Source organism: Desulfotruncus alcoholivorax DSM 16058 (genome assembly GCF_000430885.1).
GTDB lineage: Bacteria > Bacillota > Desulfotomaculia > Desulfotomaculales > Desulfallaceae > Desulfotruncus > Desulfotruncus alcoholivorax.
In genome coordinates, this window is record NZ_AUMW01000006.1 from 57,672 (window position 1) to 115,342 (window position 57,671).

The window sequence follows — 57,671 nt, forward strand, 5'->3', positions numbered from 1 at the left end:
TACTCTCCGTTCGCTTTCATTAATACCGTCCATCCATTTTTTGCAGATTCTAACGCCGGATGAAGCGTCGTTAGCAAAGTTATCTGCGCCAATAAACCTGCAGACTTCTTTTGTCAGGTGGTTACCGCCGACAATTATCTTAACTTTGTCCCTGACCCCGGTTTCCTTAAAAACATCAACTATCTCTTTCATTGTATCGACGGTATTGGTTAATACTCCGCTAAGTCCTAAAATATCCGGTTGATATTCCTCACATTTTTTTAAAAACACTTCTTTAGGCACGTCCACCCCAAGGTCAACAACCTCAAAACAATTGGCCTCCAACATACCTCTAAAAATATCCTTACCAATGTCATGAATGTCCCCTGTTACAGTGCCTAAAACAACTTTGCCTATTTTGTTATTATGCTTAACCCGGAAATGGGCGGTCATTTTATCTAATTCCAGCACTTGTTTAAATATTAGCCCGGCCATTATCAAGTCTGCAATGTAATAGTCTTTACTCTCATATAGTTTCCCTACCCGGTTCATGCCTTCATTTACCAAGTCCAGCAGGCGCAGCGGTGCCATACCTTCTTTTAACAGCTCGTCGGATAATTTAAGCACTTCTTCCTCGTTTAACTGTTCCACATGTTTAATTAGCAACTGTTCCTTTTTATTCAATTCCTTCACCTCCGCACCCCTGACATAAAAGTTGGACCTATTCTATAAAACCTGGTGGGACAGCTCTTTTTGAACCAATCCAAAATGACTGATATTCACCGACTCGCCCTTTGGGATAACACAAAAGTCTTGATCATAAGGGCCGGTCAACAGCTTTTTCAGGAACCAAATGTCACCTTTGGCTACAACCAGCTTCAAACCGGTGTTTCGTGCCAACCCTTCCGCTTTGCTTAAACAGTCCGCCGGATTATAGGCCCCGGTATCGATCAGCATAAAGTAGTTATAGTGCTTAAGCATCACATCAAACAGTCTTTTGGTTCTTTGCTCGCCATAGCGTTTTAGCGCGCGGTCGTATTCCACAAATATACTTTTTGAACCTTCCATCCAACCTTTGGTCAGGAAATAGGTCTGTTTCAAACGCTCAAATTTTTCACCGGGCTGGCTGAGCACCATGGATATACAATCTTCCGTCCTTGGAGCAATCAAGTTAGCCCCCGTTGCCCTTAAACCCACCAAACCGTTCCCGCAGCAGCCATAAGCCAGTAAGATGTTATCTATATTCCTCTGGCTGTCTATTTCCTCTTGAAGTTTGGTCCTTAATTGGCTGGGGTCATTATGATAATCAGATTCGACCCATATTACCGGGAACCTGCATCCGGTCTCTTGCATGGCCAATTCTAATTCATCGCTCAGTGTTTGGCAGGCAATAACCACTTCATTCATTTAATCATCCCCGTTTTTAACGCAAAGGTATTAGATTTTACTTGCATTTAAGATTGACGGCGATAACTGCGGCATTACGTTTTGGGAAACTGATATAGAGGTATATACAACCATATACTTACATTTATCTTAGAGTTTGCATATCTATTTGTCAACTTATCGCTCCTGCTTGAACCGCATGGCAGGTTAACCAGGGGGAGAGGGAACATAAATGTTCCCCCCCTCTTTTAATACCCCTTTTTATTACAGGATTTCGGCAAAGTCAGCAACAGCTTCAGCCCGGGATTTTGCGCCAAGTTCAGGGAGCAATAAAGCCACTATGCCAACCATAAATAAGCACAAGCTGCCTAGAATGAAGAACAAGTCATAGTTCCGGCCGGCCAACGGGGCAATAATAAAGGATGGAATACAGACCGCGCCGATAACCTGAAGGGTGCCGGTGATGCCCCCTGCACTTCCGGCATAAACGGGACCGATCTCCGGAAGCAGCATGGGAAATGCCAGCAGCAGCGGCGCAGACATTCCCAACATAATGCCGAAACAGGCCAGCAGCACCAGCAGACCAACCCCTTGCGGCGCAGTCCAAGCCAAGTACCCGGCGATTGCTCCCAACACCGCTACAGTTGCTAAAAATGGTTTCATCTTACCGATGCGACTGGAGAGAATGGGTCCCAATATGCTGCCGAAAATAGTGCCGAACGTGATCAGAGACGTCATAAAGCCGGCCTCCTCCGGGCTGAACCCGCGCAAATCATGCAGCGCATTGGGTAAAAAACCGGAAAAAGACATGGAGGAACCCATATAAAGCATCAACGCCGCACCCACCAGCCAAATATTTTTGCTTCTGGCTGCGACACCAATATACTTGCTCACAGGCATAACCGGCACATCGGGCGCTCCCTCAGGTTTGGGTTTAATAAATAATAGCCAAAGAACCCAAACTGCCAACATAACTAAACCAGCCGTAATAAAAGCGCTTTTTGTTGTAGGAAACATTGCCGTGGTGGCTAAAGCAACACTCATGCCTACTCCGTTGGCGGAAAAATAGATGCCCGTAGCTGTACCCATATGCTCTTTGGGAAACCATGCTCCCAGCAACTTTGCAACGTTGGCGTTTAAGAAGCCCGGGCAGAGCCCCGCCAGGAACATCAGAACAAACAATTCTAAGAAGTCGTGGGCAACATACCGGAAAAATGCTCCTGCTATAGAAAAAACAAACCCCACCGCTACAATTCTTTTAACTCCCCACCGGTCCGCCAGGGCGCCTGCCGCAAAGCTAAAAATTACACCGGCCAACATGGGCGCGGTTAGCACGATACCATACTGTCCGGAGGTTAGTTTGAATGCAGGGATAATCTGATACGCCAGAGCTGCCACCTGGAATTGTGCAGCGATCGCACTGCTCATGGCAAGCCACACGATAGCCAGGATCACCCAGCGGTATGGCGAAAGCGGCGGCTTTTTGCTATCGTTCATAGATAATTCAATCCTTTGGCGTAAATTTTTAAAATAAAATCAAGTTTTTAAATCAGTTGATATTTAGCTGAAGAAAAATAGTACAGAAAGAGACGAGGGCTCTCTCTGTACTATTTCGGGAAATTATATCCCGCTGTGCTTTTCTGTACACGATCACTACATTAAAAGAAACATAATAAACGAAAACATCATATCTTCGTAGCCTTGCATTTTGGGAGCCATTGCCTTGGCCTGCTTTTCATCAATCTCAGGGTGCTCCGCCAAATACTGCTCCCAGGTCTTATAATATTTTGTATTCATAACCAACCCCCCTAGTAATTTGCATTTGTGGCCACAAACTCCAACACGGCGCGTGTGTTTTCCACGTTAACGCTATCCAATGTAACCGGAGCCTTATCAAAGTCAAAATAATACCTGCCGCCCGGTGCCAGGATGTCTATTAGTTCTCTAGCCTTATCAATGCACTGCTGTTTGGTGCCGGTTTTTAACAGCGAAATCGGGTAGAAACCGGAAATAATATGTTTTTGGCCAAGTTTTTCTTTAACCAGTTTGGGATCTCCATATTCAAAGCGCATGACAGTATTTTCCGGCAATTCATATAAGTAATCCAGATAGCGCATCCAGTCCTGCTCAACAAAAAGATGTGAGGGATGTCCGGCTTCCGCCAGCGCTTCCACCAGCTTTTTAAATGACGGCCAGTAGAATCTTTCAAAATCACTGGTGCGCATAAATGGTGCCATATGCAGTGGAATAAAGGTGGCGTTGTATTTTGATGGCGGAATCGGGTGCAGTCCGGCTTTAATCATCAGCGGAGTTGCAGCTTCAGCAGCTGCTTCCACTTTGTCGGGAACCCTCCTCATATCAGTGGAAATCCCTTTAAAGCCCCTGAGCTGGTCAGCCACGAAATCCAGAGGCGCCTCAGTAAATCCTGCAAAAAAGTTGGTGTCACCGTAACCGTATTTTTCAGTCAACTTTCCATAAATCATTATCGCATTGCCCATCTCATCCTGAAAAGCTTTGAAGGCTTTGGCCAGAGTCAATGCTTTAGTGCTTGCATCCGTATCCAGTTCGGTATACAGGCGCGGCAGTATTTTTTCTATGATGCAGTTATAGGGGTTGGCAATGAAATCATCGTATTCTTCCTGCAGCAGGCCTTCAACTTCAGGGTGCTGCAAGAAACCATTGGAGCCCATGACAAAGTTTCTTGCTCCCAAAATTCTATAAAAAGAAGGAAATCTAAAGGCATTTACCGGAAGCAAATCCGAGTAAAAGTCCCGGCATACCTTATCAAATATCTCTTCCAGTTGAGAAGTGTCCCATTGGGCTTCCACCAGGTCTTTGCCCGCATATTGAATGGCAAACTCAACGGGAAAGCCTACAAATACGGGGACTCTTTTGGGGATCCTGCCGTCAATAATGTCATGAAACAATTGGGTTCTTTCCTGTGCCAGCGCCTTTGCATCAGCCATGTTATTTCACCCACCCTTGACATAATTTAACGCCTTCAGCAGCGTTGGTCGTAAACGCATCTGCGCCAATCATCTGACACGCCTGCTCGGTAACAGGGTTCCCGCCGATAATCACTTTGACGCTGTCACGCAATCCAGCCTCTTTGAGTGCATCAACTGTGTTTTTCATGGAATCCAAAGCCAGGGTCAGCACGCCGCTCATGCCCACAATGTCAGGTTTAACTTCCTTTACTTTTTCCACAAAAGCACTGGCCGGCGTATCTATGCCAAGGTCATAAACTTCAAAGCCGGCTGCTTCCGACATACTCTTGAAAATATTTTTCCCGATGTCGTGTAAATCTCCTTCAACCGTGGCAAGAACGATTTTTCCGACCTTGGCAGAGCTTTCCTTACCCATGGCCGGCTTTAAAATATCAATTGCAGAAGTAAGTAATTCCCCGGCAAATATTAAATCCCCGACAAAATACTCTTTTTTATCAAACAGGTCGCCAACTATGGTCATACCTTGCTGGCAGGCGTTTACCACCGCCGTGGTTTCTTCGATGCCGGGGTTGGCAGCCACAAAGTTTTTCAACATTCCCAATACTTTTGGTTCGTCCAGGTTTCCTACTGCATTGGTCAATTCTTGCAAGTCCAACATTAATAGTCCTCCTTTTAATTTATAGTTGTTGGATAAGTTGTATGCACTTGCCGGTTTTTGTTTTCTTTTGCTGTTTATTACCCCCCTGCCTAAAATATTTTGCGTGCGTCACGGCAAAATAACAGTTCTTGTTTTATTAAAGTCTACCTGACGTACGGTACATACCTGTGTATACAGGTTACAGAAAAAATAACTTTATTGCTCCATACTTCTGTCCGGGCCAATTTTATTTTTCCGGTAGGCGTTGGAGAAATTGCGGCAATACCTGTCGCGCCCAAGCAACGCTTCAGTTGCCAGCAGAGTTGTTAATATATCCCTGTTGCAGGGATCCAGGATGGCTGAATCCATTCCAGCATAAACTGCAATGGTTAAGAAGTGCTGGTTGACTATTTTTCTTAAAGGCATGCCAAAAGAAATGTTACTTAATCCCGAGGTTACTTTAATGGTGGGGTAAATAGCTTTTACAGTTTTTAATGTGTCAATAAAGTTTAACAGGGACCGGTTGTCCGCTGACAACGCCATCACCAGCGGGTCAATGTGGATCCGCTCCGGAGTGATGTCATACTTCTTGGCTTTTTCAACCATGATTTTGGTAATTTCAACCCTGGTTTGGACATCGGACGGAATACCTTTACTGTCACAGGTCAAGGCAATAACCTGCCATTCCGTGCCCTTAATCATGGGGTAAATGACTTCACATTTATCACCTTCTTCAGACACCGAATTGATGATACCGGGTTTTTGGGCATACTTAAAAACCTGTTCAATAATTCTGGGGTTGGGGCTGTCAATACATAATGGTTTATCAACTGCGCCCTGAACTATGTCCATCAGCCATTTTAAAGTATCAGCCTCAACCTCCGGCGCAGTGCCGGCACACACGTCGATGTAATCGGCACCGGCTTCAACCTGCTTGACAGCCAGATTGCGTATGAACTCTTCGTCTTTCTCTGCTATTGCTTTTTTTACGCTCGGAATGGTTCCATTGATTTTTTCCCCGATAATGATCAATGCAAAACTCCCCCTTACAAATGCTCCACGTTATGTCTTTACACGTATATACATGTCTACCTTTATACTATCACGCATTGTTGCTTTGTCAATACCAACTATCAGACTAGTTAAAAATTTTAAAAAAAGAACCGCCGGTCGGGCCTGAAAAACCTCAACCGGCGGTTCTTTTGAGTAAATCCTGCTTCACTTTGGTATTTCATTATATTATAAAAATACTTCTTTTAAATTAATTTGCAGCCCCGACAACAGCGGGGATTCCAAAATTTCATCGCCGCGGTACGCTTCGTGCAAAATCCATTTCTTTTCGCCGGGGGCAAATACCTGCACTATTCCGGCATCCGGGTCTACGATCCAGTATTCCTTAACCCCATACTTATAGTAAAGCCTGCTTTTTTCTACCTTATCCCGGCTGGCTGTCGACGGTGACAATATTTCAACTACTAAATCCGGCGCACCTTTAATGTTATCTTCGGTAATAATATTCAAACGATTGGCGGAAATAAAGAGTATGTCAGGCTGTGGTTTTTCTGTTGCACTTAGAACAACATCGGTGGGAGCGTCATAAACCTCGCCTAAATTATTATTACGAACAAAATTTGTAATAAACCAAACCAATCGGCCTTTAACCCGTTGGTGGATGGTCTTCGGTGCTGGAACCAAAATTAGTTCACCCCCGATTAGCTCATACTGGTTGTCGTCATTAATTTTTAAGTAATCCTCATAAGTATATAACTTATTAGGAGTTTCTTGCATGTCAGAACCCTCCTTGAACATAACACGAGCATATACTGACCAATTCACTGAAAAAAACCACATCCTGATTGTGGCAATACTGTACATCACATTATATATCGCAGCATGCAAAGGTGCAATATGGGAACCGGATTGATTATTGCTTCAAGATATCATTTCTCCCCGGCTTAAACCGTTAGCGGCTGTCAGTGCCTGTTGTTGTTCCAGCTCAACCCATTGCTCTATCTCCTTACAGGTAACGCGCTCCACAAAACTGTTGAAGCCTTCTCTCATCACAATTATATTGGTATTGACAAATGGTACTACCAGCTGGATTTTACCGGTCGGTTCAACGATGAGCACCTGGAAACCTAATTTGCGGATAAAACGCATGCATTCCTCAACGTTGTCGGCATCCATCCGGTTAAAGGCTTCGTCAAAAACCACCAGGCGCAGTGTATCTTCTTTTTTACGATAAAGGTGGTAGACCTGGTAAAAAGAAGCTAAAATCGCAACGTAAAAAGGAATCTGTGCGCCCCCTCCCGACTCGGTTCGGGACACCTTGGAGAAATAGCTTTTGTTTCCCTGTTCATCGGTAATGATAATGTCAAAATCAAGGTACGAGCGGTAATCGGTAAGCTCCTGCAATTTATCCTGCCGGCTGCTGGAAGTAATCTCTTCAAAAAGACGGCTGAAACTATCACCGTATAGTTCCTGGAACACCGTACTAAAAAGCAGCTCTGTTGAGCCTAGCTGATATCCCTCGATCATTTCGTAAAACTCTCGCAGTTCCGGCTTGGGGGTCAGGCTGAACCGGTAGGAATAACTGCCGAATTTCAAATCCTGCAGCGCAAAGTTTAGTTCATCTATTTCTTCATGGGCCAGCCTGATGGCTTCATGCAAGCGGGACAGGAAATGTTCCTTTAAAGCCTGCTCCGCCTTTTTCCGTGCTTCACCTGCCTTTTTACTGTACTCAGGCAGGTGAATTTCCTTTAAAAAGTGCATCCTTTCAGCATATTTTTGGTTATCTATAGCTGTTACATCCGCTAAAAAATCAAATTTCTTATTAAATTCATGCCTGATGTTTACCACTTGATCCATTTTATTTTTGATCTTGGTTTCCAAGCCCTGGATATTTCTATAGTAATTATTTGCCAATTCCACAGGCATGCGCTGTTGGCTTTCCCGCTCCCATTTAGCCTGGCAAGTTTCCTTTAATTCTTCCGAAATTACATCCAGGTTTTCAAGATACTTTTGATAACAAGCATCTTTTTCACCGGCAAGTTGCTGCAGCTGTTGTTCAGATAATTCCAGTTTTGCTTGTACCTGTCCTTTTTCTGTGTTTAAATTAGCAATTTCCTTTTCGCACTGCCTGAGCTCGATTTCTTTACCTGCTCTCGCCTTTTCCAACATTTCCAGCTCTGAACGGTCCAGGTGCAGCAATTCCTGTTTTGCCTGCACCAGTTCCCAGGCCAGTCTGTCCAAATCCTTGCACTGTGCGAAATCCTTTTGCCATTGCCGGTAAAGGTAATGTTTGTCGCTGTTTAGATTTAGTACCCCTTCACTTTTCTCTATTTTTTCGTTTAACAGGGATAACTCGCCCTGGCATTTTTTTAATTCTTCCCGTTTCCCGGCAAGCTGTAATTTCACAGCCTGCGCGCCTATGTAAGGCACCTCATAACGTTTTTGGGGAATTTGGCGGGCTGTATAATTTTGGTACAGCATACAGGTATCGGTGATAGCCCGTTTGTATTGTTTCAACTCCTTCTCCGACAAGCATTTCATCACCCCGCCCAAAAGCCAGTTGGCGTAAGCGCGAATATAATCTTTTTCGGCTATGATTTCCTCGGCAAGACTTCCTGCAAGCGGAGGCCTGACCTCCTTGACCAGCTTATCGGTATTTACCAGGCCTACATTTTCCATACCGTGGGTGAATTTATAGCGCTCGTAAATACTCAACGCCTGGTCGAAATATCCCGGCGGTACCAGAAGATCAAACTTCTGGGTGGAAAGATAGCCCTCTATGGCATTCTGCCAGCGCCGGTCACAGATATCGATGGCCTCGCAAAAAATATCCACCGGCACACAGCCCTGGCCAGCTTCCTGCGCAAGATGCTCCTCCAATAATTTTTTCAATTTCATCGTGGCAGAAGTAGAGTTCAGCACCCGGTTTTTTTCAAGGTTTTTAATCGCCAGCGCCAGCTCCCGGGCCTGCCTTTGCACTGTTTCCCGCTGTTTTTTAAGTTCTGACACCTGTATGATGAGCCATTTCATGCTTTCATTCCAGGAGCGGGTAAGCTTGTCCGTTTCTGCAGGGAATAATCCCGCGTCCAGGAACATTCTCCAGGCCCGGTCATCTTGTTTAAGGGATTCAATTAAACTGGCGGGCGCCTTTAGCAGGTCTAAAACCTCAATCAGTTTTTCCCTGTCCCGTATATCTGTTTTAACCTGCTGCAGCAGGTTGCGCTGTTTTTCCTCCAACTCCGCCATCTTTTCTGTTATAGCTGCGATATTCTGCTTTAATTTGTTTTCCTGCTGCATTACCGCTATGCCATTAATTTTTTCGATCAGTTGTTCCTTTTCAGCATTTAACTTTTTATACTTGGCTTCAATCGTGCCCAGCTCACCCAACAACCACTGCAGCCGGTCCTTTGATTTTTGATATTGCTGCAGCGCCTCGTCCAACTCCCGCACTTTTTGCTCATAATTACCCCTGTACAGCATATACCGGCCAACTGTTTCCTGACGTCTGAAGTGCTCAACCTTCCCGTATTCCCGACACAGTTCCTCCAAGGCCATAATCTCCGCCCCGGTGTTTAAAAGCTGGTTTTCCATTTGGCGGTATCTTTCAGCATAATCCCGCATGGTATCCACATCCACAGGCCGTTCATCCAAAATGTAGCCATAGATAAACGTCCTCAAGTTGGTAATAGGCTTAAAAGAAATACCTTTGACAAAAAGTGAAAAAAACGACTCCTTGATCCCGCCAAACAGCTGGCGCAGATCGTTTCTGTAGCCCTCCAGGTCATTGCGGTACTGGCGGAAATTAAGGCCCTTAGCCCTGATATAGCGGATAAACTGCTCTCTGTTGCGCGGGTACCCGTCCTGTAAAAACAACTTATCCCCCAGCCGGCAATCTTCAATTTTAAAAAAAACATGTTCCTCTTCACCAGAGTCGCAATAATAGTCAAATACCGCGCCGATTAAGCAAGATTGTTTGGTAGAGGTACGGGTAAATTCAAGTACTATATAGCTTGAAAAATCCTCATCATTTCCTCTTAAATAGGTATACTTGCCTTCCGTGCCGGTCCTGCCCCGCAAATAACCTTTAAGGTCCCTGGCTGTCTTTTCATCAAATGCAGCGGAATTGAACAGAACCTTTTTCATATTGGAGACAAGAACTACTTGTAAGGCGTCAATCAGCGTTGACTTGCCTGCTTTATTGTTACCGGTGATTAGGGCGCTGCCTGCGATTGGAATATATTCGTTAGTAAAGTAATGCCAATTAATCAGCTTTATCCCGGTCAAGAGCATCCTCTTTGTCCCCCTTTGACTCGCCTGCCCTGATCCAATCCGCCAATCTTTCAACGCTGGGCACATCTACAACTAAAAGGATCGTAGGGTATAATAGATATACCGCATCAGGGTCCTTCCACTGCCCGCGTTTTAAGTCCAAAATGGAAAAGTTACTGAAAAGTTTTAATGCCTTTTCCAGGTCATCCCTGGCCGGTAAACGGTTTTTGATCTCCAGGGCCATATATTTTCCCTGGATATCTTCACCTGATATCAGTACCTCCCGGGTCAACCGCAAAGCATTTTGTTTTTCATCATAAAGCAGCCTGAGAATAAATAAAAATATTGTTTCCTGCAGGGTAAAGTGGTACCGGTTCCTGCCATAGCGGTTGTATAACTGCAGCACGGAAAAACGTTTGTTATGGTTCAAATCCCAGCCGGAGAGGGAAAAATATTCGCTGAAAATATCAAGATAACGCTCAACAAAACGGTAAAATACACGGTCTTCTTCCCGTTCATATACCAAAAAGTTCTGGCTGAGCAATAAATTTGCCGCTTTACTGAAAGTGTCCTTATCCTTATTTGAAAACTCCTCATACTCCTGGTACCAACTCAACGTTTGCTCCCCTTCCTTCTGATAACCAGGTTTGGCACCTCAATTGCCCCTTCCTTGAGGGTAACTGTTTCGCCTCTTTCCCCTTCCAGGCGGTAATTTGCCACGGGCGACTGGCTAAAAAGGATAATATAAATTAGTTTAATCCACTGGTTACGGCTGTTGAGGGGCACCTGTTCAATGGGGCAACTGTCATTTTCACCCAAAATATTGTCTACATAATTATTTACCTGCTCCACCGTAACTTCTTCTGCCACCCTTGAGCCAAATTGTCGAAGCTGTTTTCTACGCACCTCCTCCGGCACGGAGACAGCGCGGAGCGGCTGGGGTTTATGGGTCTGCCGCGCCGCCGGAGGCTTTCTCAGGCTGTGGTTATCTACTGTCACCTGGGGGAAAAGAGCAATGGAACGGGTAATTTCCCCGGGAACCAAAGTTTTCTCGCCGTGCTCCTTAGCTAATTTACCCAGGTAAGCCAGTACCGTATAGATATGCTGACCGGCTCCCCGGCCCTGGTGCAACTTAAACCTGAGGCGATCAGCCGCTGACCTGGCATACCTGGCATTGCGCCGGTCAATTTCACTAAGCAGCCTGTCCATCTCCTGGCCAAAGGAAGTATCTATATACTCAGTCCATTCATATAAAAGATTTTCGGCTGCTCCCGTGTCCGGTGCCCGTTTTTCCTGCACCATAATACCGGCCTGCCTGGCGATCTCGTTTCTATCGGAACGCCACTCCCTGACGCGCTTTAAAATACCAACGCGGTATTTGGATATATGCTCCGAAGTTTTGAGCCTGTAGTATTGCTCGCCAAGGACCTTGGTTTGATACACATCAAAAATTTGACTCAGGATAGCGCGCACATCTTCTGCTTCCAGGAGTTTCTCGGTATAATTTTTAATGCTGTGGTTTAAGCTCTTCAAGCCGTCAATTAACTCTTGCGTAGACTCATAAGCTTGCTGCAGGGCTACATAAGAAAAACCTTCACTGCCGGTAAGGTTCTGGTAAATGCTGAGTATCCTTCCTTTAAACTCCACCCGGTAGCCCGTGCGGATTTTATTCATCGCCTCCAGCATAACAATGGCGTAATCAGGGATGGATATTCTAAAAGTGTAATCAAGTTCCGGCTCCAGGTTCAGCCAGCCTGTGTCCACCAGCCTGCGCAAATATTGAAAAGCCTGCTCGCGGGCGTTTTTTCCCGTTTCTTCCGGGGAGCCCTCTTCTTCAATCTGCCAGGCTTGCTCTCCCACACTCTCCAGGTATTCCGTGAATAATTCGATGATATGATCCCGGGATAGGGTATAAATTCGCTTATTATACTCCTGGTAAACCAAAAATATCAAATCCACATAAATTTCTTTCAGGTTGCGGCTAAATATAGAAAAAAAGTTTTCCGGAACCTGCGAAAAAAAATCTTTTCCATACATTTGCAATACCCACTGCCCATTCCTGACCGGCGTTCTATTTTTTTACTTATTAAACAATACTATATCAAAAAGAGGCAAAATCCGCAGCCATATTTGGAGTCAGGGTGTTTAGGCAGATTATGTAGGTTTACTCACCGGGATTATCAAGATTAAACTTTCCTTAAATAAACAAATTTAGCCGGCTGTCTTAAAACAGAAAACCGGCTGTCTTTCAAATTAAAAGAAAAATGTAATTATTTATTAAATTATTTCCAAACCAGAGCCTTGCCTACGAGGTCAATCAAGCCTTTAACTTCAACACCTAGTTCATGCTCCTCCACCATGGGATAAAGCTGAGCTTTACAGATGGAACACGGTGCACAAAGTATACCATTACCATCTTTGCTTACACCAGTGGCCCGAACCTGGTCGGCTTATTTCTGGCTAAGCTGTATTCGGCGCTGGTACATTTCAGGAACATCGAACAGGATTCCCGAACCACCGCCACAGCAAAAATTATCCATACCATGGGGTGTCATTTCCCTAAAATCGGAAACACAGGCACGCATAATTACCCGCATATTTTCATTTAAACCACACCTGGTGCCTAAACGCAAACCATCTTTCCAAGAAGTTATGTGTAAGGCATTGATGCCAAAGGCTGCACCATAATAAGCAGGGACACCGAGTGCTATCACATCAGCTTGTCTAATCATTTCTTCAATGGAAGTCCAGCCATCCTTTTGTATACATTGATTGGTCTTTAGGCACCAAAACAGCCTTTGCAAGGGTTAATCATCAGTAGATCTTTTAGAGAAATTATTTCAGCACTATCAATATTCAAGTTTTCGAGAATGAGTTTTACCAGCTTATCTACGGAGCTATTGTTTCGTGGACGGCCGCTTACACTTATAACTTGCATTAGTTTTTCTTTAATTTTACTATTTAAGCCCGGCCCTGCTAACAATGGTTTCAGCCACTTCTTCGGCGCTGTTGAACGGAAAATCCCCGGCCGTCAAAAGCTTTCCGGCTTCACCGGCGGTAACCTCGAGATCACCGGCCTTGCAAGTAGTGTTTGCTCCCTGCGGGAAAGCAGCCAGTAAGGCTTCCGGAGTGGATATGGGGAAATTCGCTCCATCAAGAGCTCCGACAATCTGTTTTTTAATGGCTTCGCGCACTGACATACAGGTAATTCCTCCTTTTGATTTTTTATAGCAAGCTTATAAACTTAAGCATTATATTACTTGGATAAGCAATTAAAATAAGTAAACTGTTTTACAAGAAAAATAAAAAGTTACCACAAACGAGTAGCAACTTAGAATTTATTTACCTCAATATTGGTTTATATAAAATGATGCCTTGTTGTTGTAAATATTCCAGGGATTCCTGCAGCTCTGAATGGCTGATGCCAATCAAGTTGGCGAGCTTGTGGCAAGAAATGCCGGTTAGATCAAAAATACCGTCCTCGCCTTCACAGAGAAACAGGTTTAGAAGCATTTTAACGGTTTTGCCGAGGGGAGTGCCGGCTTTGATTTCGAATAGTAAATCCCGCATCAGATTTACCCGGCTGACCATCTTTTTAATTTGGGCGTCAACTTCCTCTTTATCCCGATTATGCCCGAAGCAATATAATTTTTTTTGAATCATACCAACAGCCCCGTTACACGGCTTCGATGCCGCCGGCAAGTTTTTCTCTGCTTAAAAGGATAAATTGGTGTCCCCTGGTGGCGATGGCCCCCTCTTGCTTCAAATCGCCCAGAACATTGGTCACCATGACCCGCGAGGCGTTGACCAGAGAGGCTATATCCTGGTGAGTGAGGTCGATATCGATTATGGTTCCTTCGGGAGAAGTTTTTCCGTATTCACCGGCCAGCCTGAGCAGAATGGCCGAAATTCTGCCTTTCACATCCTGGAAGGCAATGCTGGCTACCTTATCTGTGTAATTATTTAATTTACCCCCCAGCAATTGGATTATTTTCAGGGCAGTATGCGGGTTTTGCAGCAAAATGGCGAAGTGTTCTTTATTACAAGAGCAGATAAAGGTGTCCTCCATCGTCTGTGCATTCATGGTATGGCGGGCGTTTTCTTCAAAAAAAGTGTTTTCACCGAAAATATCATCCTCTTTTAGGATATCGAGGGTAATTTCCTTGCCGCCTTCTGAAACTTTGAACAGCCTGACCCGGCCATACTTGATCAAGTAGATAGTGTGCGCGGGATCTCCTTCCCTAAAAATCATTTCGTTTTTGCGATAGACTTTTTTACCGGCCAGCACCCCGATTTTTTCCCGTTCCGTAAAATCAAGGGTGGCAAATAAGGCCAGTTCCTTCATACATTTAATTTTTTGCATTAATTGTTTCACCCATTCAAAAGTTGTTCTAACAGTTTACGCAAATTGTCCAGATTTACCGGTATAGTTTCCACGGGCACTTGGGCGTAGTCGCAGGATTCAAGTAAATTCATATCGTCAATGGATACAATTCCAGTGTCCAAAAGCAATATACGATCATAGTAATCAAAATTTTGCCGGGCATCAACCGCGTCCCAACCCAGCCTTTCCATAAAATCTTGCGCCAGTTTTCCAGCCACCCGCTGGTAAGGTAAAAAGTTTTGGCTTCATCGTCCAATTCCGCCATTTTTTATCTCATGAGCATTTCAATGCAATTTTTGCCTGAATTGCCCGCCCACCATGTTCGGCAGCTATTTACTCCATCTCCGGGTGGCATTGATTCCCTATGATCAAAGAGATATTGTTTCCGGCTATTTCGCGCAAGTTTTCGGTTACGGATTGGGACAGCTTATCAAGATCCACATGCAAAGCTGCGTCAACGTAGGTAATATCCGCATTTTTTTTGTTCACCCAACAGGTGTTCCAGTTCATGGCGTAGTATGCTGCAACATAATATTTTTCTTTTGATTTTTTTTCCGAACAAACTGTTTCACCCCTGCCATTTTTATCATAGCATAAAAATTTACAGGCAATAGTGCAGTAAAACAGTTTACACAATTTTAATTAATTATTAGTGGGGTGGATACTGTGCAAAAGTAACCAAAACCGTTTTAACCGCCTCAAGTGCATTATACCACTTAATGTACTTGATTGAGGCAAAGGCTATTTTTAAAATTTCTCAAATATTTTCATTATCAGCGTTATACTTAACAGCTAAAAGAAAAACCGGGCAAGTCCTCCTTTCGGACCAGCCTGGAAGCGCGCAAATTAGTTCCTTTAGCGCGCGCTTTTCAGTACTTTTTTCATTAACCCAGGCCATATATATGGCCTGGTATACTTTCATCAAAGGCATAAAAAAATTAGCAAGACTGGCGCTGTTGTTATAAATATTTATCTAATGTTATAATGTAACCAATTAGTTCCAGCCAAAAATGAAATATCCATGTATTATGCAGGGGGAGGAGAGTGTTGAGGAACCTTATCTCCGAAGATATTGAGGCCATTAGTTCTAGGGTAAATACAGTATTAAAAGATTTTCCCCAGATTGCAGGTGCGTATTTATTTGGTTCAACTTTGGGAAAATGTAGGCCTGATAGTGATATAGATCTAGGTCTGGTTCTGGAAGATAGCAATATGAGTGATAAAGAGCAAGAACAATTGGAAACCGCAATTGCTTATTTATTGGGTACGTTTAATAATAAACACTATGACATTACATTTGTATCCCCGCAAAGCCCAATTTTTAGCTATCGTATAATCAAAGACGGTTGTCTAATTTATGTTAAGAATATGGATCGCATAACTGATATTATTGAGGATGTCAGCAGGCGTTATTCCGAAGTTTACCCTCGATACAGGGCTGCTTTAGAGGATATTCTCAGCGAGGTTATATAAAAATGGGCATTGATCGTGAACGTGTTTTAATAAAAGTTGGGTATATTCGTGAACAGGTTACCAGTATTAAACAGTTATTAGCAAAAAAAAGTAAGCAAGAAATTATAAATGACGCCTGGGTGCTAAGGGGCCTCAAATATGCAATTCAAACAACCATTGAGGCTTTAATTGATATAGCGTACCATATATCGGCAAAGGAATATAACCATGCACCAACTGATGCCAGGGATGCTATAAAAGCTTTGGTAGAAAACGGATTAGTTTCTCGCAAATACCTGGATATTTATGGTGGCATGGTTGGTTTCCGCAATCGCGTGGTACATGGTTACCAGGAAGTTACTCCTGATCGGGTTTATGAGATTGCCAACAAGGAATTAGATGACTTTAACACATTTATTAAGCAGATTTCTGTACTTCTATGAGTATTTATATTTTAGAGGAAATAAACACCATGGAAAAACAAGTTCGCCAGCGTTTATGGGAAATTGATACGCTAAGGGGTTTTGCCCTGTTATTGATGATTATCTACCATCTTCTTTACGACCTCAAGGAGTTCTATAACGTCGATATCACTTATAATCAAGGCATATTTTTCATTATAGGTAAAACAGCTGCCATCTTATTTATTCTAATTGCCGGAGTAAGTTGTACTTTCAGTAAAAATAACACTCTCAGGGCCTTTAAATTAATTGCCTGGGGCTATGTCATTTTCCTGATAATGTATATAGTTGTGCCAGGGTCCAACATCGTATTTGGCATATTGCAGTTTTTAGGCGTGTGTCTTCTGCTCTCCCCGGTATTTAAAAACATCGCTCCTTATGTATTGGCGGCAATCGGCACGGTAATTATCCTTGCCGGTGAAGTTACTCCACAATTATCAGTTAGCCATAACTGGCTTGTGCCGCTGGGTTTTTGGGGACCAAGTTTTTCTTCCGTGGATTACTTTCCTTTAATTCCATGGTTCGGGATATTCTTATTGGGAATATCATTAAGGAAGGTGCTCTACAAACAAGAAATAAGCCTTTTCGCCACGGCAAGCAAGTATTTTAGGCCGCTTGCCTCAATAGGAAAACATACGCTTATTATTTATCTCATACACCAACCACTTATCATGGCTGCTCTGTATATTATCTTTCATTAGGATAACAAATTTTCCCTTTTATCAATCATTGAACAGGCTACCACCATCAATACCCCGGCCAGGCCGGCATTGGGCAGGTACTTAATAAATGGCTTGAAAAGGATCTGCAGCAGCACCAAAAATCCGGAAGGCACTCCCGCCAACCTGGTTTTTGCCCCGGCACAGTAGTTAACCACGGTACGGGTAAAGGATCCGGCACCGGGAAAACAGCTGAAATACGCGCCGAACATATTAGCCATCCTCTGAACTATATATGCAGCATGGTTTTACCCAACAAATCCAGCAAAGTTAAGACCCCAAACACCGCAATGGCTATGCCGGAACCCCTGTTAAACCATAGGATGCCCCGGTCTGTGAGTTTGTAGCGCAGTAAATTTACAACGCTGCTTAAAATAAACCACCATAATATAGCACCTAAAAACACTCCGGAAGCTGCTATGAAAGCAGCATAAAAATGGCTGCTCCCCCCGTTAAGATTAAAACCGGCAAAAATTGCGGTATATGCCAATATGGTAACTGGATTGGCTACAGTTAGAAAAAAGGCAGATGAGAAAGCTTTATAAAAACCCTGTGCTGACGGTGCGGTTGACTTGGACCTGTCAACGGGTTTGGCGCTGAATATTCTTACGCCCAGATAGCATAAAAAAATCCCTCCGCCCAACTGCAGAAAATTTTCTTCCTTAAGAAAAAAATTGGCTATGTAACTTACCCCCAGAGCAGCAACGTAGGCAAAAAAACTATCGGCTGCGGCTGCACCCAATCCGGATACAAAACCGCTAAGGCGCCCTTCCGCTAGGGTACGCCTTATGCATAACAGGTTAACCGGTCCAATTGGCACACAGAAAAGCAGCCCTGTTAACAATGCTTTAAAAAAAACAGCGCTCATAGTTATCCTACTCCCATGTTGGCTTCAAAGCCTTGTTTGGGCAACAATACATTGCTTTATACCTATTACAAATTTACCTTAGCACATACAAGCATCCTCAGCCATAGCCAGAACAGCCTTAGGCCATAGCTTTATACACCGGACTTTCGACCGATCGATCTTTAATTGATGAAATAGTATAATTTGGTGTATTTTTGTTGAATTATACTACAAATAACATTAAAATCCTTTTAAAACCTTTCTACAAACCAAAATCATCTGTAGCTTTTCAGCCCTTTTTTTCATTTATGGTATAATAAAATTTACGATAAACATAATTGACAAAATTAAGGAATGCAATAAGTCAACCCCGCCCCTAAATAAAGAAGGTATCAATAATAATTATGGAAAAACCAATTCGTTAGCGGTTTTGGGAAATTGGTACGCTCAGGGGCTTATCACTATGTTTTCTGGCCTGGCGGTTATGTTGATATACATTTTAAAATAAAGAGGGCCATCCTAAAATCGACTTTTAGGATAGCCTCTTTAGTTAAATTCAAAGTTTTTTCTTATTACCATTTTATTTGCTTACTAATTCTTGATAAGCATGTTCCACAATTGTATCGACTTCCTTTTCCTGCTCCACGGCAAGAGGTTCATAATGATCATTTTTCAATATTTCTTGCACCAGTTCTCTCGCCTTCATTCGGATATCCTTTTGGCCGGCAGCTTCCCATTGGCTCCAGGAGTAATCGAAACCAAGTTTGGGCATAAATATCTCCCCACCTCTTAAATGCCGCACCGTATGCTCCTGGGCCAGGAAAGTACCTCCGTTCAAAACACTGGAAATAACATCCAAAGCCAGGGTATCCGGATTCACTTGCACTCCTCTATGTACTTTGCGGAGCATGGCAAATGTTTCATTATCGATGGCCAATTGTTCATATGAAGCCACCATTAAATTGGCCATGCTGCCAAAACCGGAAATCATGTTTGCTCCGGCTATTACAGGCAAAATACCGTTAATCGCTTTTTCGTATCCCATTTGATTATCAAAAGTACAGGATGTGCAGGATAAGCCGTAAACATCGGTTAAAAATCCGTAATGGCGGGCAAGCTGCGCTACTATGACATTGCCGATCCCCACTTCGGGAAGACCCCAAATAGACAACCCATTTCTCATATTGGGATAGTTTAATCGAGAGCCGTAAATCAATGGTGTTTTCGGATTAATCAAATAGGCAATCGCGGCAAAAGCCAGCATTTCCGCAGTCATTTGAGCAACCCCTCCGGCAATGGTAAACGGACCGGATATTCCCGCTATCGGGGCTGACAAAATTACCGTAGGGATCCCTGCGGAAATAATTAATTTCATGGTATCGGTTATTTCCTTGGGAAAATATAAGGGGCTTTCCGGAGAAATTCCAACCAGTCCCATGGGATTGTCCGTCAATGAATTATTTGGGCCTGAAAACACCTGGAACAATTCAACAATATATTTTGCTTCCCGGGCCGAGGATATTCCAGGTCCATAAATGGGCTTCGTGGTGAATTTTAACATATGTTCAAATTGTCTGATCTGGCTGATTTCGTTTGGCACATCTTCCGGATACACTAAGGCGCAAGGCATATCCAATTGGTCCAAATGATCCATTAGTCGCAAAGTCTTGACAAAATCGGAAAGGGTAGCGTTCCTTTTCCGGCCCGTTTCCAGGTCAAGAATACTGGGTATTCCCCCGGTGGAATGGGAAATCACATTGCCTGGTTTTACTTCTACCTTCTTTCCCGATCGACCGGTAAAAGTAATTTCCCGGGTACCATTGTCAAGAACCAGCTGAACTAAGTCAGGTTTAAATTTTACCCGGTCACCTATAATTTGGCATCCTTTTGAATGCAAGTCGTTCCTTAAGTCCGGGTCATCAACTTTGACGCCAAAATTCTCTAGAATATATAGGCTAGCTTGATGAATCTGCTCAATTTCCTGTTCCGATAAGAACTTAAAGGATTTAGTATCTGCCTTTACCATATTAATCCGTCCCTTTCAAAGAATTCGCCGCACCGACACTTTACTTTTTCATGTCTTGCCTCGTAGTTGATTAATTGATAGATAACGCCGCACTATCCCATGCGACGTTATCTATCAAATTTAAAGGGGTTATACGATATACTAAAATAAATATGTCATTAATAACTAAACATGATTTTGGTTTAGTTGCTCCATTTGAAGTCAAATAATCTGTCATATTCGACATTACCTTTGTCAATAGCCAAATCCTTGGAATAAGCACGGCTTCCGTCCGGATAATACAGGGGAATCTGAGGTACATCCTTGTCATAGATTTTAATGGCATCGGCATAAAGCTGTTTTCTGGCTTCGGGGTCCGTTTCGGCTTCAGCCTTCGTCAGAAGTTCATCCATAGCAGAATTGGAGTACCAGCTCCAGTTGCCGGCAGAACCAATACTGGCGGTGGCGAGGCTGCCATACATGATTTCGTCCATATCCTTTGTGCCGGCGGCCCAACGGCAAATGCCGATTTCATACTGGCCTTTGGTCAATACTTCGTCAATAAAGGCACCCCTCTCCATCTGCTGCACTTCCGCCTTCAGCCCTATCTTGGTGAGGGCATCCTGGAGTATGGTGGCAAGCTTCGGATACGGGTCGGTGGCATAGGTCTTGATCGTGATCGTCTTACCTTCCATACCCGCTTCTTTTACCAGCTGCTTGGCTTTTTCCAGATCAACCGGATACCATGTATTTTTTAGGGCCGGGTCTCCTTCCGTATAACCCTGGCGATTGCCCGGGTAGTCTGCTACCGCACCATGACCTTCCGCACCAACGGTAAGCATCTGTTGCCGGTCAACCGCATAAGCCACGGCTTGACGCAAACGGACATCGGCAAATGGTCCGGTTTTGGTGTTCATGATACATTCAAAAAAGATCGTCGACGGGAAAGTTACCATATTAAGTTTTTCAGCTTTAGAAACAGAGTCATAATTAATACCTGGAATATCATTGAAATACGCATTGATCTCTCCTGTTTGCAACGCGATTATGGCAGCGTTCACATCGGTAATTGTCTTCATCCTGACCTTTTTGATCGCCGGTGCACCCTTAAAATAGTTGGGGTTGGCTTCATAGACACACAATTCACCGGGTTTCCACTCCTTTAGGATATAGGGGCCGGTTCCGACGGTGGACTCAACTGTTTTTCCGTAGTCTTTGCCGTATTTTTTGACGGTCTCCTCGCTGAGCATAGCGCTGTAGTAAGGATTGGCCAAATATTCGAGGAAGCCCACATTCGGCGTTTTCATGTTGAGTTTAATTGTGTAGTCATCAACAACTTCACAGTCTTTAATGGAAGCATATGCCCACGAAGTCCAGGACGATGCCATGGCCTGGTCGATGGAATAATTGGCGTCTGATGCTTTAAACTCAACTCCGTTTGAAAACTTAACGCCCTTTCTGAGATAGAAGGTATATGTTTTGCCATCCGGGGAAATCTCAAATTTTTCAGCAAGGGAGGGGACTGTTTTTCCGTTATTGTCTTTAATCACAAGGGTATCATAAACCTGGGACATACTGATGCTTTCAAAGCCGTTGGAAGTATTATAGAAATCAAAACTTTCCGTAACTTTGGGAATGCCAACAACCATCTCTTTGTCCGCACTAGATTGAGTCTGTTCACTTGTGCCGCCATTATTCCGGCCACACCCTGCAAAAAGAGCAGCAATCATGATAGCAAATAATAACAGTACAATTTTTCTTTTCATAATTCTTAACCTCCTCTTTTTTTATCTAGCAGCCCGGTGGCTGTTTAGATCATTGATAAATACGGCAGGCCACAAAATGTTCGTTGCCCTGATCTTTCAGCGGAATATCCTGTCCCAGGCAGTGGTCTTTACAATAGTCGCATCTCGAAGCGAACCGGCAGCCCGGCTTTGGATTGATCGGGTCCGATACCTCACCTCTGATAATTTTTTTGTTTTGGTTGCCGGTCAGCCTCGGAACCGGTATCGCCGAAAGCAGTGCTTTGGTATACGGATGCATCGGGTTTTTGAACAGCTCTGTTGATTCAGCCCGTTCAATGCACTGTCCCAGGTACATGACGGCGATTTCATTGGAAATGTGCTTGACCACAGAAAGATCATGGGTGATAAACATATAGGTAAGCTTCATCTCCTCCTGCAGGTCCATCAGCAGATTTAAAATTTGTGCTTGAATAGATACATCCAGAGCAGATACCGGCTCATCACAAACAATAAATTTAGGACTTAATGCCAGCGCCCGGGCAATACCTACACGCTGGCGGCGTCCGCCGTCCATCTCATGGGGATAGGTATTGACAAAACGCTCGGCCAATCCCACCGTATCCATCAAACTGAGTATTTTTTCCGTCATTTCCCGGCGGCTTTTGTAAACGTGATTCATGACCAGAGGTTCAGCAATCAGTTCAAATACCGACATGCGGGGATTGAGACTGGAGAACGGGTCCTGGAAGATGATCTGCATCTTCGGTCTGATTTTTTTCATTTCCTGCCTGTTACATTTCAGTATATCGTTACCCTCAAAAAGTACCTCTCCGGATGTGGCCTCCAAAAGCCGTATCACCAATCTTCCAAGTGTAGATTTGCCGCAGCCCGACTCGCCGACCACGCCGAGGGTCCGCCCTTTTTTTATCTCAATATTCACGCCATCCACAGCATGAAGAAGGCCGCCGTTTACTTTGAAATATTTCTTGAGGTCTATAGTTTTAATTAACGGCTCCAAAGCTTACACCTCCTTTGCGTAGAGATGGCAGACGATGATATGATTGCCAAAGGAATGTGGCTCAGGTTGCTTATGTTTGCATATCTCCATACACGACTTGCATCTGGGGTGGAATTTGCAGCCCGGGGGCAGATCTGTCGGATCGGGCATCAACCCGTCAATAGGGTTCAATCTGCGTGTCTCAACCTCAAGATCAGGTATGGAACCAAAAAGGCCCAGGGTATACGGGTGGTGTTTCTCCCCTTCGAATATATCACGGGCTGTACCTTGTTCGACGATCTCTCCGGCATACATGATCGCCACCTTGTCGCAGGTCTGGGCCACAACACCCAAATCGTGGGTAATCATGATCATGGAGGTACCAAGCTGTTCTTTAAGCTCTGCCATTAAGGCCAGCACCTGGGCCTGTATGGTGACGTCAAGGGCTGTGGTCGGCTCATCGGCAATGAGCAGTTCCGGGTTGCACGCCAGAGCCATCGCAATCACAACGCGCTGCTTCATGCCGCCTGAAAATTGGTGGGGGTACTCGCTTTTTCTTCTCGGCTGGATGCCGACAAGCTTAAGCAGCTCATCGACCCGCGCCTCCAGCTCAATTTTATTCTTTTTATCATGGTTGTGAATGTCCAGTGACTCCCTGATCTGATCGCCTACTGTCACGATGGGATTCAACGAAGTCATGGGATCTTGAAAGATCATCGACATGCGCTCGCCTCGTATCATCCTCATTTCGTTCTTGGATTTCTTTAAAAGATTTTCTCCTTTAAATAATATCTCCCCTTCAGTGATTCTTCCCGTCCTCTCCGGCAGAAGCTGCATTATCGCCAGAGCAGTTGTCGTCTTTCCCGCTCCCGTTTCACCGACCAGTCCGATGGTCTCCTTGCGCCCGATGTCAAAGTTGATTTTATTGACGGCATGAACAATCGCTTCATCCGTTTTATAAATCACGCTGAGGTCCTTAACGACTAAAAGCTTTTCATTCATCATATTCACCTCAATCTTTTAGCCTTGGGTCAAGGGCATCTCTGAGTCCGTCACCCAACAGGTTAATTGATAGAGCGGTTAAAACGATTGCCATCCCGGGAAATATCACCAGGTGAGGTGACGATAACATATAGTCTTTGCCTTCTGAAAGCATTGAGCCCCATTCCGGTGTGGGCGGCTGTATTCCCATGCCAAGAAAGCTCATGGCTGCAGCCCATATGATCATAGTGCCCACCGACATTGTTGCCTGTACGATTACGGGACCGATAGCATTGGGCAGGATGTGCTTCAGGATGATATAGCGGTCAGGGGTGCCGCATGCCTTGGCGGCTTCGATAAAATCCTGCCCGGTTACCGTTAATATCGCCGAACGGATCACTCTGGTATAGTAAGGAACCATGGACAGCATCAGGGCAATCAGCACATTTACCAGACCCGGCCCGAGGGCCGCTACGATTGCAAGAGCCAAAAGCATAAATGGAATACACATAATCGTATCCATAACTCTCATGATTAACGTATCTACTATACCGCCGTAATATCCTGCAGCAGCACCAAAAACCCCGCCCAGTGAAATACCTACAACAACAGCTCCAATACCCATGACAAGGGAGTTACGTGTGCCATGGATAACACGTGCAAAGATATCCCTGCCGTATGCATCGGTACCGAACCAGTGGGCTGCCGAAGGAGGCTGCAAGCGATCTCCTATGTTCTGCTCCAATGCCACGCTGTAAGGAACAATCATATCCGCAAATACGGTGCAAAGCACGATCACGGAAAAAATGGCCAGCCCCAACATGGCGATTCTGTTCTTTTTCATTCGTTTCCAGATTTCCCCAAACCGGCTTTTTTTCTTATATTTTTTCTTTATGGGAGTGGTGGTGATTTCAGTTATACTGTTCATGTTCATTATCCCCTCACCAGTCTACACTTTTTGATATCGAGCCCTGATTCTAGGATCGATATAGGCATAAAGAATATCAACAATCAGCATGACCATCATGAAAAGAAAGGCAAGAAATATGGCACAACCGGTTACCTGGGGCACATCCTTCATTCTGATTGCATCGATGATCAAGGTTCCAACTCCGTTGATGGAGAAGACCGTTTCGATGGTAACAACTCCTCCCAAAAGGCCTCCAAACTCCAATCCTGCTACCGTAACAACCGGCAACAGCGCATTTTTCAGCGCATGGTGGAAAATCACCTTTTTCTCCGTCTGCCCCTTGGCACGGGCAGTGCGCACGTAGTCCTGTCTGATAGTTTCCAGCATCGTTGTTCGGGTTAGCCGCAAAAGTGATGCGGATACCGGAATTGCCAGTGTAATTGCCGGCAATATATAGTGCACCCACGTGTCACTGCCGTTGGATGGCAGCCAGCCAAGCTTCAGCGCAAACAGCAAAATCGCCATCAGTCCAAACCAGAACCCCGGTATCGATGCCATGAGCATGGCAGCGGCAGTACCCGTAATATCATACAGACTATATTGCTTGACTGCCGATAAAATACCCAGGGGAACACCAATCATCACAGCTAATAGTATGGCGGCAGAAGCCAGCTTGGCGGTGGTGGGTAAGCGTGAAATTATTTCATTAAATACCGGCCTGCCGGTACGGTATGAGTTTCCCATATCTCCCTCTAAAAGCTTGACCACATAGTCCCCATACCTGATAATGAATGGCCGGTCGAATCCAAGCTCGTGGTTGACCCTGGCAACAGCCTCCGGCGAAGCTTGTTGTCCGAGCATCATACGTGCGGGGTCCCCTGGTGTTAAGCTCATGATGCCGAACACGATAAAAATAATGGCAAGCAATGTGGGAAATACGATCAGCACCCTTTTGACAATGTATTTGCTCATTTTCTCACCTCCCCCTGCGTAACTATTTCATGTAGCCCTTACCGCTGCTCCATGCGGCTAAATCTTAATGTTAAATTTTCCATCATCCGCATAAATCTTGTTTAGTCAAATAACTGTTTACCCCAAAATCATATCTTTAAACTCTTTGGAATAACTATTCAGCACCTTTGCTCCGTTTTTTGTAACCACGACATCATCCTCAATCCGCACCCCGCCTAATTGGGGAATATAAATCCCCGGTTCAATGGTAAACACCATACCCTCTTCCAAGATATCCTCATTTTGCCTGTGAATCTTGGGGTATTCATGAATATCAAGTCCAATGCCGTGTCCGGTTCTATGTATGAAATATTCGCCATAACCCGCTTTTTCAATTATCTGTCTTGCCGTTAAATCTATTTCTTTGATGGGTATGCCGGGATGAACCTTTTCAATGGCAGCGGTTTGAGCCTCCAATACGATTTTGTAAATGGTCTCCATTCTGGGATCAGGTTTTCCAATAAAGAATGTCCTGCAATAATCGGACCAATAACGATCATAGTACACACCATAATCCAGAGCCACCGCATCACCTTTTTGGAACACATAATCTCCGGAGAAACCGTGCGGATTTGCCGTTCTTTCCCCGCCCAAAACCTGGATCACAAAGGAATCGGTAACAACTCCCGGCTTGGCTGACATGGCCCGGAATAAGGCAAATTGAATATCTTTTTCCGAACGTCCAATTTGAATTAAATCTCTGACCTCACCCAAGACCTGGTCTCCATACCTGGCTGCCGTATGGATTTTTTCAATTTCTTCCTGATCTTTATATATGCGAAGATTTCCAATCAGCTTGCTCGCATCTATTAATTTCATTTTTGGCAGATACTCTATAAACTTTTCCCCCAATTTCATGTCGAAATAATCCATTTCCACCCCAAGAGTATTACAGCCGTCCAAAACCTCCAGCAATTTAAGTATTGGGTCTTCATCATCCCGGTGTAAAATTTCGGGAATACCTTTAACTGAAGCAATCTCTTTTTCCAAGCTGGGCAAAATCATGGAACAACTATTGTTTTTGCTGTCCAGCAGAAGAGCTACAAATCTTTCATACGGGTTAATCATGATTCCGGTAAAATAATAAATATTAAGGGGTTTTCCTACTATTACCTGTTCAATTCCCCGGTGGGCCAAAATCTTGAATAACTCGCTCCTTCTCCTGGCGTAAGTAGATCCCATTTTTATTACCTCCATTGAAACTTCTAATATGACCTGGAATTTTATTTGGATTATTTTACTTATACTCAAATTAAATATGGTTAATTCGGCTTATTTTCCTAAATTCCTTCTATAATTTGAGTAAAAGTAAAAATAATTTCTGTAAATATTCTTGAAATATTTTATTTTCAATTGTTACCATTAATAAGAAAGGCACTTTTCCGGCCCGGCAAACAGGAAAAGTGCCTTTGTCAAGGTGAATTAAGATAACCCTCTTTAAAGCTTTGTGAAAAAGTTCATATATAGAAGCATCAAAATATTTTTGTTTTTCCTTAATCAAAAATCTTGGGAAAAACAACTAAAATTACTTTTACCAATTTATTGGTAAAATTACCCCAATTATGTGGGATGCTGGAAGGAATATGAACACTGTCCCCCGGATATAGTTCGTATTCTTTATCCTCAATAATATAAGTCAATATTCCTTCTAAAACGTAGCAAAACTCCTCGCCGTGATGAGAAATTGGGGCCAGATCCGATCTCTGCTGACCTGGAAGCAAGATTGTTAACATGGGATCCATCTTCCGGTCTTCAAAATTACTGGCTAAACTGCAATAAACATTCTTGGAGTGTTCCACTAAAATAGCTTCCTGTTCATAACTGCGGAAAATCATGTTTTCGTGCTTATGAGGCATACTAAAAAAATAAGCCAGATCTACACCCAAAACTTCCGCAACAGATCGCAGCGAGGCAATTGCTATTGATGCCAATCCTCGCTCAACTAACGATAAAAAACTGATAGACAAGCCGGTTTTTTCACTAAGATCCTTTAAAGTCATTCCTTTGGAAGTTCTTACTTCTTTAATTTTTTGACCCAATTCTTTATCCATAATCTCCCCCTGTACAGGCTGTTTTCTTACCTTACCACAACACGCCTTAAATATTCCACATAGTCAAAATTATTCCTCCATCCTTTATTATTTTGACTTATTGCATGCAATTATTTATTGCTGTCGGAAAAAGCGGAATCAGAGCATTTGACGCACTGAACGATTGCATACCAGGAGGCTACACTATTATATCTTAACCAGCTATTTAATGACAAATATTTTAGATGAAGTGCCCGAAGCCGAATGGGAACATTCGGGATAAAGGTTACAAAATCGGGACCTTTGTCCCATTGACACATAGGACTTTTGAACCATAAAATGCCTTTAAAGAAAATGGCAAACCTAGTCGAAAGATGGGGACGCAAAGCCACGGGTCTAAAGCATTAGCCATGACAGCCGGGTTGCCGTGAAATATGTATGAGTGGGGCTACCTTCACGGCAAGGTAGTTTTTTGTTTATTGCACCTGCACGTATCATTTGCAACATCGTAAATTGAAAGCTGCGGGGTGAGTAATTTATGTTGGAGAAAAACCATATTTCGCTAATTTATAATAATGTTTCGGATTTAGTGTTTCTTGTGGAAGTTGAGGCAGATAATGGTTACCGTTTTCTTACAGTTAATAAATCTTATCTCGTAGTTACAGGGTATTCTGAAGAACAAGTGGTTGGTAAAAGGATCGAAGATATTTATCCAAGAACAGTTTCTACTTTTATGATTAAAAAATACAAAGAAGCAACTCAGTCAGGGAGGACAGTTTGCTTCGAAGAAATCGCAGAGTTTCCTAAAGGACAATTAATATTTGAAACAAAACTGACACCTATTTGCGATGATAAAGGACATTGCACTCATCTCCTTGGGATTGCCCACGATATTACCGGGCACATCAGAGAACGAAAAAAGACGGAGGAATTGCTGGAGCTAGAGCGTCGACAATTACTTTCCATTTTTAACGGTATGGATGAAAGTGTCTATGTAAGCGATCCGGATACATATGAAGTACTGTACGCCAATCGAATTATTAAAGATAAGTTTGGAGATGTGGCAGGAAAAAAGTGTTACAAGGCACTTCAAGGCATGGAGTCACCTTGCCCATTTTGTACTAATGAGCATATTTTTAATCAGAATGCCGGCAAGACATATATCTGGGAAACCCGCAATAAAATCAACCATCGTTGGTACCGCTGCATTGACAGAGCCATAAGGTGGCCGGATGGCCGGATGGTCCGGTGTGAAATGGCTATTGATATTACCGAGTATAAACTAGCAGTGGACGCGCTAAGTGAGAGTACGGAGAAATACCGGTTGTTGTTTAATAATGCAAATGACGCAATTTTCCTGTACGAAATGACCAACGAAGGACTGCCGGCTCGCTTCATTGAGGTTAACGATGTTGCCTGCAAGAAGTTGGGATATAGCAGAGATGAATTTTTGGTAATGAAACCAGAGGACATTATTGATAAGGAACATTTCAATGTCAAACCGGAAGTTAAGCAAAAGTTTTTAGATAACGCTCACATCACTTTTGAGACGATTCAAGTAACTAAAAATGGAGTAAAAATACCCGTTGAATTAAGTTCGCATGCTTTTAGTTTAAATGATAAAAAAGTTTTACTGACCATCGTCCGTGATATCACCCATCGTAAACAAGCGGAAAAAGCACTGCAAGAACAGTATGAATTTTTACAAAAATTAATCAATACCGTCTCCATACCAATATTTTACAAAGACATAAAAGGATTATACAGAGGCTGCAATGTTGCGTTCGAGTCTTACAATGGTTTAACCAGAGAGGAGATAGTCGGAAAGTCCGTTTATGATATTTACCCCAAACACCTGGCAGACATTTACCATGAAAAGGATGCGGAATTGTTCCGGAACCCGGGTGTCCAGGTTTATGAAAGCACCGTAATGTATGCCGATGGCACCATGCATGACGTAATCTTTAACAAGGCTACTTTTTCCGACAGCGATGGAAGTATGGCTGGTTTGGTGGGAGTGATTGTTGACATCACCGAAAGAAAGAAAATGGAAAAATTTATACAACATCGAATCGCTATTGAGGGAGCGATAGCACAGGCTTCAAGGTTGTTTGTTTCTCCGGAGGGTACTGATCTTAAAGAAGTACTGAAGATTCTGGGAGAAGCCGTTTCCGCCAATCGAGCCTATATATTTAAATTTCGCGAAAACGGCAGTAAGATGGAAAATACGCACGAGTGGTGCAGTTCTGGAACAGTGCCTCAGATTGATAACCTTCAGGATCTGGATTCGAGCATATTCCCATGGTGGATGAGGAAGCTTGAACACGGCGAAAACATAGTGATACCGGACCTTGACGACCTTCCACCCGAAGCCGGTGCTGAGAAAGAAAATCTTCAAGCTCAGGAAATATGTTCCCTCTTGGTTGTTCCAATCTATTCAACGAATGGAACACTGAGCGGATTTATGGGATTCGATGACACGGAAAAGTGCCGGGAGTGGTCCGCCGAAGACACAAAAGCTCTTCGGGTAGTGGCTGAGATGGTAGGTGTCTATTGGGAGCGCAAGCGGGCGGAAGAGGCGCTGAGAGAAAGCAATCAACAGCTTCAGCAGATAATCGAATTTCTACCCGATGCCACCTTTGTCATTGACCGTGACAAAAAAGTCATTGCCTGGAACCGGGCCCTCGAAGAGATGACAGGAGTGCGTAAAGAAGACATAATCGGCTATGGTAACTATGCGTATGCGGTACCTTTTTTCGGAAAACCAAGGCCGTTATTAATTGATTTTATTTTTTCGGAAAACAGGGAAAGCGAAACGTTCTATCCATATATAGAAAGAAAAGGCAATACATTGTACTCTGAAACCTATACACCTTCTTTACTTGAAGAAAAAGGAGCCCACCTGTGGGAGACGGCCTCACCGCTCTTTGACAGTGATGGGAACTTGATTGGAGCCATTGAATCCATCCGCGACATAACCGAGCGGAAGCGGATGGAGGAGCAGTTGCAATATCTGGCAACACACGATGCCTTGACCAATATCCCCAACAGGTATTCCCTGGAGGCAACTATTGAACGCGCGGTAGCAAAAGCAAAACGTGGAGAAAAAAGTGGACTCCTCTTTATTGACCTTGACAACTTTAAACTGGTCAATGATACTCTTGGGCATGCAGCAGGCGATGAGTTATTAATTGCTTTAGTTAATGTTTTTAAAATTAACTTGCGTGAAGGAGATTTTCTAGCCCGGTTAGGAGGTGATGCGTTTGCAGTATTGATTGAAGGAATATCCGATCAAGAAGCCGGGATTATAGCCGATAAACTGCGCCGGGCGGTGTACGAAAGTGAGTTAAATCTTGTTACTCACGGACTCCGTTTAAATTTAAGTATCAGCATTGGTATTGTAATGGTTGACGGTACTTTAGACTATCAAAAACTCCTCTCTCTAGCTGATACCGCCCTTTATGCAGCCAAGGAAGGGGGCCGGAACAGGTTTGCCTTTGCCGGGTCCGATGAAGATCCGATAAACAGGCTAACTGAAACAAACCAGTTAGTTGGGTTGATCAAGAATGCCCTTAAAGAAGACCTGTTTGTGCTTTGTTTTCAACCAGTGGTTAGAGTAAGTGACGGAAAAATAATTCATCACGAAGCCCTGATTCGCCTCCAGGACAAGAACGGAAAGATAATCTCTCCCGGCAGGTTTATACCTGTTGCTGAACGCTTTGGCTTAATGCATCAAATTGATCTATGGGTGGTTCAATCATCCTTAGCGACTATGCGCCAATTTCCTGAACTAAGGCTTTTTATAAATCTTTCCGGGGTCACTCTGGGAGATGAAGCTGTTTTGGGTTTAATTGAATCAAATATACTCGAGAGTGGCATAGACCCTTCCCGGATAGGTTTTGAAATAACAGAAACCGCTGCCGTAAAAGACATATTTCGGGCTGAGCGATGGGTCCGCAGGATTAAAAGCCTGGGGTGTCTTTTTGCACTGGATGACTTTGGGACAGGATTTTCGTCCTTTTCCTATCTTCGTATTCTACCGGTAGATTACATCAAGATTGACGGTTCCTTCGTCCGCAACTTGGATAAAGAACCTGTCCATCGTGCCTTGATTCAGGCTATTAACACCATAGCGAACACACTGGGAAAGAAGACCATTGCTGAGTTTGTGGAAAATGAAAATATCTTAAAAGTGTTGCAGGCGATTGGAATAGATTGTGGTCAAGGGTTTTACCTTGGAAGGCCCGCACCTTATCCCTTGGAAAGCTTTACTAAGATAAAAATATCCTGAAAGAAAAAGCAAGACCATTCGGAAAAAAGGGGCGTAAATCTCTAGAAGGTTGGTGCAAGCAAAAATGAAGGAGATGGACAATCAGGAACAATTAAGCAATTTGCTGCGAAAGTCAGATACTTACCGAATAATTTTTGAAGCTACCGGATCAGCAATGGCAATTTTTGATGAAAATACCACCATATTACTCATAAACTCAGAATTTGAGAGACTTTCAGGCTATTCAAAAACCGAGATAGAAGGTGAAAAAAAATGGACGGAATTCGTTGTTCAAGATGATTTAGAAAAAATGAAAAATTATCACTTTGCACGAAGAACCGGCCAAGGGGATGCTCCAAAACGCTATGAATTCAGGTTTATAACCAAGGAAGGAAATATCAAACATGTTTTGGCAACCGTTGACGTTATACCTGGCACAACCAAGCGCGTTTCCTCTCTGATTGATATTACTGATTCGGAAGATTTGTACCAAGAATCTAGCGAAAAATATCGATTTTTAGTAGAGAACGTTAATGACATAATTTATTCATTAGATAAACAGGGTCACATTACCTATATGAACCCAATCGCAGAACAGTTGTTCTTTTACGAACTGGACGAAATAATAGGGAAACCTTTTGAAAAATTTATACATCCAGATGACCTGCCCGGTGTTTATGAAAGTTTTCATCGTGTTATTAGAGGTGAGCCGGATGTACGTGAATTTAGGGTACTGGATAAAGATAATACTGTACGCTATGTATCTGCTTCCTGCCGCCCTCAACTAAAAAATAATCAAATAATAAGTATCAACGGTATTATTCGAGATATTTCAGAACATAAGCAAGCTGAAGAAGAAAACAATGAAAATCTCAAAAAGTTAGAAAGAATAGTTATTGAGAGCATCTGTACAATGGCTAAAATGACTGAGTCCTGGGACCCGTACACTGCTGAGCATCAAAAGCGGGTGAGCAGACTTGCCTGTGCCATTGGCAACGAGATAGGCTTATCTGAAGAGATCATTAAGGTAATTGGTTTGAGTGGAATCATTCATGATATCGGAAAAATTTATGTGCCGGTTGAAATTTTAAGGAAACCCGCTAAAATTAGTGATATTGAATTTGAAATAATAAAAAACCATCCTCAAATCGGCCACGATATCCTGACAATGATAGAATTCCCATGGCCGATCGCTCAAATAGTGCTTCAACACCATGAACGAGTGGATGGTTCGGGGTATCCTTATCGTTTATATGATAAAGAAATTCTTTTGGAAGCAAAAATCCTGGCCGTAGCTGACGTTGTCGAGGCTATGGTGTCCCACAGGCCTTACCGGTCTCCTATCGGCATAGACAAGGCCTTACTGGAAATATCGCAAAATAAGGGAAAACTCTATGACAATACAGTTGTAGATGCCTGTATCAAGCTTTTTACTGAGAAAGATTTTATGTTAGAGTAATCCATATTTACATAACAACATGATTTTATCAAGACCTGCATAACAACAATAGGAACTTTAACGGATAATCCATTGTGAAAGTATTATAAAAAACTGAGGGGAGGGGTTAAAATTTCTACCGAAAAGCAATTAAAACAGCTAATTGATAAAATCTTTAATAATCAATCCTCTCAAAATAACAAAAATGATGCAAAAACCAGTGAAGAAATGAAAGGTCAAACAGTTCACGAAGATAAATCATTACAAAGAATTAATAAATCAAGTTCTCCTTCTCCTGAACATCATGATGTTGATGAAGAATTTCCAGCAGGCCAAATATGGGTACAAAATAATGAAATATATGTAAAAGCTACACCGGGTAAAACCACTTTACCCTATATTTACCCCACTGAACCGGTTAGACTTTTTATTAACGGTCAGCTTGTGAAAGAAAAAACCGTAGTATCCTCTGAGGATCATATAAACGTAGAGCTAAAAACCGAAGAACAGCCACTTTCTTTACAAATATACAAATCCAAAGATGGTATAGTCGCTTATGCATCAGTTAAATTAAAAACGATTAAGCAGTACCACCTTAAAGACCAATTACCGAGCAATCAGCTCATTTTAATAACTACCAGTACTATTACCAAATTCTTTCCATTAACTTTAGAAAACATCTTAGACAAAATTAACCAAGAAGGAATTACATATGGAGTAAATTATCAAGCCATTGAAGAATTTCTAAAAAATCCACAAGATAGCACTTTTGAAATTGCCAGAGGTGTTCCACCTCTAAAGCCCGTTGATGACTCTGTGGAGCTGTTATTTGATGAAAACATTACAAATCATAATGCTGATTCCCAAGATAAAGTAAATTTTTTTAATTTAAAACAAATCCCTTCTGTTGATAAAGATGTTTTACTTGGGATAAAGCATGAAGGGAAACCCGGTCAACCAGGATTATCCGTAACTGGAAAAATAATTTTACCTGAAGAACCGAAAAAAATAATAATCCAAAGCGGAAAGGGTGTTCGTTTAGAAGGGAATATGGTATATTCCACCAAGGCCGGTAGGCCAATGGTGAAAAAAGTCGGTAATACTTGGCTGTTTTATATCGAACCCCATCTTGTACATCGTGGAGATATTGATATTTCCACTGGAAACCAAGACTTCCGTGGAAATATCACCGTTTATGGTAATATTAACGATGGAATGACTGTAAGAGCAGGAGGGAACGTTCAGGTATTCGGGTACATTAACCGGGCGACTGTAATCGCAATGGAATCTGTTTGGGCCAATAAATGTATTGGAGCACAAGTACAAGGCGGTGGTGCCAGTTATTATATAGAAAATTGTAGTTTTACCCTTAACAAACTTTATGATAATTTTAAGAAACTAAATAAGAACATAAACATTATAATTGAGCACCCTGACTTCAAAGAATATAGGACTAAAATAGGACTTTTATTATTGTTATTAATTGAAAAAAAATTTCCCAATACAACAGATCTATTAAAAAAAACCGTTTACTATTTGGAAATAACACCTATAGATATGCCAAAGGAAATTGAAATTCTTATAGAAAAAATTAAAGAGAATATACCTCCGAGGGATCTTTCTCAGGAAAAGTTAAAAATTTTAATGGAATATATAAAATTTGCCCAAGATTTTTTTGAACAGATTAAAAATTATTCAGCTGATGTGAAAGTTGATTATTGTGCCAACAGTACTATATCTAGCAGTAGAGATGTGCACATTTCCGGTCAAGGTTGCTTCAGTTCACAGATAACTGCAGGCAGAAACGTTTATGTTGACGGTATATTCCGGGGCGGTAGTGTAAAAGCAAAAGGAGATATTTTAATAAATGAGGTAGGTTCAATAATTGCAACTAAAACAGTTTTGAAAACAGAAACAGGTAAGAGAATAAAAATATTAAAAAGAATATATGATGGCGTTATAGTGATTATTGGAAGTCAGAAATACATAGTTACGTCACCCATGGGGGCAGTGGAGTTTAGTAATTATGATGATACAAAAATTAGAATAGTAAAATAAGATAGGCAGTTAAAATAGCTATAAAGTTTTACACAAAACTTAAAGCATTCAGATAAGAAACCCTCTTCAGCATGGAAGAGGGATTTCTTTTCAATCTACAGAGACCAGCATATCCTCGTGACGCACCAGTAGCAGCGTGCAGGCTGTCCTCCGGTTGAACGCCCCGGACGGGGGTAAGGTAGACCATGGCTCCGGGCACCAGCAATTACCGCATCCTAACCCGAACTGGGTACGTAAACTTTTGCTTCCCGGCCTTCCAGTCGCGCCAGGTCCACAAACCTATTCAGTCGGCTGATAAATTCTGCTTTAACCAGGTTTTCCGGTAATTTCCAGACTGTCAATTACATCACCTCTTTCCCGCATAATGACTTATTATTACTTTTCCGACCACAAGGGTATTTCTATAATCACTTTGAATAAATCACCGTCGATTTCTATTTTAAATCTACCACCCTGTATGTTGGTTAAGCTTTGTGCGATTGAAAGCCCCAAACCTGATCCTTCCGTCGTTCTGGATGCATCTCCCCGTACAAAACGTTCTGTCAGTTGTTCAGGGGGAATATCAAGAGGACTGGCGGCTATGTTTTTTATAATTAGTAAACCATATAAATCATTTTTAGCAATATTAATATATACTCTAGTATGCGGCAATGAATACTTCACTACATTAGATAACAGATTTTCAATAATACGCCACATATGTTTTCCGTCAGCAGATATTAATATATTTTTGTCAGCAGTATTAATGTGAACATCCAGTTCCGCTTTATTAATTTTTTCCTCATACTCACCGCATGCTTGCATTACCAGCTCATGCAAGTCAACTTTTTCCGCTTCAATGGCCAGATTGCCACTTGAAGCCTTACTCGCTTCTATTAAATCTTCAATCAGCTGCTTTAACCTTGCAGACTTCTCTTCCAATATAGATAAGTATTCTTTGGCCTTTTCACTGTTTAAATCTTCCTTTTTTAGCAGGTCAACATAATTAATTATTGAAGTTAGCGGTGTTTTTAAATCATGAGATACATTGGCAATGAGATCTGTTTTCATGCGCTCTCCTTTAATGGCCTCAGCAACGGCTTTTTTCAGTCCCCCTTGTATGCTTTGGATGTTCTCTGCAAAACCCGAGAACGCAACTGATATTTCAGATTTATCTAATACATAATCTATATTTCCTGTTGAAATTTCTTTTACAGCCTTCATGATTTGTGATAAAGACAAAAGAGACTTGGCTGAAAAATAAATGGCGGCAATGTTAAAGGCAACTAATAAAAAGACAGCGAACAAAGATAACAAAAAATGACCAGATCGGACCATCGCAAATAAAATTCCGTTTAGTGCTCCATATCCCAAAAGCAGGAGTAATGTCCAAGCTTTAAATGCCCTTCCGTTAAAGCATAAGTCAAATATTATATAAATTAATGTATTTTTAATGACTTGTTTGCTTTTAATCTGTCTTATCATAGATAGGATGTAAGACAGCCCTATTAATACATCTATTCCAAAAACCAGGGCCAGTACATATAATCCCACTAGATCGTGGTGAAATGAAATTGAACGTGCAATAGCCAGCGACATTAGTGCTGCAATAAATACCAACACGGAATAAACATCTGTGTAAATTCTGTCTACAAATGGAATAGTTATTTCTCCTCCCTCTTGACGCCCGGTAACGACAACCAGATATATAAATGCTAAAATCATTAAGATTATAGTTGTAACCAATAAAACATTGACGTAGGTTGCAATTGTTTTGGTTTTGGAATACGTCATAAAATCATCGTAAAACACATCTCCCTGCTTTAAGGGTTCAATTACAGCCGCATAAACTTCATATGGCGTACCCGTCAACAACTGCTTTATATCTCCGCCGAATGGATAGTCCGGTTCATATGTCAACTGGTTGTAATATACAGCGGAAGGCTGTTTTTGTATTAAGGCAAGCGCGTCTGTTTTGGTTACATTGGTAATGGTTTCTCCTGTTTGGGTGTTTTTTATATAATAAGCAAAGTTAACCGTATTAGTAATTTGCTTCTCAAGATCATAATAACGTTGCAAATTATTTTTTAAAACATCCTCCGTTTCACCGGAAGACTTAATAGATTCTTCACTTTTAAGTTTAACTTTTAATTCCACGATATTATGAAGCAATATGTTAAATTCAGTTTTAAATTTGTAGGTATCATAATAACTTTTACTACTTATAATGCTATGGTTGTATAATAGAAACATACCACTCCCAAAAACGCACATTACGCATAGCCATACAACAATAAAAGCAGCAGTTTTTGCTCCCGTCGAATATTTAATATTTTTCAATTTTGTATCCAATTCCCCACACCACCTTCAAATATTTCGGTTCTTTAGGATTGATTTCAATTTTTTCTCTGATCCTTCTAATATGTACCGGAACGGTATTTTCCGCAGAATATGACGGCTCATTCCAGACATGCTCATATATTTGTTCTGTTGAAAATACATGGCCTGGATTTTTCATGAGAAACAGCATAATACCATATTCCGTAGGGGTTAACTTGATAATTTCTCCATCCACTCGTAGTTCTTTAGCTTCCGGATCAAGTTCCAAACTGCCGGTTTTTAAGATCTTGCTGTTTGAAACTAAACTGCCCAGCGCAGTATATCGGCGCATCTGTGATTTGACTCTGGCCATTAGCTCCAATGGATTAAAAGGTTTGGTCACATAGTCATCGGCGCCAAAGTTCAATCCTGTAATTTTATCCGTGTCCTCAGATTTGGCGGATAATATAATAATTGGAATATTAAATTCTTCACGAATCTTTATTGTTGTCGACAGGCCATCTAAATCCGGCATCATAATATCCAACAGCACCAGATGTATTTTATGTTCTGACAAAGCCTTTAAAGCCTGAATTCCTGTATAGGCTTTTACTACCCCATAATTTTCGTACTTTAGGTATATTTCTAGAGCATCAACTATTGCTGTATCATCATCACACACTAAGACATTCAGTTTTTCCATATAAATCACTCCATACTATACTGTTTATACTGTTTTATTATATTACACCCAAATCACCTGCCTTCTATCTAATTTTGGCAGGCAATATTTGCAAAACACCTGATAAAAATATTAAGACTTTCTTAAGATTTGCCTTTAAAACAAATAATGCGTTGGTGAGAATTTTTCTTCTCAACCAACGCATGATAAAATATGGTGGCTAAAGATGTCAAAACATTTTTTTGACCTTGTTTAAGGTGGTTTTTCTCCCTGTTCGTCAAGTTCGTCATCGACGTACTGACTCTTAGCGACCACCAGGGAGCTTTACCGTTTATAAGTTGGTTGAAACCCTCACTTTATGAACAAAGTGTGGATTATTTTACGGTTACTTATATTTTTAATTACTTTGCAATTCTGGTAAGATATAGACAGATACAATGGTTGGAAAGGACTGTTTTATTTGTTGAATAATAGGCATTTATCCGACCAGGAACATTATTACAGAATTATATATGAAAATACCCCTGCCGGAATATTAATTTATGAGCTGAATACACATAATGTCTTAACAGCAAATCCTTATGTCTGTTCTTGGCTTGGTTATAATCCTGATGATATTACCAATAATAAAATTGATAGGATTTTTGGTCCATATATACATGAAATTGAAATGGCTGTATTAACAAGTATCAATCAAGCACTCCTTAGCGTGAAGGAATCCAAGTGTTATAAAAATGATGGTACATTAATCGATGTAGCCGTTACCGGAATAAATTTAAATTTTTATAATAAAAATTGTATTTTAATATTTGCCAGAGATATCAGCATGAGAAAGAAAGCTGAAAAAGAATTACAATCACATGCACATTTTTTACAAAAACTAATTGATACTATACCAAACCCCATTTTTTATAAAGGATTGGATGGACGGTACATTGGCTGTAATTTTGAATTTGAAAAATTTATTGGATTAAAAAAAGAGCAAATAATAGGAAAATCCGCTTGTGATATAGCACCACCAGACATGGCCGATATTTATAAGGAAAGTGACAAAACCTTATTGAGCAAACCTGGTGATTATCTTTACGAAGCCTCAGTATACGCTAATGGAACCAACCACGATGTAATATTTCATAAGGCTACTTATTTAAATAATGATAACGAGATTGCCGGTTTAGTAGGGGTAATCATTGATATAACTCAACGCAAAAAGGCGGAAAAAGTTTTACAGGCTGCTCAACAACAACTACTGGATATAATAGAATCCCTTCCCGATCCCACTTTTGTCATTGATCAGCATAAAAAGGTAATAGCCTGGAACCTGGCCATTGAAAAGATGACAGGAATTAAAAAAGAGGAAATGTTAGGCAAAGGAAATTATTGTTACGGGATTCCTTTCTATGGATATCCACGGCCATTACTTTGCGATTTCTTTTGGCCGGGAAATAAAGATTATCCCCCATATCAAAAGCTTAAAAAGGAAGGAAATACGTTAATTGCAGAAGAGTACGTTCCAGCCCTTAATAACGGTAAAGGAGCTTATTTATGGGCTACAGCATCACCTTTGTTTGATGGTAAAGGTCGTTTAGTTGGGGCAATAGAAACTCTTCGGGATATCACCGAACAAAATAGGATGAAAGAGCAGCTACAATACCTGGCCACGCATGATTCATTAACCGGTATACCAAACAGATATTCATTACTGGAAAATTTACGAAGAGCTGTTGCCAAAGCCAAGCGGGGGCAGATCAGCGCTTTACTTTTAATTGATTTAGATAACTTCAAACTTATAAACGATACTCTGGGACACCCATCCGGCGATGATTATTTAATTACTTTGACCAGCATATTAAAAAGCAATCTTCGTGAGGGAGACCTTCTGGCACGTTTAGGCGGAGATGAATTTGCGGTATTACTTGAAGGAACAACAGAAGAAGAAGCAAAAACTGTGGCTGAAAAACTCAGGAGTATTATAGAAGAAAGTGAATTATGCCTTGTGACTCACAAAACGTGTTTTAACTTAACTATAAGTATAGGCGTTACCATGATTGATGGTACTATAGACGCTCCCAAAATATTATCTTACGCTGACTCAGCGTTATATACAGCTAAAAAAGCAGGCAGAAATAAAGTGAGTTTTTATCAACAATCACCGGATCAATTAAATCATAAAGTAACTGAAACTCATTATTTAGTTAATTTAATTAAACATGGTCTAAAAGAGGATAGATTCATACCTATGTTTCAACCGATTTATGAGCTAAAAAATAATAAAATAAGTCATTATGAAGTATTAATCCGGTTAAAGGATAATCAGGGGCAGCTAATTTTACCGGGAAGGTTTATCCATGTGGCGGAAAGGTTTGGTTTAATTGCCCAAATCGATCGCTGGGTTGTAGAGGCTTCTTTATCCACACTAAAAAAATATTCTCAACTTAAGCTTTTCATTAATATTTCGGGTATAAGTTTAAGCGATGAAAGTTTGCTCGAATTTATAGAGGAAAAAGTCCATCAAAGCGGTATTAACCCGGAACGCCTAGGGTTTGAGATCACCGAGAACAGCGCGGTAAGAGATCTTGTTCGGGCTGAAAACTGGATACGCAGGCTAAAAAAGTTAGGATGCCGCTTTGCTCTGGACGACTTTGGCATTGGTTTCTCTTCGTTTTATTACCTTCGCTACCTTCCGGTTGATTTATTGAAAATTGATGGTTCGTTTATACAGAATCTTGATGAGGACTCCACAAACCTCGCTTTGGTCCAGGCTATAAATAATGTAGCGCAGTCTTTAGGTAAAAAAACAATCGCTGAATTTGTGGAAAATGAGTCGATCGTAAGAATATTAACCAATCTAGATATAGATTACGGGCAGGGGTATTATTTCGGGAAACCTGAGCCATATCCAATGAGCAAGGTATAAATTGAAATGCGAAGCGCGCCGAAACCGGCAACGCCTTCATCACATCATCGAACTTGCGCCGTGCATGTTATAAACCCAAAGTCCTTTGCATTTATTAAATGTCAAACCACATTCTTAAAAATACGGGATTCTACATTTTCTCGCTGGCTTTATTACTGGAAGCAATGCTATTTGGCGGCGGTATCAGGCAACAAGTCCATCCCGGCCGGTATTGACCGCTAACCGGACGGTTGCTTTTTAGCTCTTTGAGAAAAAAGCTATTGTATTAGTTTACTGACAAAGCCAGGAGTTTTACCCAGGCTTTACTTTTTCCCCTTGATATTATCCGGCCATAGTGATATCTTAGGTTTTATGATATTCTGCGGAAAGAAGGCATGGGCATGGAGGTTAACTCCGTAGTGCTGGTTACCTGTGTGAACTTTTTATTAAACATCGCCATCCAGGGTTCAACCATATTTATACCTCTTTTGGGCGCCCGGCTGGGCGCTTCGGATTTTCAAGTGGGTTTAATTGGTGCTGCTTATGGTGGGGCTTACCTGTTATCCTCCCTTTATTTCGGGCGGCAGTCGGACCGGCGGGGAAGGACGGCATTTGTTCGATCCGGGCTTGTACTTTGTATAATTGCCTTTGCGGCCCAGCTGCTGGCCCATAATTTATACATTCTGACCCTGGTCAGGGCCGGGGTTGGCTTTGCCCTTGGGGTTACCATGGCTGCCTTGATGGCTTATGCCTACGAATCGGGGGCTGATATGGGGCGGTTCAGTTCCTACGGGTCACTGGGTTGGATTGCGGGGGCGCTGGGCGCTGCCTGGCTGAAGGATTTTGACATTTTATTTTTGGCGAGTGCTGTGTGCTGTTTGGTGGCTTTTTCTTTTTCTCTGTTTTTCTCTTCAGCCACCGGCCCTGGTGTGGGTGGCAACAAGAAAGAAGCCGCTTCTTTTAGGGAAGTTGTAAAAGTTGGATTTCCCATCTACCTGGCCGTTTTTCTGCGCCATCTGGGGGCCGCGGCAGTGTGGATTATTCTACCCCTTTATTTTGCAACCCTGGGGCTGGACCGGTTCTGGGTGGGCATACTCTGGGGGATAAACTTTGCTGTGCAATTTGTTGTTATGCGCTATCTGGAGAGGTTTGACCCCAATAAAATTTTTGCTTTCGGCCAGGTATTGTCGATCATAGTATTTGTGGCCTATGTCCTGGCAAGCAAGCTGACAACTCTGATAGCAGTACAGCTACTGCTGGGGGTGGCATGGTCCTGCCTTTATGTAGGTGCACTGCTGCTGGTATTGAGGGCAGGTGAGGACAGGGGTACCGCCAGTGGTATTTTTCAGGCTACCTTGAACCTGTGCAGTGCCCTGGGGCCTCTTCTGGGTGGTATTATCGCCCAGTACACGGGCTACCACGGGGTAATGCTTTTTGCCGCCGCCCTCGGAGTAGCCGGGCTGGTGGTGGCTGTTCCCCGGCCGGGTAGAACTCAAGTTAAAATGAATTAATTATTTAATCTAAATTAACAATTTATGTACCAAAGCCCGTTATATATGTATATAGCACAGCACACATTCCCTTTTATCCTTTATGAAGCGGCTAGAAGGCAAACTGCTCCCGTCTTCGTCTAGCAGAAATTAACTTACTCATTCTTTTTAGAATCAACCTGGTGATTGATGGCGGGATGACCAGGAAAATGATTTATGCGGAATAAAAAAGCTGGGGGCAAGGTCTACCTTGTCCTGCCAACCGATGCCATGTACACAATGGTCTCGTTTTCGTCGTATAACCGGTTAGATTGGTTCACCTCGTCGCCAAATTCAATGCTCACTGGCCTGGTCACAGCTAAACCAGGCCTTTCAAGAACTGCTGCCTCAGGTCTTCGGGAAATTTCTCTATGGCGTAGCGCAGCATTGTGCGGAATGCTGCCTTCTCTTTGTCTGCATACTGCTGCAGTTCGTCTTTTATCGTTTTCACAGAATCCGTGATTATCCACTGCCCTTCTCATAACATTTCCAAACCGGGATATCCGCCGGGGCAAAATCAAATTCTTTTAATTTCTCTCTTTCGACCCACTCAGCCGCCGCATGGAAATTCAATCTCAATTCCCCGCCGGTAATCTCCGCCAAGTAGCATATTAATTCAATCTCGCCGGTTTCGTATTGATAGTTGCTGTTCATGAAATGCTCCGTTATTTTAATATCCAGGTTTAGCTCCTCTTTAATCTCCCGTACCAGGCACTGCTCCGGAGTTTCCCCTTGCTCTATTTTTCCACCCGGGAACTCCCATTTTAAGCCCAGTTTATCTTCCTTGGGCCTCTGGGTAATCAGGACCCGGCCGTTCTTTTCAATGATGGCTGCGGTTACTCTTTTCAACGCTTTACCCCACAATCATTTTATTGGTCTTTTTCAGGAACCTGGCCGGAATGGGCCGCTCCAGCCGCCAAACAATACTCATGGGCCTGGTGCCCGTATGCTGCACATATTGGGCCAGACCCAGGAAGGTGTACGGCACGGCCCCGGCGGCATCGTTTTTAAACTCCCGCACAAACAGCGCCACCCGGCTGCCATTTTTGCGGTGGTTGATATAGCGCTGCCCGGTTGGCGAGTGTTCAGCAGTGGTACTCTGGGACTGCCAGTGGAAGAGCCATTCATTTATTGAATAATCGTCATACATGGTGGAGGGCGAATATTGCTTATCAGCTTTGTTCAGGGTGATCAGGAATATATCCAGCTGCTTGTCCGGCAGGTATTTCACACCCTCCCGCATGGAGGGCATGCGGTCCCAGGTATAGTAGCCCACAGCCGCCAGAATCTGGTCCCGGGTATAGGTGCAATGCAGGTCCAGGGGGCTGTTAAAGCCTAAATCTACCGGCCGGTCCACGAAGTCTATCTTTTCATAGCAGTAGCGTAAAAGCTCAATTATCTCCTCAAACATGACGGTATTTTGCCTGATGCGTTCCATGCTCCCGGCAAGTGTAGCAAAGCCGCTGCCGGGCAGGGGTTTTTGCCAGACGGTGTAATGGGCCATGAGCAGCATTTTACGCTCTGCTTCAGTTAACGCATTTTCGTCTATAGTTTCTTCAGCCTGTAAAATTTTTAGCAAAAATAAAATCCACCGGCGGGAGTCAATGGCGCACAGGCGGGCCAGCGCCTTTCCCAATACCTTTTCATCAGGATCGTTAAAATCCTCCCTTATCCCTGCCAGGACGGACAAACGGCTGAAGGAGGTCTTGCTGTAAAACTCCCTGGCATCCAGGTGGTAGTACTCCAAGAATTTGGCCAGTGTGGGCCTCTCACCGGTATCTTCCTCAAAGGAGGCCAGCCTGGCGACAAACCCCGATACCCGTCCCAGGGTGCTGCGAATGTTGTTTAAAATATACTCCCGGGCCTTCTTTTCCAGCTGGATAAAGCAGCCTTTGGGCAGGCCGGCAAAGCCCTCCTTCAGGTTGCGCTGCAGGCCACGGGTGGTGTTAATCAGCAGTGCCTTAAACTTATCCTCAAAGTTATATCTTCTGTTGGCCTGGCCAATAAAGTCCAGAACGGTAAGACAGTCCTTATCCTCATGCAGGCGCAGGCCCCGGCCCAGCTGCTGCAGAAAAACCGTCAGGCTCTCGGTGGGGCGCAGGAACAGGATGGTATTTACTTCCGGGATATCCACGCCCTCGTTATAAATGTCCACCACAAAGATAAATTTGATTTCCCCGCCGGCCAGCCGCCTTTGGGCGCTGTTCCTTTCCTCATCTGAGGATTGGGCGGACAGGGCTATGGAGGGGATGCCAAAGTGATTAAAGAATTTAGCCATATACCGGGCGTGTTCGATGGAAACACAAAAGCCCAGCCCCTTAACCTCATTAATATCTGTTACATACCGGTCCAGTGAGGTGATCACATGCCTGGCCCGGGCATCATTTCCGGTATAAACTTTGTTCAGGTCACCCCGGTCATAGCCTCCCCTGGCCCAGCGCAGGGCGTCCAAATCCACGGTGTCGGTAACGCCAAAATATTGGAACGGGCACAGCAGCTTTCGCTCTATGGCTTCGGGCAGGCGGATTTCTGCTGCAATGCGGTGGTCAAAGTATTCAAGTACACTTTTACCGTCCATGCGCTCAGGGGTGGCGGTGAGACCCAGGAGAATCTTAGGGCGATAGTGGGTGAGCAGTTTTTGATAAATTGGCGCGGCGGTATGGTGAAATTCGTCCACAATTATGTAATCGTAAAAATCAGGGGAGGTAATACTGTCAAGCTCCCGGGAGTTAAAGGTCTGAATGGATATAAAAAGGTGCTCGATGCTCCCCGGGGTGGATCCCCCGACAAACAGCTCACCAAAATTGGGGTCTTTCAGGACGGCGCGAAAGCAGGCCAGGCTTTGCTTTAATATTTCCTCCCGGTGGGCCACAAACAGCAGGCGGTTCGGCCGGCCACGGTTGGCGCTGCAAAACCTCTTATAGTCGAAGGCCGAAATCACTGTTTTACCGGTTCCGGTAGCGGCCACCACCAGGTTGCGCCAGTGGCCCCGCAGCTTTCTTTCGGCCTCCAGCCTATCCAGTATTTCACTTTGGTACGGATATGGTGTGATATCAAAATTAAAGGTGATTTTCTCCCCCGTTGTATAGCGCTCAGCCACAATGGCACGCTGCAGGGCCTGCTTTTCTCCCTCATGGTAGGGAATGAACTCCCTGTCGTTCCAATAGGTTTCAAAGGTAGCTGCAATCTTTTTGATAATGTCGGGCTGGTCTTTTTGGGTTAGCTTCACGTTCCACTCCAGCCCGGCCGATATGGCCGCGCCGGAGAGGTTGGACGACCCCACATAGGCTGTGGTAAAACCGCTGTGGCGGTAAAAAACATAGGCCTTGGCATGCAGACGGGTGCGCCTGGTTTCATAAGAAATCTTGATGTCAGTGTTGGGCAGCCCCCGCAGAGCCTCCACAGCCTTAACATCAGTGGCCCCCATGTAGGAGGTGGTAATAATGCGCAGCCTGCCCCGCCTGCTAAATTCCCTTAGCTCATCAATAATAATCCGCAGGCCGCTCCACTTGATAAAAGAAACCAGCATGTCGATCCGGTCACAGCTTAAAATCTCCTTTTTAAGCTCCAAATACATGCTGGGCTCATGCACTGACCCTGTAAACAGCGAACTGGCCGCAATGGAGGTTACCGGCCGGACAATATCAGCTTTTTCATTTACTGCGTAAGCTGAATTATTCCTCTCCAGTAAGGCCAGCAGCATCTGGGCGCGCCTGTCCACCGTCATGCCGGCAAGAGAGACATCCCCTGCCCTTGCTACTATTGTATTTATCAGGTCATTACAGACAGCGATCTGATCCCTTATCTTGCCGCCTTTATCCTTGATGTTGGCCAGCCCCTGCAAAATAACCCCGGCAAGATAACCGGCCAGAACTTTAGCAGACTCTTCACTATCAATGGGGCCTTTTTTTACTATGTACTCAGAAGATTCTATTTCCTTTGAGATGAGCTTGTTCAGCACCTGCTCATAAATACCTGGCTTTAGCATTTTAGCACCTTTCAACCATATATCTTGCCGGTCCTCGAGTTTTATTTTCTAAAAGCGCATTATCGCTCCAATCGCGCCTTGAGTCAAGGATCTTAATTCGGCCTTATGGGTCTCGGGCATTGTATTGCTCAAGCATTCCTGAGGGTAAACCATAGTATTACATTTTCGTAAAAAAAATTTGAGTTAATAAGCTTAACCGTCGGTTTAATGTGCCAGCCCCGAATAAGGTATGGGTAGCCGATATCACTTACATTCCTACTAGTTAACCTGTGCCGGTAGACCTTATCTGAAGCCGGTACGGACTTTAATTTACAGTTGCGACGTCTCTCTTCTAAAAAAAGTGGCCGGGCCGTTACTGTAAAAAAGGACTCCTTTATGGTGGTTCATCAAATGAATAAAGTAGTTGAAACAATCTTTTGTTTCAATGTTAAACACATAGGGGCAGATACCTACGATGGGCGCTTTTTCCAGAGATTCGTCCAGGGAATGCTCAAAGTTCAGTAATTTGGAAAAATCTTCGCCGCAACTGAGCAGGTTGGGGGAGCCTGACCCCCACATGGCTTCATATCCCATTGCCAGGGATCTGTCTGCCTCTTCAAGCCAGATTTGAACGGGTCCCTTTTCGCCATTCCTGTTAAATGAATCAGCCAAATCAACTATAGCCAGCATGTTGCGTTTTTCTAGTTCCTCCACGGCAAGTCCCCTTACTGAAAGCTCCCGTCTCACCTCTTCCCGGTTTTGCCACCAACAGCCCTTGAACAATCGCCGGCCTTCCCGCATGCCCCTTTTAAAGAATTCGGCCTCCAGGTCGTAAACTTCTGATGCGCTGGAGGTTACAGCCATGATATGGTCATGGCGGCAGTTTAATTTATCCAGGTATGAAATCTCCCCCGGCAGGTGTGAGTCGGCCAGCTTGGCTTCCAGCACTTCGCTTTTAATGCGCCATTCCTTGCCTATTTTAACGCCAGGAAACTTGCCGGCTCTGAGCCACCTGTAAATGGTATTGGGCGTGGTGCGCAGTTTTTCAGCCACTTCGTTAACTGTGAGCAATTCGTTATTCATCGCAACGGGTTCTCCTTTGGCAGCCTTATCTTCATAATAATATCATACCATTCTATACCGTTCAATAAATCTCCATCTATATGTTAATTTATTCATGATTGAAAAAAGTTTTTATGCTATATGATACAGTTTTATACAATATAATACATTGACATACATTTCTATCTATTTTATAATTTTGACAATATCAAATTTTATAAGTTCCGTTGGTAAAACCACCAGAACTTAAACCGCTGATCTTATGGAAATATACCACATTGCAATTTTCTAAAAGGGGGATTATCAGCACCGGCAATCATCATAAGTTCAATCACAAATACTCTCTCTATATAAGGAGGAATTGAGGGTGGGAGATTATCACGCAATTAAAATCGGTAACGCTACTATAGGAGGACCATTGGGGTCAGCTACAGGCTTGGTGGTGGGAAGTATTTTCTACGACAAGCACTCTATTGTCTGTGATCCCTTTGCTGGAGAATTTGACGAAGCTCGCGCCGCTTTATTGGTGGATCGTGTTAACAAGCTTAGTAAACAGTACGGTGTACAGATGGCATTCGACGTTATTGCCGCTTCTCCTGAAGCCATGAAACGGTTTTTGGAATTCGTTAGTTCACGTACAAGCCTTCCATTGTTGATAAATGCCACTGAGGCTGAGGTGCGTATCGCTGGCCTTGAGGTGGCTGCCAAACTTGGCATTCTGGATCGATCTGTCTATGCATCGCTGAATGAGGACACCGAAGACGAAGAACTGGAGTTACTTGGCCGATATCGCCCAGCAGCTGTTATGATTCTAGCCAGTGATATAAGTAATCCCACCCCCGAGGGAAGCTGCGAAATGATAGAAAACTATTATCATCCCATGTTAAAGGAGATTGGTGTTACAACCCCGATTGTTGATTTGGGCACCATGGATCCGCCTTCGATAGGTTTAAACATACGCCAAATTCAGGCGGTTCGGGAACGTTTCGGCTATCCGGCAGGTTGTGCCTTCTCTAACTGTTATCCACAATGGACCAGCATAAACCGGCTTGGCCGGGAATGGGTGAATTTGTCAATGGCAGCAGCCCTTGTAGCCTGTCGTGCAGCCGGTGGAGATTATCTGCATTACGGCATTATAGAGAAGGCTGCTATGGCAGCCCATGTTGCGGCAACGGCTGAAGTGTTTTATGGTTTTGCGGCCCAGGAGTTGGACGGCCATAGATTGCCGGAAGGACACGCCCTATGGCAGATGTTCAAATTGTCAGAGGTGACAGAGTGATGACGCCCCGGTCACGGTTAGAAGAAATGCTCTCCGGCAAAAAAAACGGCGTGCCGCTGATTGACATTGGTACAACATCCCTCACCGGCATACGGGCCGGTGCAATTCCCCGATTGCAAAAAGACAAGGCGTTAGCGCATCCTATTTTCAAAACGATACCCTTGGAGCCAACGGATTGTATTCGTTTGGGGTCTGACTTCATTCGTACCGGTTTGTTATATGATCCCCAGGTGATAGAGGATGAACGTTTTATTGATGCCTTTGGCGTAGAATGGCTGAGGGACGAAGAACATTTAGCACCGATCAGACACCCTTTGGAAACTGCGGGGCTTACGGATATTGCGCGCCACCCTAAGCCGCAATGGCTACAGCCGGTACAGCAAGTTGAACCGGAACTATCCAGCAACAGTATAGTAATCGCTGATGCACCTTGTCCCGGTCTTTTGGATATGTGCTTTATTTTGCGCAACGCGTGGCAGTTTATGGAAGATATTGCCGAAAACCGGCGCGTTGCTTCAGCGCTGCTTGAGTGGTCATTGGAAACGATTATAAGCGCCTATGAGTATATGCTGACATCACTTGATAAGCAACCAGATATTATCATCTATAACGATGATTTGGGCTATCAGGATAGTATGTTTTTTTCTCCATCGGATTTTCGAAATTATGTACGTCCCCGTTTGCGTACTTTACTGACACGCCTTCGAAACTTAACCCCAGCCGCCATTTGCTTTCACAGTTGTGGAGCTATTAGCCCTATCCTACCTGATATTGCTGATTTAAGCGTTGAGATAGTGAACCTGGACACCTATGCCAAAGGAATGGATGTTATGCGACTGCGCAGGGAACTGCCTGGTTCTGTTGTACTGCATGGGTCAAATGACCTGTGTGCTTTGGGCGAGGCCGTGGCGAATCAGGATAAGGCGGGCATTGCATTGTTAATTACTGAGTTGGCCCAAAGCGCGCCTGTAATTGCAGGACCCATGGATAATATGTCTTCAGCTGAAGAAGTGCTTGCAGCTGTTCGTGGGGCTGCTTTTATCCGAAATCTTTCCGAGGACGGCTTTGAAGATCTGCGCCGCATTGGCCCGGTTCGAAGCATTATTGAGGAGGCGATTGAGAAAACCCTATCGAGGGAGTTGCCGGCCCTTTAACATCAAGCGCATCGTCACTCGCAGCACCGTTACAAAAGCAATTTAATTTGGCAATAAGGAGGCGAGGCAAACATGAGCACATAAACCCCTAATATTTTGAACAGCGCTGAAAAAATTTATTAAGGAGTGAATAAAATGAGCCCATCAAAGATGACCAGCCGGGAAAGAGTTTTTGCGGCTGTTACCATGAAGGAGCTACCGGATCAGTTACCCGTAACCCCATTATTGATGACACGGGGTATTCGCGAGGGGGGCGTCAGGGTTGATGAGGTTTTACTTGATGGTGAGGCAATGGCTAAAGCCAAAATTAAAGCGCATCAAAAGTTCGGTGGGGATGTGGTGCTCGCAGGCACCGACCTGTTTACCCCGGTAGAGAACCTGGGCGCCGTATTAGATTATCTGCCCTATGCGCAACCCTCGCTGGTTGAACACCCCGCACCTACAAAAGAGGCTTTTTACCGTCTAAAAGATAACTACTTATCTAAGGGTTTTGATCCGGAAAAGGGCCGTTTGAGAGCAATACAAGAAGAAATAAGAACCTTCGTTAAGGAAGGTTGGAAAGATACCCATGCGCTGGCTACTCCAGTTGGCGGTCCTATTACCACCGCTCAGCTGGTTACCGGCACCGATGAATTTTTTACCTATTTGGCCGAGGATCCGGATTATGCCAAGGAGATTATAGAGTTATGTCTTGACGTCTGTAAAAACATCTGCCGAATGATGTTCGAAGCCGGTATAGATGTTTGCAATATTCTGGATCCATTTTGCTCATGTGATATATTGCCGCCGGAAATGTATCGTGAATTCGGCTTGCCTTACCAACAGAGGTTATTCGCTTACATTAAAGAAATTGGCGGTATCGGGTTTACTCATACTTGTACCTTTACCCAACCCATCTGGTCCGACATTGCCGCCAACGGCTCCTTGAATTTTAACGGGGATATGTACCCCGGGGCTGATCACACAAAACGTGCTATAGGGGACAAATTATCTCTTATGGGTACCCTTAGTCCGTATTCGACCCTTACCCATGGCACCCCCGAAGATGTTGCCAGGGAGGTCAAGAAGCTTGCTGTAGAGGTTGGGTACAATGGCGGGTTTGTTTGTATGCCTGGTTGTGATATTGACTGGACCGTGCCTGAAGAAAATATGCGCGCATTGATCGATACTTGTGCGTCAATCAAGTACCCGATAGACATTGAGGCCCTCGGCGACCTAAGCAATGTTTATCTGGCCGGCCATCCTAAACACCCGGGCATGCGCAAAATCTCAATCGATGACGATCAAAGAGTCAGAATGGGGATTAAAAAGACTCAGATGAAGAAAACTCCTGAGGAAGAGGTTTATTACAACCTGGCCGATGCAATCATGGAATATGACGGTGACAAGGTAGTAGAGTGGACCCAAAAAGGTTTGGAACTTGGCTTAACTCCCCAGCAGATTATATTTGACGGTCTGTGCCTTGGGATGAAAATGGTTGGCGACATGTATGAGCGTAATGAGCGCTTCATCACCGACATGCTCAAGTCGGCCAAGACCATGGATAAGGCCATGCCTATTCTTGTTCCACTGATGGAAGCATCGGGTTTAAAAGACGGGAAAAAAGAAACCGTTGTAATGGGTCTGGTACGTGGTAACACCCAAGACATCGGTAAGAACCTCGTGGTCCTTATGTTGAAAGCGAACGGCTTTAATGTTATTGATCTCGGCAAGAACGTTAACCCCGAAGAGTTTATAAAAGCGGCGGAAGCCAATAATGCTGTAGCCATCGGCATGTCGGTTATGACCAATTCATCTGTTGCTTATGTGGAAAAGACCGTTAAAATGCTAAAAGAGCAAGGCAAATACAACAAATATCTGGTAATGACCGGTGGCGCTGCGATGAATGAGCAGCTTGCCGCGCAAATAGGCATAAGGTATGGTTCTGATGCGAACGCTGCGGTTTCGTTGGTAAAAGAGCACATTGCAGCAAATGCTTAAATCAAATCAGTATTTTATCGTAAGGGTGATTACAAGGGTGCACCCCTACGATATATAAACGTCTCAATTAGCTTGGCTTCCAAAAGGTTTATCTAAGTCCGATTCAACAAACGAGGAGGTTGATTATGCCGATATATGACTTTTTTTGTACCGAATGTGACGCAAGCTACGAAGTGCTAGTGGATTATGAAACCCAAAAAGGGCTGGAACTCCTGTGCGTACATTGTGGTGGAGTGGTAAAAGCCGCACCGGTAAACATGTTCAGCATCATCACCTCCAGACAGGCGGAACAAACCACTAACCGGGAAAAAGTCAAGCCTTGCGGGCACACCCATCATTGCCGCTGCGCTTCTATAAAACAAACGCGGCCCAATCCTTTTCAAAAACAAATTGATAAGGCACTGAAGAGTACTAATCAATAGTAAACAGTATTTTAGCTTTCAAGAACATTTGTGTCAGGTAACCTTACGGTGCAGATTGACTCTATAGGACTGGAGGCTGGCTACATAAAGCTAATGGAAGGTTATTCAAGATAGCAGTTATGTCGCCATACATGCAAAAGAAGTGCGATTGCCGGTGAACCAGATTTTTGACGATAATGCTTACCTGCAGGCCAACGGAGAAAAAGGCACATGATATATGTGCTTCTGGACTGCTGGCCTCAGGTAACCTTATTATCGGCAGAGATAATGTATCAGGCTCGTGATGTGGCTCAACTTATATAAAGAAAATACTGGAACCGGTCAGTAATCACCATTTTTAGGGTAAATTCATAGCTTTACCGGATTTTCCCGATATTTAGCAATAAATTTATATTGTTATATGAATTTTATGTTTGCGGATTGTTCTAAAGCTCAAAGTTATATTTGGTATTGTGTAAAAAATAATATCATTTTCCGTTTCATGTATAATTGTTTGTGCGCAGATTTATTTAAATTTCTTATAATGAAGAAGGAAAACCATGAATTCTAAACCGACGGCGAGGCAAACTGAAAACACTCATGCACTGGGCAAGAAAGCACTTATTTTAAGAGCAAAGCATCTAATAAAGAACTATTTTGCAAAAATGTGCGGCACTGAACTGTATAAAAGGAAAAGGGAATATTTTAACCTGAGAGAACTGTTTACACTTGTTTTGACAATATTTGGCAGTATTGGGGTAATAGCATGGATAAGCTTTTACTTTAATCTTCCACTCTTAATTCCGTCTTTTTTGGCTTCCGCAGTATTATTATACACAAATCACCAGTCATCGGTGGCTCAGCCACGCAACATAATCGGTGGTCATGTTTTGTCAGCAACCATCGGTGTTCTGACACAATCTGTTTTAGGCGCCAATTGGTACTCCTTAACCATTGCCCTGGTGATAGCAATAATTTTAATGATGTTAACCGGAACTATACACCCACCCGCCGGGGGGACATTATACATTGCTATATTCGGCGGATTTGGATTAAAATTTGTGTTGATTACTGTTGCCGCTGGATCACTACTTATGGTAGTTATTTCAATGCTGTTAATAAACATTATGCCATGGAGAAAATATCCTTCTTATTGGTGGTAATTATAGATTATCAAAAGTAAGGCATTATAACCAGGTCATTTTGAGAAGTGTTAACCGCATCCCTTTCTTCAATTAACTGTCCGGCAGCAGATAGATACCCTGTACTGTGCCAACTCATGGAAAAGAACAAAATGATCGTCATTCTTATTGAAGAGAACCAGCGGTTAGCTGAAAAGCTTGAGCAATTGACTGGAGTAAAAAATCATTTCGCACACATGTTGTTTGGCCGTTCTTCGGAAAAAAATCCAGAGATTAATACAGTTGATTCGGAAAATCTTACAGCCACGGAAATAACTGCTTCATCTGAAAGTTCCGCTGTTCCCTCAGAAGACGACAAGACTGTGCCTGCATCTGTTGATGATAACCAACCTGAGCCGGCTACTCCCCAGAATAATGTGCTGCCTCTCAATGATCATTCCAAAAGAAAGCGCGGAGCTCAACCAGGCCACAAGGGTAACGGCCGTAAAATTCATGAAAATCTTCGGAAACTAAATAAAAATGCCTACTTTATCTAGTAAATTCCAAAGATGTAACCAGTTTAAAAAAATTAGCACGTAATTTGTTTGTGGTTTCACGTGCTAGCTAGCTTTGCTATTTTCAGATTTTTTACTCCAAAATCCCCCCCGTTACCCATAACTAGCTATTTTTATGTTTTTAGGAGCAGGAAAAGAAAAATCACCCCCGCAAATTGGTTTCAAAGGGGTGATGTATATTTGAAATAAATCCTTTCCCTCCCCCCTCTCTCAATCCTTGATTTCCGTAGTGCCCATCTTTTGCCATGAAATAAAGTTATTCCGTGAAATAGGTTTAAGAATTTCAAATGAAATGGAATAGAGTTTTACTCTGGATTAAGGGTAAAGGAGCATGGAATAAAGTTGTTCCGTAGCCCGTATTCCTTTAACCTGAAGGCTTCCAGCCTTTGAAATAAAGTCATTCCTTCCATGTGTGTAATAAAAAAGGGAGGAGGTGGAATATTTCTTTCTTTATTCCCCTCTCCCCCTTTATTTTCAAGGCTTAAGAGCCTTTTTCGATTCTATTTTTCTTTTGTCTTTTCATTCGTTCACGAAACGGATTTCCGAGTAGGTGCGGAGTTTATTGCAAAAAGACACAAGCAAATATGAATAACAAAGCACCTACTCCACTGTCACGCTCTTGGCCAAATTCCGCGGCTGATCCACGTCGCAGCCACGGGACACGGCCATGTAATAGGCCAGCAGCTGCAGGGGCACCACCGCCAGGATCGGTGTAAGCATCTGGTGGGTACGCGGAATGTACAGCACCTCGTCGGCCACCTTGGACACTTCCTCCAGCCCGCGGGTGGCCACCGCCAGCACCGTGGCTTCCCTGGCCTTGACTTCTTTAATGTTGCTTACGGTTTTGTCGTATAGCGCCTGCTGCGTTACCAAGGCAACCACCGGCACATCCTTCACGATCAGGGCCAGGGTGCCGTGTTTCAATTCGCCGGCAGCGTAGGCTTCGGCGTGGATGTAGGAAATTTCCTTCAGTTTCAGAGAGCCTTCCATCGCCACGGCATAATCCAGGCCCCTGCCGATAAAGAAGGCGTTCTCGCAGTTGCAATGTTCCCGGACAAATTCTTTGATGTTGGTGCCGTTTTCCAAAATGGATGCCACTTTATCCGGCAGTTTGCGCAAATCCGTTATTATTTGCGCTATTTCTCTGTCCTTTAATGTGCCCCTGTTTTGGGCCAGGTACAGGCCCAGCAGGTACATGGACAGCAGCTGGGTGATGTAGGCCTTGGTGGAGGCCACTGCGATTTCCGGGCCGGCCCAGGTATAAAGCACATCGTCCGCTTCCCGGGCCACGGAGCTGTCAACCACGTTGGTCACAGCAATTACCCGGGCCCCTTTTCTTTTGGCCTCCCGCAACGCCGCCAGCGTGTCGGCGGTTTCACCGCTCTGGCTGATCACTATCACCAGTGAATTTGCATCTATCAGCGGGTTCCGGTAGCGCAGTTCGGAGGCGATATCGGCTTCCACCGGTATTCCGGCCAGTGTTTCAATGACGTTTTTCCCGACCAGGCCGGCGTGAAATGCGGTGCCGCAGGCGGTAATAACAACTTTGTTGATTTGTTGGAGCTGTTCCTGCGGGATGTTGATTTCATTTAATATTACCCGGCTGCCGTCCTGGGCAATCCGCCCGCTCAGGGTGTCTTTAAGCGCCCGGGGCTGCTCGTGTATTTCTTTGAGCATAAAATGGTCGTAGCCGCCCTTTTCGGCCTGCGCGGCTTCCCATTTAACATGAAAAACTTTTTTATCCACCCGCCGGCCTGAATGGTCCAGCACCTCGACATCTTGCCTGGTTAAAACGGCAATTTCCCCGTCCTCCAGGATGTAGGTTTCTCTGGTATGTTTGAGCAGGGCGGGAATATCCGAGGCCAGGAAATTTTCCCCCTCGCCCAAGCCCACAACCAGGGGGCTGTCGTGGCGGGCAGCCACCAGCCGGTTTGGTTCGTCCAGCGCCAGGGCTACCATGGCGTAGGACCCGTCAACTTTTTTAATTACCCTCTGGATGGTTTCCACCATGTCGCCCATGTAAAATTCCTCAAGCAAGTGCGGCAACACTTCCGTATCGGTTTCAGACCGGAACACATGGCCCTGGGAGATCAGCCATTCCCTTAGGGTCAGGTAGTTTTCTATAATACCGTTGTGCACTACCGCAAACCGCCCCTGGCAGTCCAGGTGCGGGTGGGCATTGACGTCATTGGGGCGCCCGTGTGTAGCCCAGCGGGTATGCCCGATGCCGGCTGTTGATTCAGGCATGTAGCCGTTCATTTGCGCCCGAAGCTGGGCCAGTTTGCCCGATTTTTTTAAGATTTCAATAGCATTATTCTGAATTACCGCAATGCCTGCGGAATCATAGCCGCGGTATTCCAGCTTTTGCAGTCCTTCCAGCAGTATCGGGGCTGCCTGGCGGCCGCCCAGGTATCCTACTATACCGCACATATTATAAAACCTCCGATATAAATCAATTTATTATCTCGTTACTATCCAGGTATCTAGAATTCACACATCTCTTTTTAGGTTTCAGGGCGGAATTGAGAATACCACGAGAAAATGTTTTCGCCGGTTCTCTCATTCTGACTCCCGACTCCTGACTCCTGTCTCCTGAGAAAAAACAAATGCCCGGGCGTACCGGCCCCAGGCATGGTTTTGGGCACAAAAATACCGTCATCAGAGCATAACTGTATCGACGGCATTTCCCGCATCAATATGCCTTTTGCGGCCACCGGCACCCTTTGTCCCCGCGGTTGCCCGCGGGATTTGCAGTGCCTTTATCGGTTATGGCCAAACCGGGGAGCATCCGCCGAAAACTTCGATAAACTCCCACCTCGTCAACCCGGCTGCCGGGTTCTGGCGCTTCAATTCAGTTGTCAAAGGATTTGCCGTTCAAGGCAATATTATTGCAGCACCACCGCCTTTCATCCTGCCTTAATTCAAGCATCCAATAAGACGCTTCAATTAAAACATCATATCATCAATAACCCAAATCATCAAGTATTACAGGTTTATAGCTGCTTAACTATATTCACCAGCTCACCCACTATCTCCTGCAATTGGTCCATGTCCCTGCCCTCCGCCATTACCCGCACCAACGACTCCGTACCGGATGGGCGTACAAGTATCCGCCCTTGCCCGGCCAGGCGTTCCTCCATCTCCCGGATGCTTTTGGCCAGTACCGGGCTGGACATGACCCGTTGTTTA

49 protein-coding genes, 1 pseudogene and 1 riboswitch (2 of these 51 cut by a window edge) are annotated in these 57,671 nt (G+C 43.7%); of the genes and pseudogenes, 14 read left to right on the plus strand and 36 right to left on the minus strand.

Features of this window, described 5'->3' with window-relative positions; translation table 11 throughout:
- The 17 genes and pseudogenes from H569_RS0103795 to H569_RS23015 form a co-directional block, all read right to left on the minus strand.
- A protein-coding gene (locus tag H569_RS0103795) for a cobalamin B12-binding domain-containing protein (protein WP_027363908.1) crosses the window boundary here: on the minus strand, window positions 1-672 show its 5' portion. The gene continues 15 nt to the left of window position 1, outside the view; 672 of the gene's 687 nt are visible here — the first part of the coding sequence; the start codon lies at window positions 670-672; its stop codon lies off the left edge, out of view.
- Between the two features lie 33 nt (window positions 673-705).
- Window positions 706-1,386: a DUF1638 domain-containing protein gene (locus H569_RS0103800; RefSeq protein ID WP_027363909.1), complete on the minus strand. Its 681-nt coding sequence runs from the start codon at window positions 1,384-1,386 to the stop codon at window positions 706-708.
- A gap of 243 nt (window positions 1,387-1,629) precedes the next feature.
- Window positions 1,630-2,862: an MFS transporter gene (locus H569_RS0103805; RefSeq protein WP_027363910.1), complete on the minus strand. Its 1,233-nt coding sequence runs from the start codon at window positions 2,860-2,862 to the stop codon at window positions 1,630-1,632.
- A 156-nt stretch (window positions 2,863-3,018) separates the two neighbouring features.
- Window positions 3,019-3,162, minus strand: coding sequence for a hypothetical protein (locus H569_RS22700; protein ID WP_169726445.1), 144 nt, complete (start codon window positions 3,160-3,162; stop codon window positions 3,019-3,021).
- A gap of 11 nt (window positions 3,163-3,173) precedes the next feature.
- On the minus strand, window positions 3,174-4,331 hold the full coding sequence (locus H569_RS0103815) for a uroporphyrinogen decarboxylase/cobalamine-independent methonine synthase family protein (RefSeq protein WP_027363911.1): 1,158 nt from the start codon (window positions 4,329-4,331) through the stop codon (window positions 3,174-3,176).
- Window position 4,332: 1 nt separating this feature from the next.
- Window positions 4,333-4,971, minus strand: coding sequence for a cobalamin B12-binding domain-containing protein (locus tag H569_RS0103820; RefSeq protein ID WP_027363912.1), 639 nt, complete (start codon window positions 4,969-4,971; stop codon window positions 4,333-4,335).
- 195 nt (window positions 4,972-5,166) lie between these two features.
- Complete coding sequence (locus H569_RS0103825; protein WP_027363913.1) at window positions 5,167-5,982, minus strand: methyltetrahydrofolate cobalamin methyltransferase; 816 nt, start codon at window positions 5,980-5,982, stop codon at window positions 5,167-5,169.
- 207 nt (window positions 5,983-6,189) lie between these two features.
- Window positions 6,190-6,738: a Uma2 family endonuclease gene (locus H569_RS0103830; protein ID WP_027363914.1), complete on the minus strand. Its 549-nt coding sequence runs from the start codon at window positions 6,736-6,738 to the stop codon at window positions 6,190-6,192.
- 144 nt (window positions 6,739-6,882) lie between these two features.
- A complete protein-coding gene (locus tag H569_RS0103840; RefSeq protein ID WP_027363915.1) occupies window positions 6,883-10,251 on the minus strand; it encodes an ATP-binding protein in 3,369 nt (1,122 codons plus the stop codon).
- A complete protein-coding gene (locus H569_RS0103845; RefSeq protein WP_027363916.1) occupies window positions 10,223-10,846 on the minus strand; it encodes a DUF4194 domain-containing protein in 624 nt (207 codons plus the stop codon). Before H569_RS0103845 ends, H569_RS0103840 begins: the two co-directional genes overlap by 29 nt.
- The gene (locus tag H569_RS0103850; protein ID WP_027363917.1) at window positions 10,843-12,267 is read right to left on the minus strand and encodes a Wadjet anti-phage system protein JetA family protein; all 1,425 of its coding nucleotides are present in this window, start codon (window positions 12,265-12,267) and stop codon (window positions 10,843-10,845) included. The genes H569_RS0103845 and H569_RS0103850 overlap by 4 nt, the downstream gene beginning before the upstream one ends.
- Window positions 12,268-12,512: 245 nt before the next feature.
- A pseudogene (locus H569_RS21650) lies at window positions 12,513-12,824 on the minus strand ((Fe-S)-binding protein); the annotation flags it as partial.
- Between the two features lie 363 nt (window positions 12,825-13,187).
- Window positions 13,188-13,430 (minus strand): MTH865 family protein, encoded by a 243-nt coding sequence (locus tag H569_RS0103860; protein ID WP_027363919.1) that lies wholly within the window; start codon window positions 13,428-13,430, stop codon window positions 13,188-13,190.
- 142 nt (window positions 13,431-13,572) lie between these two features.
- Window positions 13,573-13,893, minus strand: coding sequence for a hypothetical protein (locus H569_RS0103865; RefSeq protein ID WP_027363920.1), 321 nt, complete (start codon window positions 13,891-13,893; stop codon window positions 13,573-13,575).
- 13 nt (window positions 13,894-13,906) lie between these two features.
- Window positions 13,907-14,593, minus strand: coding sequence for a Crp/Fnr family transcriptional regulator (locus tag H569_RS0103870; RefSeq protein WP_027363921.1), 687 nt, complete (start codon window positions 14,591-14,593; stop codon window positions 13,907-13,909).
- Between the two features lie 8 nt (window positions 14,594-14,601).
- A complete protein-coding gene (locus tag H569_RS23010) occupies window positions 14,602-14,805 on the minus strand; it encodes a DUF1638 domain-containing protein (protein ID WP_027363922.1) in 204 nt (67 codons plus the stop codon).
- Window positions 14,806-14,947: 142 nt separating this feature from the next.
- On the minus strand, window positions 14,948-15,103 hold the full coding sequence (locus H569_RS23015; RefSeq protein WP_238492456.1) for a DUF1638 domain-containing protein: 156 nt from the start codon (window positions 15,101-15,103) through the stop codon (window positions 14,948-14,950).
- A gap of 555 nt (window positions 15,104-15,658) precedes the next feature.
- Here H569_RS23015 and H569_RS0103890 point away from each other — a divergent pair.
- From H569_RS0103890 to H569_RS0103900, 3 genes are read left to right on the plus strand one after another with little or no spacing between them, the layout of a single operon-like run.
- Window positions 15,659-16,087 (plus strand): nucleotidyltransferase domain-containing protein, encoded by a 429-nt coding sequence (locus H569_RS0103890; RefSeq protein ID WP_157833456.1) that lies wholly within the window; start codon window positions 15,659-15,661, stop codon window positions 16,085-16,087.
- 2 nt (window positions 16,088-16,089) lie between these two features.
- Complete coding sequence (gene hepT, locus H569_RS0103895; protein WP_034629410.1) at window positions 16,090-16,509, plus strand: type VII toxin-antitoxin system HepT family RNase toxin; 420 nt, start codon at window positions 16,090-16,092, stop codon at window positions 16,507-16,509.
- A complete protein-coding gene (locus H569_RS0103900) occupies window positions 16,506-17,228 on the plus strand; it encodes a heparan-alpha-glucosaminide N-acetyltransferase (protein WP_238492457.1) in 723 nt (240 codons plus the stop codon). Before hepT ends, H569_RS0103900 begins: the two co-directional genes overlap by 4 nt.
- On the opposite strand, the gene H569_RS0103905 is transcribed toward H569_RS0103900, so the two are convergent.
- The 10 genes from H569_RS0103905 to H569_RS0103955 form a co-directional block, all read right to left on the minus strand.
- Window positions 17,225-17,458 (minus strand): SulP family inorganic anion transporter, encoded by a 234-nt coding sequence (locus H569_RS0103905; RefSeq protein ID WP_027363928.1) that lies wholly within the window; start codon window positions 17,456-17,458, stop codon window positions 17,225-17,227. The genes H569_RS0103900 and H569_RS0103905 overlap by 4 nt on opposite strands.
- A 17-nt stretch (window positions 17,459-17,475) precedes the next feature.
- The gene (locus H569_RS0103910; protein WP_027363929.1) at window positions 17,476-18,114 is read right to left on the minus strand and encodes a LysE family translocator; all 639 of its coding nucleotides are present in this window, start codon (window positions 18,112-18,114) and stop codon (window positions 17,476-17,478) included.
- Between the two features lie 559 nt (window positions 18,115-18,673).
- Entirely contained in the window at window positions 18,674-20,119 is a 1,446-nt protein-coding gene (locus tag H569_RS0103915; RefSeq protein WP_027363930.1) for a trimethylamine methyltransferase family protein, read from the minus strand.
- A gap of 182 nt (window positions 20,120-20,301) precedes the next feature.
- Complete coding sequence (locus H569_RS0103920) at window positions 20,302-21,864, minus strand: ABC transporter substrate-binding protein (RefSeq protein ID WP_027363931.1); 1,563 nt, start codon at window positions 21,862-21,864, stop codon at window positions 20,302-20,304.
- A 49-nt stretch (window positions 21,865-21,913) separates the two neighbouring features.
- A complete protein-coding gene (locus tag H569_RS0103925) occupies window positions 21,914-22,861 on the minus strand; it encodes an ABC transporter ATP-binding protein (RefSeq protein ID WP_027363932.1) in 948 nt (315 codons plus the stop codon).
- Window positions 22,862-22,864: 3 nt separating this feature from the next.
- Complete coding sequence (locus H569_RS0103930; protein WP_027363933.1) at window positions 22,865-23,842, minus strand: ABC transporter ATP-binding protein; 978 nt, start codon at window positions 23,840-23,842, stop codon at window positions 22,865-22,867.
- 10 nt (window positions 23,843-23,852) lie between these two features.
- Window positions 23,853-24,749 carry an ABC transporter permease gene (locus tag H569_RS0103935; protein ID WP_051273217.1) on the minus strand — a complete coding sequence of 299 codons (897 nt, stop codon included), beginning with the start codon at window positions 24,747-24,749 and terminating at the stop codon, window positions 23,853-23,855.
- Between the two features lie 21 nt (window positions 24,750-24,770).
- A complete protein-coding gene (locus H569_RS0103940; RefSeq protein WP_027363935.1) occupies window positions 24,771-25,703 on the minus strand; it encodes an ABC transporter permease in 933 nt (310 codons plus the stop codon).
- Between the two features lie 117 nt (window positions 25,704-25,820).
- Window positions 25,821-26,924, minus strand: a complete 1,104-nt coding sequence (locus tag H569_RS0103945; RefSeq protein WP_027363936.1) for a M24 family metallopeptidase — start codon at window positions 26,922-26,924, stop codon at window positions 25,821-25,823.
- A 311-nt stretch (window positions 26,925-27,235) separates the two neighbouring features.
- Entirely contained in the window at window positions 27,236-27,793 is a 558-nt protein-coding gene (locus H569_RS0103955; RefSeq protein ID WP_027363938.1) for a cupin domain-containing protein, read from the minus strand.
- Window positions 27,794-28,118: 325 nt separating this feature from the next.
- Window positions 28,119-28,202, plus strand: a riboswitch (cyclic di-GMP riboswitch).
- A gap of 108 nt (window positions 28,203-28,310) precedes the next feature.
- On the opposite strand from H569_RS0103955, the gene H569_RS21175 reads away from it, so the two are divergent.
- The 3 genes from H569_RS21175 to H569_RS0103970 all read left to right on the plus strand — a co-directional run bounded on the left by H569_RS21175 (window position 28,311) and on the right by H569_RS0103970 (window position 35,538).
- Complete coding sequence (locus H569_RS21175; RefSeq protein ID WP_051273220.1) at window positions 28,311-32,063, plus strand: EAL domain-containing protein; 3,753 nt, start codon at window positions 28,311-28,313, stop codon at window positions 32,061-32,063.
- A gap of 64 nt (window positions 32,064-32,127) precedes the next feature.
- Window positions 32,128-33,501, plus strand: coding sequence for a PAS domain S-box protein (locus tag H569_RS19110; protein ID WP_051273222.1), 1,374 nt, complete (start codon window positions 32,128-32,130; stop codon window positions 33,499-33,501).
- 207 nt (window positions 33,502-33,708) lie between these two features.
- Complete coding sequence (locus H569_RS0103970; RefSeq protein WP_027363939.1) at window positions 33,709-35,538, plus strand: DUF342 domain-containing protein; 1,830 nt, start codon at window positions 33,709-33,711, stop codon at window positions 35,536-35,538.
- A gap of 215 nt (window positions 35,539-35,753) precedes the next feature.
- Here H569_RS0103970 and H569_RS23305 read toward each other — a convergent pair whose 3' ends face one another.
- Genes H569_RS23305 through H569_RS0103985 form a run of 3 tightly spaced genes read right to left on the minus strand, consistent with a single transcriptional unit; the run spans window position 35,754 to window position 38,539 of the window.
- Complete coding sequence (locus tag H569_RS23305; protein WP_257720083.1) at window positions 35,754-35,879, minus strand: hypothetical protein; 126 nt, start codon at window positions 35,877-35,879, stop codon at window positions 35,754-35,756.
- Between the two features lie 34 nt (window positions 35,880-35,913).
- Entirely contained in the window at window positions 35,914-37,869 is a 1,956-nt protein-coding gene (locus H569_RS0103980; protein ID WP_027363940.1) for a sensor histidine kinase, read from the minus strand.
- The gene (locus tag H569_RS0103985; protein WP_027363941.1) at window positions 37,844-38,539 is read right to left on the minus strand and encodes a response regulator transcription factor; all 696 of its coding nucleotides are present in this window, start codon (window positions 38,537-38,539) and stop codon (window positions 37,844-37,846) included. The genes H569_RS0103980 and H569_RS0103985 overlap by 26 nt, the downstream gene beginning before the upstream one ends.
- A gap of 439 nt (window positions 38,540-38,978) precedes the next feature.
- Here H569_RS0103985 and H569_RS21180 point away from each other — a divergent pair, with 439 nt between their 5' ends.
- Both H569_RS21180 and H569_RS0103995 read left to right on the plus strand, forming a co-directional pair.
- Window positions 38,979-41,435 (plus strand): bifunctional diguanylate cyclase/phosphodiesterase, encoded by a 2,457-nt coding sequence (locus tag H569_RS21180; RefSeq protein ID WP_051273224.1) that lies wholly within the window; start codon window positions 38,979-38,981, stop codon window positions 41,433-41,435.
- Window positions 41,436-41,815: 380 nt separating this feature from the next.
- Window positions 41,816-42,925, plus strand: a complete 1,110-nt coding sequence (locus H569_RS0103995) for an MFS transporter (protein ID WP_027363942.1) — start codon at window positions 41,816-41,818, stop codon at window positions 42,923-42,925.
- Between the two features lie 337 nt (window positions 42,926-43,262).
- On the opposite strand, the gene H569_RS23310 is transcribed toward H569_RS0103995, so the two are convergent.
- From H569_RS23310 to H569_RS0104015, 4 genes are all read right to left on the minus strand, one after another.
- Window positions 43,263-43,394, minus strand: a complete 132-nt coding sequence (locus tag H569_RS23310) for a hypothetical protein (RefSeq protein ID WP_257720084.1) — start codon at window positions 43,392-43,394, stop codon at window positions 43,263-43,265.
- Window positions 43,395-43,405: 11 nt separating this feature from the next.
- A complete protein-coding gene (gene mutT, locus H569_RS0104005) occupies window positions 43,406-43,792 on the minus strand; it encodes an 8-oxo-dGTP diphosphatase MutT (RefSeq protein WP_027363943.1) in 387 nt (128 codons plus the stop codon).
- Between the two features lie 4 nt (window positions 43,793-43,796).
- Entirely contained in the window at window positions 43,797-46,931 is a 3,135-nt protein-coding gene (locus H569_RS0104010; RefSeq protein WP_027363944.1) for a DUF3427 domain-containing protein, read from the minus strand.
- A 309-nt stretch (window positions 46,932-47,240) separates the two neighbouring features.
- Entirely contained in the window at window positions 47,241-47,993 is a 753-nt protein-coding gene (locus tag H569_RS0104015) for an MEDS domain-containing protein (RefSeq protein WP_027363945.1), read from the minus strand.
- 346 nt (window positions 47,994-48,339) lie between these two features.
- Here H569_RS0104015 and H569_RS0104020 point away from each other — a divergent pair, with 346 nt between their 5' ends.
- The 6 genes from H569_RS0104020 (at window position 48,340) to H569_RS0104045 (ending at window position 54,464) form a co-directional block, all read left to right on the plus strand.
- Window positions 48,340-49,251 (plus strand): tetrahydromethanopterin S-methyltransferase subunit H family protein, encoded by a 912-nt coding sequence (locus tag H569_RS0104020; RefSeq protein WP_027363946.1) that lies wholly within the window; start codon window positions 48,340-48,342, stop codon window positions 49,249-49,251.
- Complete coding sequence (locus tag H569_RS0104025; RefSeq protein ID WP_238492458.1) at window positions 49,215-50,405, plus strand: uroporphyrinogen decarboxylase family protein; 1,191 nt, start codon at window positions 49,215-49,217, stop codon at window positions 50,403-50,405. The genes H569_RS0104020 and H569_RS0104025 overlap by 37 nt, the downstream gene beginning before the upstream one ends.
- A 135-nt stretch (window positions 50,406-50,540) precedes the next feature.
- On the plus strand, window positions 50,541-52,385 hold the full coding sequence (locus H569_RS0104030; protein ID WP_027363948.1) for an MtaA/CmuA family methyltransferase: 1,845 nt from the start codon (window positions 50,541-50,543) through the stop codon (window positions 52,383-52,385).
- A 125-nt stretch (window positions 52,386-52,510) separates the two neighbouring features.
- Window positions 52,511-52,807, plus strand: a complete 297-nt coding sequence (locus H569_RS0104035) for an FmdB family zinc ribbon protein (protein ID WP_027363949.1) — start codon at window positions 52,511-52,513, stop codon at window positions 52,805-52,807.
- A gap of 539 nt (window positions 52,808-53,346) precedes the next feature.
- Entirely contained in the window at window positions 53,347-53,949 is a 603-nt protein-coding gene (locus H569_RS19120) for an HPP family protein (RefSeq protein ID WP_051273226.1), read from the plus strand.
- A 116-nt stretch (window positions 53,950-54,065) separates the two neighbouring features.
- Window positions 54,066-54,464 (plus strand): hypothetical protein, encoded by a 399-nt coding sequence (locus H569_RS0104045; protein WP_034629415.1) that lies wholly within the window; start codon window positions 54,066-54,068, stop codon window positions 54,462-54,464.
- Window positions 54,465-55,082: 618 nt separating this feature from the next.
- Here the strand turns inward: H569_RS0104045 and glmS are convergent.
- Window positions 55,083-56,912 (minus strand): glutamine--fructose-6-phosphate transaminase (isomerizing), encoded by a 1,830-nt coding sequence (glmS, locus tag H569_RS0104050; protein ID WP_027363951.1) that lies wholly within the window; start codon window positions 56,910-56,912, stop codon window positions 55,083-55,085.
- A 563-nt stretch (window positions 56,913-57,475) separates the two neighbouring features.
- Window positions 57,476-57,671: the final stretch of a phosphoglucosamine mutase gene (gene glmM, locus H569_RS0104060; RefSeq protein WP_027363953.1), read on the minus strand. The gene runs 1,139 nt beyond the window's last position; the window shows 196 of its 1,335 coding nt (coding positions 1,140-1,335); its start codon lies off the right edge, out of view — the gene reads right to left on this strand; it ends in the stop codon at window positions 57,476-57,478.

Coding starts and splice junctions, on each gene's coding strand:
- H569_RS23010 (WP_027363922.1), bottom strand. CDS start 14,805: ATGGAAAGGCTGGGTTGGGACGCGGTTGATGCCCGGCAAAATTTTGAT.
- H569_RS0104015 (WP_027363945.1), bottom strand. CDS start 47,993: ATGAATAACGAATTGCTCACAGTTAACGAAGTGGCTGAAAAACTGCGC.
- H569_RS0103805 (WP_027363910.1), bottom strand. CDS start 2,862: ATGAACGATAGCAAAAAGCCGCCGCTTTCGCCATACCGCTGGGTGATC.
- H569_RS19120 (WP_051273226.1), top strand. CDS start 53,347: ATGAATTCTAAACCGACGGCGAGGCAAACTGAAAACACTCATGCACTG.
- H569_RS0103910 (WP_027363929.1), bottom strand. CDS start 18,114: ATGAGCGCTGTTTTTTTTAAAGCATTGTTAACAGGGCTGCTTTTCTGT.
- H569_RS0103850 (WP_027363917.1), bottom strand. CDS start 12,267: ATGTATGGAAAAGATTTTTTTTCGCAGGTTCCGGAAAACTTTTTTTCT.
- H569_RS0103930 (WP_027363933.1), bottom strand. CDS start 23,842: ATGAATGAAAAGCTTTTAGTCGTTAAGGACCTCAGCGTGATTTATAAA.
- H569_RS0103860 (WP_027363919.1), bottom strand. CDS start 13,430: ATGTCAGTGCGCGAAGCCATTAAAAAACAGATTGTCGGAGCTCTTGAT.
- H569_RS0103955 (WP_027363938.1), bottom strand. CDS start 27,793: ATGGATAAAGAATTGGGTCAAAAAATTAAAGAAGTAAGAACTTCCAAA.
- H569_RS0103900 (WP_238492457.1), top strand. CDS start 16,506: ATGAGTATTTATATTTTAGAGGAAATAAACACCATGGAAAAACAAGTT.
- H569_RS0103945 (WP_027363936.1), bottom strand. CDS start 26,924: ATGGGATCTACTTACGCCAGGAGAAGGAGCGAGTTATTCAAGATTTTG.
- H569_RS0103915 (WP_027363930.1), bottom strand. CDS start 20,119: ATGGTAAAGGCAGATACTAAATCCTTTAAGTTCTTATCGGAACAGGAA.
- glmS (WP_027363951.1), bottom strand. CDS start 56,912: ATGTGCGGTATAGTAGGATACCTGGGCGGCCGCCAGGCAGCCCCGATA.
- H569_RS0104010 (WP_027363944.1), bottom strand. CDS start 46,931: ATGCTAAAGCCAGGTATTTATGAGCAGGTGCTGAACAAGCTCATCTCA.
- H569_RS0103830 (WP_027363914.1), bottom strand. CDS start 6,738: ATGCAAGAAACTCCTAATAAGTTATATACTTATGAGGATTACTTAAAA.
- H569_RS19110 (WP_051273222.1), top strand. CDS start 32,128: ATGAAGGAGATGGACAATCAGGAACAATTAAGCAATTTGCTGCGAAAG.
- H569_RS0103820 (WP_027363912.1), bottom strand. CDS start 4,971: ATGTTGGACTTGCAAGAATTGACCAATGCAGTAGGAAACCTGGACGAA.
- hepT (WP_034629410.1), top strand. CDS start 16,090: ATGGGCATTGATCGTGAACGTGTTTTAATAAAAGTTGGGTATATTCGT.
- H569_RS21175 (WP_051273220.1), top strand. CDS start 28,311: ATGTTGGAGAAAAACCATATTTCGCTAATTTATAATAATGTTTCGGAT.
- H569_RS0104030 (WP_027363948.1), top strand. CDS start 50,541: ATGAGCCCATCAAAGATGACCAGCCGGGAAAGAGTTTTTGCGGCTGTT.
- H569_RS0103905 (WP_027363928.1), bottom strand. CDS start 17,458: ATGTTCGGCGCGTATTTCAGCTGTTTTCCCGGTGCCGGATCCTTTACC.
- H569_RS0103995 (WP_027363942.1), top strand. CDS start 41,816: ATGGAGGTTAACTCCGTAGTGCTGGTTACCTGTGTGAACTTTTTATTA.
- H569_RS0104045 (WP_034629415.1), top strand. CDS start 54,066: ATGGAAAAGAACAAAATGATCGTCATTCTTATTGAAGAGAACCAGCGG.
- H569_RS22700 (WP_169726445.1), bottom strand. CDS start 3,162: ATGAATACAAAATATTATAAGACCTGGGAGCAGTATTTGGCGGAGCAC.
- H569_RS0103840 (WP_027363915.1), bottom strand. CDS start 10,251: ATGCTCTTGACCGGGATAAAGCTGATTAATTGGCATTACTTTACTAAC.
- H569_RS0103870 (WP_027363921.1), bottom strand. CDS start 14,593: ATGCAAAAAATTAAATGTATGAAGGAACTGGCCTTATTTGCCACCCTT.
- H569_RS0104025 (WP_238492458.1), top strand. CDS start 49,215: ATGGCAGATGTTCAAATTGTCAGAGGTGACAGAGTGATGACGCCCCGG.
- H569_RS0103800 (WP_027363909.1), bottom strand. CDS start 1,386: ATGAATGAAGTGGTTATTGCCTGCCAAACACTGAGCGATGAATTAGAA.
- H569_RS0103865 (WP_027363920.1), bottom strand. CDS start 13,893: ATGATTCAAAAAAAATTATATTGCTTCGGGCATAATCGGGATAAAGAG.
- H569_RS0103940 (WP_027363935.1), bottom strand. CDS start 25,703: ATGAGCAAATACATTGTCAAAAGGGTGCTGATCGTATTTCCCACATTG.
- H569_RS0103985 (WP_027363941.1), bottom strand. CDS start 38,539: ATGGAAAAACTGAATGTCTTAGTGTGTGATGATGATACAGCAATAGTT.
- H569_RS0103815 (WP_027363911.1), bottom strand. CDS start 4,331: ATGGCTGATGCAAAGGCGCTGGCACAGGAAAGAACCCAATTGTTTCAT.
- H569_RS0103970 (WP_027363939.1), top strand. CDS start 33,709: ATGAAAGGTCAAACAGTTCACGAAGATAAATCATTACAAAGAATTAAT.
- H569_RS0104035 (WP_027363949.1), top strand. CDS start 52,511: ATGCCGATATATGACTTTTTTTGTACCGAATGTGACGCAAGCTACGAA.
- H569_RS0103920 (WP_027363931.1), bottom strand. CDS start 21,864: ATGAAAAGAAAAATTGTACTGTTATTATTTGCTATCATGATTGCTGCT.
- H569_RS0103935 (WP_051273217.1), bottom strand. CDS start 24,749: ATGAACAGTATAACTGAAATCACCACCACTCCCATAAAGAAAAAATAT.